The sequence below is a fragment of the Methylobacterium sp. 1973 genome (assembly GCF_040545035.1).
Taxonomy (GTDB): domain Bacteria; phylum Pseudomonadota; class Alphaproteobacteria; order Rhizobiales; family Beijerinckiaceae; genus Methylobacterium; species Methylobacterium fujisawaense.
Genome location: NZ_JBEPLA010000005.1, coordinates 282619 through 339987, shown reverse-complemented (window position 1 = coordinate 339987; position 57369 = coordinate 282619). Strand labels below are relative to the sequence as shown.

The following is a 57369-nucleotide window of genomic DNA, read 5'->3' as shown; positions in this document are numbered from 1 at the left end:
GCCGCGGGCCGAGGCGCTGTTCGAGGCCATGGGCCCGGCCACGATCGTGTCGGGCGGCTCCGGCGCCAACACCGCGGTCGGCGCGGCCCTGCTCGGAGCCAAGACCGGCTTCGTCGGCAAGGTCCGGAACGACGAGCTCGGTGGCCTGTTCAGCCACGATCTCAAGGCGACCGGCGTCGACTTCAGCGTCCCTGCGGCGGCCGAGGGACCGGCCACCGCCCGATGCTTCGTGCTGGTGACGCCGGATGGCGAGCGCACGATGAGCACCTATCTGGGCGCCTGCCAGGGACTCTCGCCCGACGATGTCGACAAGGCTCTCGTGCGTTCCGCCCGGGTCGTCTATCTCGAGGGCTACCTCTGGGATCCGCCGGCCGCCAAGGAGGCGTTCCGCAAGGCGTCCGACATCGCCCACCAGGCCGGCAACGCCGTTGCGCTGACCCTCTCGGATGCGTTCTGCGTCGGTCGCTACCGCGATGAATTCCTCGGTCTGATCCGCGACGGCACCATCGACATCCTCTTCGCCAACATCGGCGAGTTGCAGAGCCTCTTCCAGACCGACGATGCCGAGGCCGCGGTGGCGGCCCTGCGGGACGAGCGCAACGCCCGCGGCCGTCACCTGCTCGGCCTCGTGACGCGCTCGGCCGACGGTGCCCTGGTGGTGCAGGGTGGCGAGGTCCGCGCCGTCGAGGCGAGCCCGGTCCACGAGGTGGTCGACACGACGGGGGCGGGGGATCTCTTTGCGGCCGGCTTCCTGGCCGGCCACGCCCGCGGCCTCGACCACGTCACGAGCGCCCGCCTCGGCACGCTCGCGGCGGCCGAGGTCATCCAGCACATCGGCGCCCGCCCGCAGGCGGATCTGGTCGGCTTGGCCAAGGCGCGCGGGCTCCTCTGAGCCGGCGCGTCGGGCGCGCGGTCGGAGGGTTGCGTCCGCTCCGATCCCGCCCGCTCAGGCCGCGCGGACGGTCGCGAGGAAGCGCGTCACCTCGTCCCTGAGATGCCCGGACCGGAGCGACAACTCCGAGGCTGCCGTGAGAACCTGATCGGCCGCCGCTCCGGTTGCCTTCGCCGCGTCGGCGACGCCCGTGATGGTGCTGGTGACGTCAGCCGCCCCCTGGGCGGCCTGGGAGACGTTGCGGACGATCTCCTGCGTCGCGGCGCCCTGCTGCTCCACGGCGCTGGCGATCCGCGTCGCCACGGCGCTGAGTTCCTGGACTCGGCCGCCGATGCGCCCGATCGCCGAGACGGCGTCGCCGGTGGAGGACTGGATCCGGGCGACGTGGCCGCCGATCTCGTCGGTCGCCCGCGCGGTCTGACCGGCCAGCGCCTTCACCTCTGCGGCCACGACGGCGAAGCCGCGGCCCGCCGCGCCGGCCCGCGCCGCCTCGATCGTGGCGTTCAGCGCCAGGAGATTCGTCTGTTCGGCGATGGTCGAGATCAGAGTCACGACATGACCGATCTGGACCGCCGCCCCGTTCAGATCCCGAACCAAGTGCGCGGTCGCCTCCGCGTCCGCGACCGCCGACTGGGTCAGCGCCGTCGAACCCGCGACCTGGCGGCTGATCTCCTGGACGGAGACGCCGAGTTCCTCCGCCGCCGCCGCCGCGACGTTGACGGTGCTGGCCGCGAGTTCGGCCGCGCTCGCCACCCAGCCGGAGCGATCGGCGGTGTCGGCGGCCGCCTCATTCATGGCTGAGGCCGTGTCCTGCAGCGCAGCGACGGCGGCCGAGACCGTGCCGATGATGCCGCCGACCGTGCCCTCGAAGGCGTCGGCGATCTGCTGCATGCCGCTCCGCCGCCGCGCCTCGGCCGCGGCGCGGGCCTGTGCCGCCTCGTGCTCGAGCGTGCGCGCGCGGATCAGGCCGTCCTTGAAGACCTGGACGGAGGCCGCCATGACCCCGACCTCGTCCGCTCGCTCGGAGCCGCCGACGGCCACGTCGAGGTTGTTGGCCGCGAGCCGACCCATGATCTCGGCCAGGGACCGGATCGGGCGGGCGACCCGCTGCCAGACCCACCAGACCGCCGCGCCGGTCATGATCGCTCCGATCACGGAGAGCGTGATGGTGACGGACCACGCCGTCCGGAACGCATCCTCGGAGCGCTGGACCGAGACGTTCGTGCCCTCGGCAGTGACCTGGGCCAGATCCGCCAGGGCATCGAAGGCGGCCACCAGAGGCGGGCGGGCCGGCGCGATGGCGTCGCGGGCCGCGTTCCGGTCGCCGCGCCTGAGCGGCGCGAGGATCGCCTCCTGCGCGACGCGGTAGACCTTCCACCGCCCCTCGAACGCGTCCCAGAGCGCGCGCTCTCGGGGCGTCGTCGCGCGCACGCGATAGCTCTGGAAGGCCTCCGGGATGGTCCGATCCATCTCGACGAACTCGGCATCGAGGTTCCGGTTCTCGCCGTCGTCGGTGGCGACCACCTTGCGGATCGTCGTCGTGTGGTACCGCAGCATCAGGAATCGAATCGCGTGGAGCGTGTTGTCCTTGCGCACCCAGACGTCGCGGGTCTCCACGGCGGCGGCATTGATGGCCTGTATCTGAATCAAGCCGATGGTCGAGCTTGCGATAAACAGCAAAAGCCGATTATCGAGGGCAGTATCAGCTTCGAAACAATACTTCTTCGAAAGCTCATCTCGGGCACCACAGAGGACGACACCGGCGCATCGTGGCACACGAAGATGAAGGACAGATTTTTTGCAACCTCTACTTCGGAAGTGATCTGCGCCGCAGATCAGCGCGGAACGCATGACGCGTCGCCCGCCAAGGCCGTGCCGCGGGTCGAGCGCCGATCCAGTCGAGGGCGGGCGGCCGCGGCCCGATCAGGGCCGCAGGAGAACCTTGCCTACGGCCGCCCGCCGGGTCAGCAGGCCGAACGCCTCCGGGAAGTCCGCCAGCGGGTAGACGCCGTGGACCTGTGCGGTGAGCTTGCCCTCGGCCACCCAGTCGAGGAGCCGACGCTGGTCGGCCCGATGCGCCTCCGGCTCGCGTTCGAGGAAGGCGCCCCAGTGGACGCCCTGCACGTCGAGTTCCTTCAGGAGCATCAGGTTCAACGGTAGCCGCGGGATCTCCCCGGCGGCGAAGCCGATGACGAGGAACCGGCCGCGCCAGCCGAGCGCCCGCAGGGCCGGCTCCGCGTAGGCATCGCCGACCGCATCGTAGACCACGTCGATCCCGCCTCCGGAGATCCGGCGCAACTCGTCCTTGAGCGTCGCGGGATCGTAGACGAGGCCGGCCTCGGCGCCGTGGGCGCGGGCGACGGCGAGCTTTTCCTCCGAGGAGGCGCAGGCGATCACCCGGGCGCCCATCAGCCGCCCCAGCTCCACGGCGGCGAGACCGACGCCCCCGGAGGCCCCGAGGACCGCCAGCCATTCGCCGGGCTGCAGGCGGGCACGGTTCGCCAGGGCATGGAGCGAGGTGCCGTAGGTGATGGTGAGCCCGGCCGCCTGCTCGTCCGGCACCGCGTCCGGCACCGGCGTGAGCCGGGCGGCGTCGAGGGCGATGAGTTCGGCGCAGCAACCGTGCCCGGCATGGACGATCACCCGGTCGCCCACGGCCACGCCCGAGGCCCCTGGCCCGAGCGCCTCGACCACGCCGACCCCCTCGCCGCCCGGCGAGAACGGCAGGGCCGGCTTCACTTGGTAGCGCCCAGCCACGATCAGCGTGTCGAAGAAGTTGAGCGCCGCGAGCCGCATCCGCACCAGGGCCTGCCCGGGACCCGGAACCGGATCGGAGCGCTCCACGATCTCCAGATGCTCCGGCCCGTCGAGCCTCGTGCACAGCAGCGCCCGCATTCCGTGTCTCCTCCCCGGCGTTTCTCAGCCGATGAGGCCCGAACCGGCCGTGCGGTCAAGCCGTCCCGATCATCTCGCGGATGCGGGCGCCCAGCACCTCCACCACGAACGGCTTGGTGATGACCTGCATCCCGGCATCGAGCTGGCCGTTGCCCAAGACGGCATTCTCCGCGTAGCCGGTGACGAACAGGACCTTGAGCCCCGGTCGCGTCACCCGGCCGGCCTCGGCCATCTGGCGCCCGTTCATGCCGCCCGGCAGCCCGATATCGGACACGAGCAGGTCGATGCGCACGTCGGATTGCAGCACCCTGAGGCCGGCCGCGCTGTCGGCGGCCTCGATCGCCGTGTAGCCGAGATCCTCCAGCACCTCGGTGACCAGCATGCGCACGGTCGGCTCGTCGTCGACCACCAGCACGGTCTCGCCCGGCGCGGCCCGCGGCGGCGCGCCGACGGCGGTATGCGCATCCTCCTCCGCGACCGCGCCGCGATGGCGGGGCAGGTAGAGGCAGACCGTGGTGCCCTTGCCGACCTCGGAATGGATCCGCACCTGGCCGCCCGATTGCTGGGCGAAGCCGTAGATCATCGACAGGCCGAGGCCGGTGCCCTGCCCCAGCGGTTTGGTGGTGAAGAACGGCTCGAACACCTTGCCGACGATCTCGGGCCGCATGCCGATGCCGGTATCGGTGACGCAGAGCGAGAGGTACTGGCCCGGCGGCATGTCGTGACGCCGGGCGGCGCGCTCGTCGAGCCAGGCATTGGCGGTCTCGATCGTGATCCGGCCGCCCTCCGGCATGGCATCGCGGGCGTTGATGCACAGGTTGAGCAGGGCGTTCTCGAGCTGCGGCGGGTCGACCAGGGCCGGCCAGAGACCGGGCGCGCCCATGACCTCGACGATCACGGCGGGGCCGACCGTCCGCCGGATCAACTCTTCCATGCCGGCCACGAGCCGGTTCACGTCGGTGGGCTTCGGATCGAGGGTCTGCCGCCGCGAGAAGGCGAGCAGGCGATGGGTCAGGGCCGCGGCCCGCTTGGACGCTCCCTGCGCGGCATTGATGTAGCGGTCCACATCCATGACGCGACCCTGGCCGAGGCGGGTCTGGATCAGCTCCAGGGATCCGGAGATACCGGCGAGCAGGTTGTTGAAGTCATGGGCGATCCCGCCGGTCAGCTGGCCGACGGCCTCCATCTTCTGCGATTGCCGCAGGGCCTCCTCGGTGGCGGCCAGGGCGTCGGCGCGCTCGCGCTCCGCGGTGAAATCGCGGCCGACGGCGTTGATCACCCCCTCCCCCGGCCGGGCCGCCCAGCTGATCCAGCGGTATCCGCCGTCCCGGTGGCGGTAGCGGTTGTCGAAGCGCGCGAGGCTCGATCCCGTGGCGAGCTGCTGCGCGCCCTCGACGGTGCGGTCGAAATCGTCCGGATGGACGAAGGCGATGAGCTTGGTTCCGATCAGCTCGTCCGGCCGCCAGCCCAGCACCTCGGTCCAGGCCGGGTTCACCGCGGTGATCGTGCCGTCGAACAGGCAGCGCAGCATCATGTCGGACGAGAGCGTCCACAGGGCGTTGCGATCGGCGGTGCGTTCCTCGACCTGCTGGGCCAGGGTGGCGTTGAGGTCGCGCAGCTCCGCGAGGGCGGATTCCAGGCGGCCCTGGCTCTCCTTGAGGGCGGCGTCGGCGCGCACGCGGGCCGTGGTCTCGTTGGTAAGGATGAACAACCCCGTGACCCGCCCCGCGGCGTCGAGGACCCGCGAGTACGAGAAGGTCCACCACGTCTCCCGGGAGCCCCGGTCGGTGTCGAGCTGCCAGGGCAGATCGATGAAGCGCTCCGGGCTGCCTGCCATGGCCGCGTCGATGATCGGCTTGGCCTGATCCCAGGCATCGGCCCAGACCACATCGAACCGCTCGCCCATGGCCCAGGCCAGACGGGGCCCGAGCAGCGGGAAGTAGGTGTCGTTGAAGAAGAAGTGGAGATCGGGCCCCCAGGCCAGGATCATCGATTCCGGCGAGTTGAGAACGAGCGAAAGGGCCGCGCGGAATTCCGCCGGCCAGGTCCCCGGGGGGCCGAGGGGATGGCCGGTCCAGTCGCGTGCGCGGATCATCCGCGCGGCCTCGCCGCCGCCGGATAGGAAGGAGAGGGGATCGATCACAAGTTCTGAGCGATACAGGTCATGGACTTACCGCGTATGACCGTCTTCGACGCCATCTCCAAGCCAGGGCGGCCCTGTGGATGCCTGTAGTCGGAGACCAGCCCGAGGTCACAGCCCGACGTCACAGCCCCGTCATTCCGGGACTGCGAAGCAGGATCCAGACCTCGACCGCGTGCCGGCATAGCTGGCGGCGGCTCTGGGTTCCGGGCTCGCCCGGGGGTGCCCGGGAATGAATGGGATTGCCGGACGGCAGGGACTGGATCGCGGCGATCCGTTGACCTGATCTCTCCGCGCAGGCCTCCAACACAGCCCTCTGGACCGGCGACAGTCCGTGCGGCCGAAATACGTTGACCCGGGCACGGGCAAGAGCGTGGGCCAGGGCAGACGGCACAACCGGCGGCCGGCATTTCAGTCGACAGCGACGCAGCCCACGCCGGAGCCGAACGGCTGTTCGCGTTCGTCAGCGACCTTCTGCAGACGAGCCTGCCCGTCCCGGCGGGCATCCTGCATGTTGGAGCGACAGCGATACCCGGGTGCCTGACCGAGGGCGATCTCGCCGTGCCCGGAACGCGGGATCGAGCTGAACTGACGAATTCTCGTCCTCCACGGAGGCGCACCGAACAGCGCATCTCGGTGTCCAATGGACCGCCGGAGGCGGCTCCCTCGCCCGGTTGCACCCTTTCGTCGAAACCCTGCGGGCCGGCCCGGTGCTGTGCGGCGCGACGACGCCCTCAAGCGGGCGCACGCGACCAAGCCGATGGCGCTCTACCGGACGCGCGAGGACGACGCCATCGCCCCTGTCCTGAACCCGCGCCCACCTGATCGATGAGCGTCGTGCCGGCCCGCTCCGCTCCGGTCGCGAGGACGGCCAGGTTCAGCCGCCATCCGCGCTAATGCGCCTCCTGCCAGTTCCCCGCCGCGTTGGCCTCCACCACCAGCGGCACCCGCAGCGTCAGGGCCGGCGCCGGGGCTTCCTCCATCACGCCGCGGATGATCGGGATCGCCCGCTCCACCTCGTCCTCGGCAGCCTCGAAGACCAGCTCGTCGTGGACCTGCAGGAGCATGCGCACCCCGAGCTTCTCGTCGGCCAAAGCCCCTTCCATCCGGGTCATGGCCCGGCGGATGATGTCGGCGGCCGAGCCCTGGATCGGCGCGTTGATCGCCTGCCGCTCGACGCTGGCGCGCTCGGACGGGTTGTTGGAGCGGATCTGCGGATAGTGGCACACCCGGCCGAACAGGGTGGTGACGTAGCCCTTGTCCCGGCAGCTCTTCTTGGTCGCATCGATGTAGTCGCGGATCCCGGGGAACTGCTCGAAATACTGCTTGATGAACGCGGAGGCCTCCTCGCGGCCGATGCCGAGCCGGTCGGCGAGCCCGAAGGCCGAGATGCCGTAGATGATGCCGAAATTGATGGTCTTCGCCCGGCGCCGCAGGTCGGGCGTCATGTCCTTGAGCGGCACGCCGAACATCGCCGAGGCGGTGGCCGCGTGGATGTCGATCCCGTCCGCGAACGCCTTCCGGAGTTCCGGGATATCGGCCATGTGGGCCAGGAGACGCAGCTCGATCTGGGAATAATCCGCCGAGATCAGCCGGTTGCCGGGCGCCGCCACGAAGGCGCGGCGGATGCGCCGGCCCTCCTCGGTGCGGATCGGGATGTTCTGCAGGTTCGGCTCGGAGGAGGACAGTCGGCCGGTGGTGGTCGCCGCCAGCGAGAACGAGGTGTGGACCCGCGCCGTCTCCCGGTCGGCGTGCGTCTGGAGCGAATCCGTGTAGGTGGATTTCAGCTTCGAGAGCTGCCGCCATTCCAGGATCTTCTTGGGCAGCTCGTGCCCGGCCTGGGCCAGCTCCTCCAGTAGGGTGGCGGGCGTCGCCCACTGGCCGGACGGCGTCTTCTTGGCGCCCGGCAGGCCCATCTTCCCGAACAGGATGTCGCCGATCTGCTTCGGCGAGCCCACCGAGAATTTCTCGCCGGCATCCTCCTGGATTTCCTCTTCCAGGCGCACGAGGATCTGCGAGAAATCCCCCGAGAGGCGGCTCAGCATGTCCCGGTCGACCCGGATGCCGCGCTGCTCCATCCGGGCGATGACCGGCAGGAGCGGGCGCTCCAGGGTCTCGTAGACCGCGACCCGGTGCTCGGCGACGAGGCGCGGCTTCATCATCCGCCACAGGCGGAGCGTCACGTCCGCATCCTCGGCCGCGTAGGCGGTGGCCTTGTCGATCGCGACCCGGTCGAAGCTCACCTTGTTGCGGCCGGTGCCGGCGACATCCGAGAACGTGATCGGCTGGTGGCCGAGATGGCGGCGGGCCAGCTCGTCCATGCCGTGCCCGCCCTTCCCGGCATCGAGGACGTAGGAGATCAGCATCGTGTCGTCGAAGGGCGCCACCTCGACGCCGTAGCGGGCGAGCACGACCCAATCGTATTTGAGGTTCTGGCCGACCTTCAGAACGCCGGGATTCTCCAGAAGCGGCTTCAGTCGGGCGACGGCATCCTTAAGGGGGATCTGGCCCGGGACCGGCTCGACCACGTCGGAGGGCGCGGCCCCTTCGCCGAACAGGTCGGTGGCGTCGGCCTGCACCTTGGCGGCCTGCACGTGCGCCAGCGGGATGTAGCAGGCCCGTCCCGTGGACACCGCCAGCGAGACGCCGACAAGGCCGGCCTTGTGGGCGTCGAGCGCGTCCGTCTCGGTGTCGACCGCGATCACCCCGGCCTCCTCGGCCTCGGCGATCCAGGCGTCGAGCTGCTCCAGAGACGTGACGGTCTCGTAGGCGGCGGTGTCGAAGGGGGCCACGGCCTCCGCGGCCCGGGCCGCCACGACGTTGCCGGGCGTCGCCTCGACGGGGGCCCGGGGCTTGGCGGGCGCGTCCGGCAGGTCGAGATCCGCGAAGGGGTCCACCGCGCCGCCCTCGGGCGGTGCGGCGCCCGGCGGGCGCTCGGCCCCGGCCGCCGCGGTCTCGGGATCCGGCGGTACGGAATCGCCGAAGAATGGCACCGCGTCGCTGCCGCCGGCCCCGTTGCCGTAGCCATGCGGCCGGGCGCCGGGCAGGAGCCGCGGATCAGGCTTCACCGCCTCGGGATCGACGTGCAGCATCTGGGCGATGCGGCGCGTCAGGGTGTTGAACTCCATCGCCTTCAGGAAGCCGACGAGCTTCTCCGGATCGGGCTCGGGCACGCCGAGATCGTCGAGCGGCACCGGGACCGGCACATCCTCCATCAAGGCCACGAGCTTGCGCGACAGCTTGGCCTGATCGACGTTGGCGAGCAGGGTTTCCCGGCGCTTGGGCTGCTTGATCTCGGCCGCCCGCTCCAGCAGCGCGTCGAGGCTGCCGAATTCCTTGATCAGCGCCGCGGCGGTCTTCAAGCCGATGCCGGGGACGCCCGGTACGTTGTCGGAGGTGTCGCCGATCAGCGCCAGCGCGTCGCCGATCTGGTTGGGTTGAAGCCCCTCCCACTTGGCGATGATCGCCTCAACATCGAGGTTGCGCTCGGGCCGGTAGCCCGGCTTGCCCTTCGCACCGGATTCGAAATCGTAGAACCGCACCTGCGGTCCCACGAGCTGCATCAGGTCCTTGTCGGAGGAGACGATGATGACGCCCGCGCCCCGTGCCTCGGCCTGGCGGGTATAGGTCGCGATGAGGTCGTCGGCCTCGTAGCGTTCCAGCTCCACCGCGTGCAGGCCGAAGGCCCGCACCGCGTCGCGCATCAGCGGCATCTGCCGCTTGAGGTCGTCGGGCGCGTCCGGGCGGTGGCCCTTGTAGTCTGGGAACATCTCCTTGCGGAATGACCCTTCCGACTTGTCGAAGACGATGCCGAGATGCGTCGGCATCGTGCCGGCGGCGCCGTCCTGCAGGAACTGCGCGATCTTCGTGCAGAACAGCCGCACGGCGCCGGTGGGCATCCCGTCGGAGGGGCGCGAGTTGTACTTCTGGTCCTGATTGATCGACTGGAAATAGGCCCGGAAGATGAACGACGAGCCGTCGACCAGGATCACCTGATCGCCTGGGCCGACGGACTTAATTTCGGGCTTCGCGTCGGTCATGGGCTCAGGCGGCTCGGGGCGATCAGGAATCGGGCGCGCGGGCGAGTTCGGCGCGGCGGGCCGCGACGAGAACGGGCAACTCGTGGTGGACGGTGAGCCAGACGATGTCCAGCGTCACCCGGTGATAGCTGTGGCGACAGACGTTGCCAGCATCCGCGATCTGTCGCCACGGCACGTCCGCATACCGGTCCTTCGTCTCGGCGCTCAATCGGCGGCTCGCCTCCGAGACGATCTCCAGGCAACGCATGACTGCGAAGTGCGTGCGCTCGTCCGCCCCGAAAGTCTCGAGCGTGAACCCCGCCACAAAGCGAGCGGCACGCTCGGCGTTGGCGATGATGTCGGCGCAGGCGGTCCGCTCGCGCTCAGAAAGCGAAAACGGCATCGCGCTCTGCGTGCTTTCGGACCCGATCCTTGAGGGCCGCCCGGTCCGCCACGTCGACCCGGATCGGAAACAGATCATCGATGAAATGGCACAACCCGACATAGCCGAAGAGACCGCCGACGACGGGCGCATCGATGTCAATCAGCACGTCGAGGTCGCTATCGTCCCCGGCGTCCCCACGGGCGACCGAACCGAACAGCGCCGCATGCAGCACCCCGCGGCGGCGCAGTTCCGCTTCGTTCGTGCGGAGGATGTCGAGGGCGAGCTGCTTGTCCATGGCGGCGGGACCGGAGGGAATCGGCGGCCATCAGCATAGCAGAACCGCGGGGTTGGAGGATCAGGCCGCGAGCTCTTGCCCCAGAGCCTCCACCCGGCGCAGGTCGTCCACGAAGGCCGCGTAGGCCTCTTCCTTCGCCTCGTCGGGCAGGCGCAGCAGGTAGGAGGGGTGGACCGTGATGAAGCCCTGGAAGCGGTTGTCGAACCGGTCGAACCGGAACGGGCCCCGCGCCCGGGTAATCGGGACGGCCTTGCCGGTCAGCGCCAGCACCGCGGTCGCGCCGAGGGCGACCACGAGCTTCGGAGCCACGAAGTCCAATTCCCGGTCCAGCCACCAGCGGTAATGGCTGACCTCGCCCGCCGTCGGCTTCTGGTGGATGCGGCGCTTGCCGCGTTCCTCGAACTTGAAGTGCTTGACCGCATTCGTGAGGTAGCTCGCCCCACGGTCGATCCCGGCCTCCGCCATGGCGCGGGAGAGCAGTTGCCCCGCCGGTCCGACGAAGGGTCGGCCCTGCCGGTCCTCCTGATCGCCGGGCTGCTCGCCCACGAAGGCGATCGTGGCGCCCACCGGCCCCTCGCCGAGCACGGCCTGGGTGGCGCCCGCGACCAGCGGCTCGGTCCGTCGGATGATCGCGTTCAGCTCCTCCAGGGTCTTCGGGTCCTGGTCGGCCATGGCGGCGACGGCGCGGGCCGGGTCGCGGCGTGTGGGCATGGTCGGCTCCCTCTCGATCATCGCTTCGGTGCGCCCGGCCGCCGCGCGGACGAGGGCGGGGATGGCGGCCGTCTCGGGCATGTTGTGCCAGTACTTCTTGGGCATCTCGGCCCGCATGGCCTTCAGGTTGGTGCGGGCCGGGTTGAACGTGCTCTCGTAATAGGTCTGCCAGCCGGCCTCGAACCCGTCGCCCTCCGGCAGCTGCGCGCGGTCGCCCGGCGGTCCGAAGGTCAAGGCCTCCGTATCCCAATGCGCCGATCCGTCCGGCGTGAGGATCGACCAGCGCATCCCGCGGAAGCGATTGACGAAGAACGGCGCCGCAGCCTCAAGAATGTGGTGATCCGGCTCGAACCACGCGCTGTAGCGCTCCCCATCCGGCCCCTCAGCCCGGCGGAAGCGCAGGAAGGCGTGCATCTTGTGGAGGTCGCGCCCGATCGCCTTGGCCAGACGGTGCAGGCGGTGGACCAGCGGATCGCTGCCGACCTCCATCAAATGCCGCTCGCCGTGGCAGACGCGCCAGATCAGCGCGTAGAGCAGCCCATAGCGTTCCGGATCGCGGTGCGGGATCACCTGCGGGATCAGAGCGGCGACGGGCTTCGGCAGGGCTAGCGGCGGGCTGAGGGCATGCGCCGCGCCGGTGCCGAACAGGCCGGGGGAGTCCGCCTCCGACCATGTCACCCCCTCGGGTGGGACACCCTCCGCGACGAGGCTCCGGACGGCGGTGCGGAAGCCGTCGAGATCGGCGCCCGGACGCAGGAGCATGGCGCGCGGCGCGCCGGCATTCCCGTGTCCGCTCGCAGGGGAACGGAGCATCGCGTCTGCGGCCTTTCTCAAAACAGGCTCAGTTGCGCCGCCGGCTCGACCAGTCGCGCCCGCAGGTCGAGCCGGTCGGTGAGCCCCACCGGACGATGATCGGCAGCGACGAGGAACGGCCGGGCCCGCTTCAAGCCCGAGGTCAGGCGGGCGACGTCGTCGAGGCGCAGGGTCGCGTGCCGGCGCGCCTTGACGATCTTGTCCACGGCCCGGGCGCCGAGCCCCGGCACCCGCAGAAGCCATTCCCGATCGGCCTTATTCACGTCCACGGGGAACTTGTCCCGGTGCTTCAGCGCCCAGGCGAGCTTCGGGTCGATGTCGAGGGCGAGCATCCCGCCCTCCGACGCGTCGGCCACTTCGTCGGGGGTGAATGCGTAATACCGCAGCAGCCAGTCGGCCTGGTACAGCCGGTGCTCGCGCTGGAGCGGCGGCGGCTTCGGCGGCAGGATCGCGGACCCGTCCGGGATCGGGCTGAACGCCGAGTAATAGACCCGCTTCAGGCCGACGCTGCCGTAGAGCAGCGCGCTCTTGCGGATCAGCGCCTCGTCGGTGGTGGCGTCCGCCCCGACGATCACCTGCGTCGAGTGGCCGGCCGGCGAGAAGCGGCGCTTTTCGGCCTTGGCCTGCACGATGCGCTCGCCGATCTGGGCCATCGCCCCCTGGATCGCGGCGCCGTCCTTCTCAGGGGCGAGGCGTTCCAGGCTCGCCTCGGTGGGCAGCTCGACGTTGATCGAGAGCCGGTCGGCGTAGAGACCGGCCTCCTCGATCAGCCAGGGGCTCGCCTCCGGGATCGACTTCAGGTGAATGTAGCCGGCAAAGCCGTGATCGCGCCGCAGCGACTTCGCCACGCGGGTCAGAAGCTCCATGGTGTGGTCCGGCGACTTGATGATGCCCGACGAGAGGAACAGGCCCTCGATGTAGTTGCGCCGGTAGAAGTTCAGGGTGAGGTTCACAACCTCCTCGACGGTGAACTTGGCCCGCCGCACGTTCGAGGAGCGCCGGTTCACGCAGTAGGCGCAATCGAACAGGCACCAGTTGGTCAGCAGGATCTTCAGCAGCGAGACGCAGCGCCCGTCCGGCGTATAGGCGTGGCAGATCCCCGCCCCGGTGGTCGACCCGAGCCCGTCCTTGCCCGCCGCGCGCTTCGGCGCGGCCGAGGAGGCGCAGGAGGCGTCGTACTTGGCGGCATCCGCGAGGATGCGCAGCTTCTTGGCCAGGGTCTCGTCCATCGAACAGACAATGAACAACCCGGCCAAAGGTGCAAGGCCGCTCCGCCTTTCACCCCGGGCCGCGATGCCGCACCCGTCACACCATGTCGTCCGGCTCCAGATCGACCACCCGGCGGGCGAGGTCGTAGGCGAAGCCGGCCCGGGCCAGGGCGGCGAGGTCCCGGTCGCGGTGCGCCGCCCGCTGATCCGGGCGGCGATACGGCCCGAGGCGCCGCCGCTTGGCGTAGGCCCGCGCGGCCTGGTCCTCGATCGCCTCCGCCTCACCGTCCGGCAGGGCGTCGCGCTCCGCCAGCATGGCGGCCTCGACGACATCGCGCGGAACACCCTTGGCGGCGAGCTTGGCCGAGACGCCGCGGCTCGACGTGCCGCGGCGGCGCAGGGTGGCGAGGCGGGTGTCGGCGAAGCGCGCGTCGTCCACGAGGCCGGCCGACACCGCCCGCGCGACGGTCGCCGTAACGAGGTCGGTGAAGAGCGCGGGATCCTCGCCCCGGGCGCGGGCCCGCTTCTGGACGCGGCGCGCAAGGGTCCGGCGCAGCATCTCGGTCGAGGCGCTGTAGCGCTCAAGATAATGGAGCGCCGCCCGCTCCAGCCACGCCGGGCTCACAGGGCCGGGCGGCTCGATCTCGCGGTCGCGACCTTCTGGCGCGGATCCTGCAACGAATGGAGATTTCACCGGTTCTTCACGATCTCGACAGGTTTGCGTTCCATGACTCGGGCATGGAACGCGCGCAACGCGACAGGCTCGGCCATGGCCCGAACCACCGTTCTTCGTCAGGCGATCCGCAGGGTCGACGGAACCGTCGGCTGCCACGTGCGGCAGCTATCCTGATGCGGCGTGAATGGCTCCTGGTCCTCGTTGCCCTGGGGCTCGCTGCGGCCGCGGCCGCAATCGTCTATCTGTCGCGCCCGAATACCCTGACGGTGGCGGTCGGCCCGCAGGACGGCCCCGAGGCCGCGCTGATCGAAGCCTATGCCAGCGCCCTCGACCGGGCACGCGAGGATGTCCGGCTCAAGGTCGTGCGCTACGGCGACGTGCGCGACAGCGCCCTCGCGCTTCAGCGGAACAAGGCCGACCTCGCCGTGGTCCGGCCGGACGTGTTCCTGCCCGAGAACGGGTTGACCCTCGCGATCCTGCATGACGAGGCCCTGGTCATCGCGGCGCCGGAGGCGGCCGATATCGACGACATCCCCGCGCTCGCGCGCAAGCGGCTCGGCATCGTGGTCCGGCACAGCGCCGACCTGTCCTTCCTGACGAACCTGCTCTCCTTCTACGACCTCGTGCCGGACAATGCGGGCGCGGACGCGCCGGAGGCCAGCCCTGCCGCCGAGGCGGAGCCCGGTCATGTCACCGTGGTGCCGCTCAAGATCGGCGAGGTGACCGCAGCCCTCGCCGACAAACGCGTCGATGCGGTGGCGGTGATCGCGAGCCCCGCCTCCAAGCCCGCGGCTTCCGTGGTCCGCGCCGTCGAGCTGGGCTCGCCGGAGCGGAAGGTCGGCTTCGTCTCGATCCCGGACGGCGACGCAATCCTGCAGCGCTTCCCCGAATTGCAAGCGGTCACGATTCCGGCCGGCACCTTCGGCGGCCGGCCGAAGCGCCCCGACGAGGAGATCAAGACCGTCGGCGCCTCCTACCGCCTGATGGCGCGGGGCACGGTCAGCCGGGTCGCGGTCGCCTCTGCGACGCAGCACCTGTTCGAGTGGCGCTCGCGTCTGGCCTCGGCGGCGCCGGTGGCCAAGCTGATGAAGGCGCCGGACTTCGACACCACCGTGGCGGCGACCTCGGCGCGCCTGCCGAACCACCCCGGCGCCGTCGACTATTTCGAGCGCGAGCAGCAGACCTTCCTCGATCGCTACGAGGATTACATCTACCTGTTCGCCTTCTTCGGCGGCACGATCGGGTCCGGCATCGCCTGGATCGGCCAGCGCCTCGCCCGCAAGCGCCGGGAGCGCGTAGACTTCGTCCTCGACCGGCTCCTCGACATCATGCGCGAGGTGCGGGCGGCGACCAGCGCCGCCGAACTCGATGCGATCGCGATCGAGACCGACGGGCTGGTGGCGGACGTCGTCTGTTACGCCCGTGAACGCAGCATCGATGCGCGGACGGTCAGCGCGCTGATCCTGGCGGTGGACGGCGTCCATGCGGCGATCGCGGACGCGCGGCGGCAGGCGAGCGAGGCGGAGCCCCGGGCGGCGACCCGCACCCGCACGGCGCGGCTGCTCGCCCTCGACCTGCCGGCTGCGGAATAGCGGCGGGGCCGCGTGGCTGGCGGTGTCGGGATATCATGCTAACGGGAGCCATGTTCGATCCCGTCGCAGCCCTCAACACGGTTCTGGAGAACCTCGACCGCGAGGCCCGTGAGCCCACGAAGCTCCGGGCCGCGCTCGTGCCGCAACTGCGCCGGGTCATCGAAGAGGGCCACCGCGCCGCCGAGGCGCAGCTCCTCGAGGACCGCAACGGGCTGCGCTGCGCGCAGACCTTGTCGAACCTCACCGATGCGGTGGTCCGGGCGATTCACGATGCCGTGGTCTGGCGCCTCTATCCCAACGACAATCCGTCGACCGGTGAGCAGCTCGCGGTGGTCGCCACCGGCGGCTACGGCCGGGGCACGATGGCGCCGGGCTCGGACATCGATCTGCTGTTCCTGCTTCCCTACAAGCAGACGGCGTGGTCGGAGAGCGTCGTCGAGGGAATGCTCTACGTCCTGTGGGACCTGAAGCTGAAGGTCGGCCACGCCACCCGGTCGGTGGAGGAATGCCTGCGCGAGGCGCGGGCCGACATGACGATCCGCACCGCCCTCCTGGAAGCGCGATACCTGTTCGGCACCCGGATCCTCTACGAGGAGCTCGTGACCCGCTTCGACGCCGAGCTGGTGGTCGGATCCGCCGCCGAGTTCGTGGAGGCGAAGCTGCGCGAGCGCGACATGCGCGTCTCCAAGGCCGGCACCTCCCGATATCTCGTCGAGCCCAACGTCAAGGACGGCAAGGGCGGCCTGCGCGACCTGAATACCCTGTTCTGGATCGCCAAATACACCTACCGGGTCCGCGACCAGCTGGAACTCGTGAGCGCTGGGCTGTTCACCCCGGAGGAATACGCGCTGTTCGAGCGCTGCGACGAGTTTCTGTGGCGGGTGCGCTGCCACATGCACTTCGTGACGAAGCGCGCGGAGGAGCGCCTGTCCTTCGGCCTGCAGCCGCGGATCGCCGAGCGCTTCGGCTACGAGCCCCGGGGCGGCCTCTCCGGCGTCGAGCGCTTCATGAAGGCCTATTTCCGCATCGCCAAGGACGTGGGCGACCTCACCGCCATCGTCTGCGCGGAGCTGGAGGCGCGCCATGCCAAGCGCACCCCGGTGCTCGACCGCTGGATCGGCCGGTTCCGCGACCGGTTCCGGGCAACCGCCATGGAGGCGGAGGATTTCTGGATCGACCACGGCCGGGTGAACCTGCGTGCGGAGGACGCCTTCGAGCGCGACCCCGTGAACCTGATCCGGCTGTTCTGGCTCGCCGACCGGCACAACCTCGCGATCCATCCGGACGCCAAGCGGCTGGCCAACCGGTCCCTGCGCCTCGTGAACCCGTCGCTGCGCGTGGACCCCGAGGCGAATCGCCTGTTCGTCGAGATCCTCACCTCGCGGAACGCCCCGGAGGAGGCGCTGCGCGAGATGAACGAGGCGGGCGTGCTCGGCCGCTTCATCCCGGATTTCGGCCGCATCGTCGCGATGATGCAGTTCAACATGTACCACCACTTCACGGTGGACGAGCATCTGCTGCGCACGGTCGGCGTCCTGGCCGACATCGAATCGGGCCGGGTCCAGGAGACCTATCCGCTGGTCTCGCGCCTCGTGCATACGATCCACAATCGCATGGCGCTCTACGTGGCGATCCTGCTGCACGACATCGCCAAGGGCCGGCCTGAGGACCACTCGATCGCCGGCGCCGCCATCGCCGAGAAGCTCTGCCCGCGCTTCGGCCTGAACCAGGCCGAGACCGAGACCGTGCGCTGGCTCGTGGAACACCATCTGCTGATGTCCATGACGGCGCAGAGCCGCGACCTCTCGGACGCCAAGACGATCGAGCGGTTCGCCGCGAGCGTGCAGAGCCTGGAGCGGCTGAAACTCCTGACCATCCTGACGGTGGCCGACATCACCGCCGTCGGGCCGGGGGTCTGGACCGCCTGGAAGGGCACTTTGATCCGCACGCTGTACGACGAGACCGAAGTCTACCTGTCAGGCGGCCATTCCGAGATCGCCCGCACCGACCGGGTGCGCCTCGTGCAGATGGGCCTGCGCGAGCAGCTGCCCGGCTGGGCCTCGGAGGAGTTCGATATCTACGCGGCGCGGCACAGCCAGGCCTACTGGCTGAAGGTCGACGGCACGCGCCAGCTGAAGAACGCGATCTTCCTGCGCGACGTGGTGCGCGACGGACGGACCAGCGCCACGGACGTGGCCCTCGATCCGGTTCGGGGCGTGACCGAGATCACCATCTACTCGCCGGATCATCCCCGCCTGCTCGCCATCGTCACCGGCGCCTGCGCGGCGGCGGGGAGCAACATCGTCGACGCGCAGATCTTCACCACCACGGACGGGTTTGCCCTCGACACGATCTTCATCTCCCGCGCCTTCGAGCGCGACGAGGACGAGCTGCGCCGGACCAAGCGCATCACGGCGGCGATCGAGCGCGCGCTGAAGGGCGAGATCCGCATCGCCGACCTCGTCGCCGACAAGCACCCGACGGCGAGCACCCGCGCCAAGACCTTCCCGGTGCCGCCGGACGTGATCATCGACAACGCGCTGTCGAGCCGGGAGACCGTCGTGGAGATCACCGGCCTCGACCGGCCGGGCCTGCTCTACGAGCTCACCACCGCCTTCAGCCGGCTGTCGCTCAACATCACGTCGGCGCATGTGGCGACCTTCGGCGAACGCGCCGTGGACGTCTTCTACGTCACCGACCTCACCGGCACCCGGGTGACGCAGCCCGACCGGCAGGCCGCGATCCGCAGCGCCGTGATGGACGTGTTCGCGCACGACGTCGCCACGCTGAAGGCCGAGGGTCTGGAGGCGCTCGTGGCGGCCCCGCCGCCGCGCGAGGCGTGAGCGGACGGGTTGATTTCGCGACCCCTTGGCCAGATATCAGCGCCGATTCCACGATCCCTCACCGATTCCCGCCCACGACTGAAACGTGATGACGAGCAACGACATGCCTCAGGATGACCAGCGCCAGACCACGGTCGAAGCCGGTGCCGGCGCGGCCCAGGATTCCGCGCCCGCGGGTCAGGGCGGCGAGTCGGCCTCCGTCGATCCCGTCGCGGAGGCCCTGGCTCTGCTGACCGCCGAGCGCGACGAGCTCAAGGACCGGACGCTGCGCACCCTCGCCGAGATGGAGAACCTGCGCCGCCGGACGGAGCGCGAGGTCGCCGACGCGCGCGCCTACGCGGTGACGAACTTCGCCCGGGACGTTCTCAACGTCGCCGACAACATCCGCCGCGCCCTCGACAGCGTGCCGGACGATGCGAAGTCCACGGCCGACGGCGCCCTGAAGGGTCTGATCGACGGGATCGAACTCACCGAGCGCGACCTCGCCAAGACCCTTGAGCGCCACGGCGTGAAGATCGTCGAGCCCCAGGGCCAGAAGTTCGACCCGAACCGCCATCAGGCCATGTTCGAGGTGCCGAACGCGGAGGTTCCGGCCGGTACCGTCGTGCAGGTCGTGCAGGCGGGCTACGTCATCGGCGATCGCGTCCTGCGCCCGGCCCTGGTGGGCGTCGCCAAGGGCGGCCCGAAGGCGGCGGCCAGCCCGGCGGACGCCGCCTGACCGACACTGCCGCTCGTCCCCGCGGCGCGGCCTATTGGCAGGGCAGCGCCGCGGAGAAATCCGAGATGAATCGCGCCGCCTCCCGGGTGTGAGCGGGCGCGCGCGGATCCCGGGCGACCACACCGGCCTCGACCGTGAGGCGCCGATTGCACGCGCAGCTCGTTAGCGTGCCCGACATCGGATCGGCCGAGCAGATATCGTGACGGGCGCAGGCCTGGTCCAGCGCGTCGATCGGCCGGAATCCGGGACCCCGGTTACCCGGCCCGCAGAAGTTTCCGTAGATCAGGATGGCACCGCGCCCGGTGGGTCCGGGCGGGATGATCTCCTGGGCCCGCACCGTTACGGCGCAGGCCGCGAGCCCGAAGGCGAGCAAAGCTGTCGTGAGGGTGGTCGGTTTGGGGATGCTCACGGCCGATCCTGTCGGAGAAGACCCTCGATCCCGCACGGCAACGCCCGCGCGACATTCGGAATCGCCGCCCTGCACCGGCCATGACCTCGTTCGCGCGGCCGACGGATTCGCGAAGCCGAACGTCGCGTATGGCGTCCCAGCCCACGGGAAGCGTCAAGATCTCCGACAGCGAATATTTGTTAGAATCTATAATTCACGCCGGCCCTGACCAAGGCGAAACCAGATTCCTGTTTGCCGGCACCATAATATGCCGGAACGCTGGCGTTGTAGTACGTAGCAGCGGACGATCCGCGACCGAGATGGAGGTAGAGGGCCTCCACCTTGGCGGAAAGCTTCTCGGTGAAGGCGTATTCGATGCCGCCGCCGGCCGCATAGCCGGTCCGATCGGTCGCCGGCAGGGTGTAGGGATAGGATCCCGCATAGGTCGAGCGCGTGCCGCCGCCATACGCGAAGCCGCCGGTCCCGTAGATGAGGACGCGGTCCATGGCGTAGCCGAGCCGGCCGCGGACCGTTCCGAAATAGTCGAGGCTCGGCCGAACGCTGTAGTACGGCGTGGTGCCGAGATAGGCTGCATCCGCCTTGGCGAAGGCGGTGCCCTGGAGATCGGTCTCGAAGCCGACCACGAAGCCGGAGCCGGGCGTGAACTGATAATTGTAGCCGATCTGGCCGCCACCGGCGAAGCCGCCGCCCCGGCCGCCGCCCGTGACCGCGCCGTAGGTCGGATCGGTGAAGCCGCTGCTTCCGGTGCGGAAGGCGTATCCCGCATTCACGCCGGCGTAGAAGCCGGTCCAGGTGAAGACCGGCAGCGACGGCGGCAGCGGTGGGGGCGGCGCACGGCGCGGCAGATCGGCCGCCTGAGCGGCGAACGCGAAGCAGCAGGCCGCGGCTCCCGTAAGGGCTGCGTGGATCTTGAGCGTCATGGACATCTCGTCGTGGAAGGCGGCGGAGCCGCAGGATCACAGGGTCAGGAGGAGCAGGCCGACGACGGTCACCGCCAGAATCAGGCAGAGTGCGAGATCGAGGATGGCTGCTCCGCCGCAGGTCGGCGCCGGATGCGCGGTGCGAAGGCTGGACAGGGTGGTCATGACCGGTCCTCCCGGTATCCGGGCGTCTGCATCGCGGTCCTCATGGTCCGGAGGGCACGTTTGGGCACGCCGAGAGCGGCAGGTGCCGCCGCCCCGCCTGAGGGGATGACGGGAGCGGCGGCCTGCGGCGCCTTCGGTGCGGCGGCGCGGTGGACCGTTTCCGCGACAGCCACACCGAGGACGGGCAGCGTGAGCGCGGCGGCGACGCAGACGATGCGCCGGAGCCGCGGAAGGGGGTCGTTCTGCCGCGGGCGGAACCCGGAGGCCGGAGGCAGAGTGAGGGGCGGTAGCGTCTCCAGGACCAGTCGGCGTGTCGGAACGGTCATGGTCCTGTGCTCCTCGCTTTACGTGGGAAATTTGACCACGCCGTCGATGTACGTGTGCAAAAATCCCACGTCAATTCGAAATCAGCGGATCGAGGTGCGCGGCCGCACGCAGTGGGATTGTATCCCACGGCACAAACCGCCACCATGCGATCATGTCTGAAACTGCCGATACTCCGCGGGACGGCGCGAGCCTGCACGCGCCGCTGGCGCGGCTGCTGCGCCCCCTCGTGCGCCTGCTGGTGGCCCGTGGAATCACCTTCCCTGCGCTGACCGACCTGTTGCGCGAGCTCTACGTGAACGTCGCCGAGTACGATTTCGCCCTCACCGGCAAGGAGCAGACCGACAGCCGCGTCTCGCTGCTCACCGGCATCCACCGCAAGGAGGTGCGGCGCCTGCGCGGGGCCGGCGCCCCGGTGAGCGCCGTGCCGGCGGTCGTCTCGCGCACCAGCCGGATCATCGCCCGTTGGATCGCCGATCCGGCCTTCACCGACCCGCAGGGTCATCCGCTGCCGCTGCCGCGGACCGCCGACGGCAACGCCCCCTCCTTCGAGACCCTGGTCTCGGGCGTGACCCGCGATCTGCGGCCACGGGCAGTCTTGGACGAGTGGCTCGACCGGGGCCTCGCCTTCACGGATCCACAGGACCGGATCGTTCTCGCCGAGGCGGCCTACGTGCCGCGGGGCGACGGCGCCGAGGGGCCGCAGCTCTACTATTTCGGCCGCAACCTGCACGACCACATCGCGGCCGCCGTCGCCAACATCGTCGGCGACGCGCCGCGCTTCCTGGAGCGGGCGGTCCATTACGACGGCCTGTCCAAGGACCTCGCGATCAAGCTCGAGGCGCGCGCCCGCGAGATCGCCATGGAGGCGCTGCAGCAGGCCAACCGGGAAGCGCACGCCGCCTGCCAGACCGATTCCGGCGGCACGCATCGGTGGAATTTCGGTCTCTACGTCTACACGGAAGCGGCGCCCTCAGCGCAACCCAAGGACGAGCGGTGAGAGGCCGGCCGGTGCGCGCCTTGCCCAACCGCCGGTTCGTACTGCGCCTGCTCGCGGGCGCCGCGACCTTTCTGCCGGACCCCGTCCGGCCGCAGGAGGCGCCGCGCGACCAGGGCATCGGCGGCACCGGCATGATGCGGACCGACGAGCCCCGCAACGGGCCCCTCGGCGAGGGCGACCGCGGGATCGGCGGCACCGGCGTGATCGGCACGATCCGCCGCTTCGGGTCGATCATCGTCAACGACCTGCGCATCGCCTATCCGCCGGACGTCGAGGTGCGCATCGACGGCACGGCGGCGAAGTCGGCCGACCTTAAGATCGGGCAGGTGGTCCACGTGGTGGCCCGGCCGGAGGGCGCCGGGCTCGCCACGGGGCGGATCGACGTGACCAGCGAGGTGGTCGGGCCGGTGGAATCGGTCGCGCCGGGGCGGTTGGTGGTCCTCGGCCAGCGGGTCTCGACGGCGGGTCTCACCGGCGCCTGGAAGCCGGGGGCGCGGGTCGCGGTGAGCGGGCTGCGGCGGCCCGACGGCGTGATCGTGGCGAGCCTGATCGAGGCGCGGGATTCCGGGCCCGACCGCGTCGCCGGGCCGGTGCAGCGGATCGCGGGCGGCCTCGGGATCGGCGGCCTGCGCATCGCGGGGGCCGACACCCTCCCGACGGGCCGTCGCGCCCTGGTGACGGGCACGGCGGCGAACGGCGTCCTCACCGTGACCAACGCCGCGCAGGTCGGCCTGCCATTCCCGCCGGGGCTGAAGCAGGTCTCGATCGAGGCCTATATCGGCCGGTCCGGCAGCGGCTTCGATGTCGGCGCGGGCTATGCCGTTGCGGGGCGCCCGGGCGCGCGCGTTCCCCGCGCCGGGAGCGTGAAGGCGGTGCTGACCGCAGCCATCGCGCGGGACGGCGACCTGACGGTGGAGCGGCTGCGGATCGAGAACCGCATCGCGCCCGAGCCGCAACAGCCGGATGCCCCGCGGTTCGAGCGGGAACGCGACCGGCTCGACCTGCGCAATCTCCCCGATGAGCTGCCCGGTCGCTTCGGAGCCGAGCCCGGCGGCCGGCAGGGCGGTATCGGCGGCCCTGGCGGCATCGGCGAGCCGCGCGGCCCCGCGATCGACACCCGGCCGGGGGGCACGGTCGTCCCCGGGGCGGAGGGTCCCGGCGGATTCGGGGCGCCCCGCGGCGGATTCGGCGGCGCACCGCCGGCCGCTCCGGGGGCGTTCCCCGGCGGCCCCGGGGGATTCGGCGGTCCCCCCGGGGGTCCAGGTCCGGGCCCCGGTGGAGGCGGCTTTGGCGGCGGGTTCGGCGGCCCGGGGGGCGGCCGGCGCTAGGCCGACCATCGTCTTCGCGCGCGATGCCGGGCTTCAGCCCTCCGCCTCCCGGTCGAGCAGCGCGCGCTTGCGCGCGACGCCCCAGCGATAGCCCGACAGGGCGCCGTCCGAGCGCACGACCCGGTGGCAGGGGATGGCGACCGCCACCGGATTCGCCCCGCAGGCCTGCGCGACCGCGCGCATCGCCGTCGGCAGGCCGATCGCCCGGGCGATCTCCGCGTAGGTCGCCGTGGATCCGACCGGGATCTTCCGCAGCGCTGCCCAGACCCGCTGCTGGAAGGCCGTGCCGCGGATGTCGAGCGGCAGGTCGAGGCCGCTGCCCGGCGCCTCCACGAGACCGATGACCTGCGCCATCCAGCTCTCGAAGGCCGGGTCGCCGCCCTCGATCTCCGCGGCGGGAAAGCGGCTCTGAAGATCGTGCAGGAGCGGCTCGGGCGCGTCGCCGAGGAGGATGGCGCAGACGCCCGCCTCCGTGGCGGCGACGAGGATCGCGCCGAGCGTGCAGGCGCCGATGCCGAACCGGATGCGCAGACCGGCGCCCCCCGTCCGATAGGCCGCCGGCGCCATGCCGAGGCGTGGCGCGCCCCCCGCATAGAAGCGGCTCGCCGCACCGTAGCCGGCTTCGTACAGCGTCTCCGTCACCGAGGCGGCGCCGGGCAGCCGCCGGGCCACCACGGCGGCGCGGTGGGCGGCGGCATAGGCCTTGGGCGTCACGCCGGTGGCAGCCTTGAACACCCGGTGGAAGTGGTAGGCGCTCAGGCCGGCGGTGCGGGCGAGTTCGGCGAGCGACGGCATCGTCTCGGCCGACTCGATCAGGCGGCAGGCGCGGACGACCGCCTCGGCCCAGCGCGCGGCGAGGCCGGGCTCGTCGGGGCGGCAGCGCCGGCACGGGCGGAAACCGGCAGCCTCGGCCTCCGCGCAGGTTCGATGGAAGCTGACATTCTCGGGCCGCGCTGCCCGCGCGGCACAGCTCGGGCGGCAATACACACCCGTGGTGCGGACCGCGTACACGAAGGTGCCGTCGGCCCGCGCGTCGCGGGCGGCGAGGGCCGCCCAGCGCTCGGCGTCGCTGAGGTCTGACCTTGGACCGTTGTTCATGGCGGCGGCACTATGCGGCTTGGCGTGGGCGTTGGGGAGGGGCATGAGGGGGCCTGCCGGGCGGTGGAGGACGCGCGCAGCACTCTGTCCGTCCGCCGCCGTGCCGGCATCCCGCTCCTTGCTGCCGAATCCGCTGTCCCGGGCGGCCGTTCGAGCGGGGAGCCATTTCACGAGTGCGCCATGGCTTCGAGCACGCCCGACCACATCCATGTCGGCCAGGATGGATGGCTGTTCCTGAAGACCGGGCGCAACGACGTGCTGGGCCAGTACGAGCGGCCGGAGGAGACCACGGAGCTGATCTGGCAGTGGCGCAGCCTCGTGACGATGCGGGAGCGGCGCCTGCGCGCCCAGGGAATCCTGTACCGCCACGTCGTCGCCCCGGAGAAGCTGATGATCTACGATCACCGGCTCGACGGGCTGACCATCCGGCCGAGCGCCTCGCCGGCCTATCGGCTCCTGCACAACGAGCCCCCGCCGGGTCGCTTCCGCGGGCCCTTCGGCCTCTATGCGGCCTGGCGCCGACGGACGCGCTGGCGCCAGACCTGCATCGATCTGGTGACGCCGATGCGGGCGCAGCGCGATACGGCCGATCTCTACTGCCGGACCGACACCCACTGGTCCGCCGACGGCTGCTATCTCGCCTACGCGGAGATCTGCCGGGCTTTGGGCGCCGAGCCCCGGCCGGATCTGCGGGAGCGGCCGTCCTTCGAGACCGACCACGACGGCGATCTGGGCAGCGCCTTCGACCCGTCCCGGCGGGCGCGCTCACGCACCGTCCTGATGCAGCAGGACGCGGTCCGGACCTATGGCAGCCCGATCGTCGAAGCCCGGGAGAAGGCCGGCCTGCTGCACACGCTGCATGTCGGCGCGCACGTGATCTACGGGAACGCCAAGGCCACCGATCCGCGCCGGCTGGCGCTGTTCGGCGATTCCTTCTCGCACGTCATGCCGTACATGCTGACGATCATGCTGGCCGAGACGTTCCGCGAGGTGCACTTCATCTGGAGCACCTCCCTGGACTGGCCGTATATCGAGCGCGTCCGGCCCGACATCGTGCTGACCGAGGTGGCCGAGCGCTTCATGGTCCAGCTGCCCGACGACACCTTCTCGGTGGAGCGCTACGCGCAGGACCGCTTCGGGGCGGAACTGGCAGCCGCAGGCGCCTGAGCAGCGCCCGCGGCTTGGCCCTGCTCAGGCCTGCAGCTTGGCCACCAGCGCGTCCGACAGGGCGAAGTTGACGTAGACGTGCTGGACGTCGTCCTGATCCTCGATCACCTCGACGAGGCGGATGAGCTTCTCGCCGGTCTCGTCGTCGACATCGATCGTGTTCTGCGCCTTCCAGATCAGCCCGGTGCGGCTCGGCTCGCCGAAGCGCGCCTCGAGGGCCTTGGTGACCTCGCCGTAGGAATCCTGGGCGCAGACGACCTCGTGGCCGTCCTCGCCGGAGCTGACGTCGTCGGCGCCGGCCTCGATGGCGGCCTCCAGCATCGTGTCGGCATCGGCCACGGAAGCCGGGTAGGCGATCACGCCGACGCGGTCGAACATGAAGGCGACGGCGCCGGTCTCGGCGAGGCTGCCGCCGGACTTCGTGAAGGCCGAGCGGACGTCCGAGGCGGTGCGGTTGCGGTTGTCGGTCTGCGCCTCGACGATCAGGGCGGCGCCGCCCGGTCCGTAGCCCTCGTAGCGGATATCCTCGTAGTTCTCGCCGTCAGCACCGGCGGCCTTCTTGATGGCGCGCTCGATATTGTCCTTGGGCATGTTCTCGGCGCGGGCCGCCAGGATCGCGGCGCGCAGGCGCGGGTTCATCGCCGGGTCGGGCGTGCCGAGCTTGGCCGCCACGGTGATCTCGCGGGCGAGCTTGCCGAACACCTTCGAGCGGACTGCGTCCACCCGGCCCTTCCGGTGCATGATGTTCTTGAACTGCGAATGGCCTGCCATGACGGTTCAGACTTTTGTTCGTTGGCGAGGGCGGGCGTCCGGGACCCCGCCGTCGCGGCTGTGAGGTCGCGCCGTATATAGGCCGCCGCCTTCGGACGAAGCAACGCGGCCGCCGCCGCTCGGCACCGCGCAGGGGGACACGGGCGCGCAGGCTTCGCAATCCCGTGATCGCGGAAAGAATACCCGCCTCGGGCGTTGGCGCTGCACTTCTCCCTGAGCTGGAAGCCCGATGTCGAGCCGGAACGGACGCAGCACGGTCATGGTCACGGGCGCGAGCGCCGGTGTCGGCCGCGCCGTGGCGCATGAATTCGCCCGGCACGGCTGGAATGTCGGTCTGATCGCCCGGGGCGAGGCCGGGCTGAGGGGCACGATCCGCGATGTCGAGCGGGCGGGCGGCCGGGCGCTGGCCTTCGCGGCCGACGTCGCCGACGCGGAGGCCGTCGCCCAGGCCGCCGACGCGCTGGCCGAGGCGTTCGGCTGCATCGACGTCTGGGTCAACAACGCCATGGTGACGGTCTACGCGCCCGTGCAGGAGACGGACCCGGAGGAGTTCCGACGCGCCACCGAAGTCAGCTATCTCGGGCAGGTGCACGGGACCCTGGCGGCGCTCCGCCACATGGTGCCGCGCGACCGGGGCACGATCGTGCATATCGGCTCGGCGCTCGCCTATCGGTCGATTCCGCTGCAGGCGAGCTACTGTGCCGCCAAGGCCGCCGTGCGCGGATTCGTGGATTCCCTGCGCAGCGAATTGCTCCACGACGGCAGTCGGGTGCGGCTGACGATGGTCCAGCTCCCGGCGGTCAACACGCCCCAGTTCGACTGGGCGCGGTCGCGGATGCCGCGCAAGCTCGAACCGGTGCCGCCGATCTACCAGCCGGAGGCGATCGCCCGGCACGTGTTCCGAGCGGCGCACGACGCGCCGCGGGAATTGTGGATCGGGGCTTCGGCCTGGAAGGCGATCATCGGAAACATGCTGATCCCGGGCTGGATCGACGGCTACCTCGCCCGGCACGGCTATCGCGGGGAGATGACCAGCGTGCAGGCGCAGACGAACCGCCCCGACAACCTCTACGACCCGGTAGACACCGATCCCGGCGCCCATGGCCGCTTCGACGCCCGGGCGACCGGCCACGTCGCCGCGGCAGACCCGCGCTGGCTCAAGTTCGGGATCGCGGCGGCGCTCGGCATCGTGGCCGGGACGATGCTGTTCGCCACCGAGGCGCATGGGCGGGCGGAAGCGCGCGCCGACCGCCGGCTGGGCAGACGCTAGGATACCGGTTTAGGCAGGCCCATCGCGCAGCCTCGGGGCTGCGCAAACCTTGCGGAACGCGCTGTGTGGCGCCCCAGGCGGCACCGGGCTTTAGGGAGGATCCGATGCCGGCAACGAACCGCCGCAACCTCGTACGGGGTGCGCTCGCCGGAGGGGCCGTCCTGGGTCTCGGCGGCGGCGCCCGCGCCGCGGCGCCCTTCGGCGGATCGCAGGCGCCGGGCTTCTACCGGACCCGCATCGGCAGCTGCGAGGTCACGATCCTCAACGACGGGGCGCGCAGCTTCCCGATGCCGGACCGCTTCGTGCGCAACGTTCCCCGGGACGCGGCACTCGGCGCCGCGCAGGCGGCCTACATGCCGCCCGGCCAGGTGACGGTGCCGTTCAACCCGACGCTGATCAACACCGGCGCGAAGCTCATCCTGATCGATACCGGCAACGGTCCGGTGCCGGGCGCGCCCGTCGGCCGGCTCGCGGCGAACCTCGCGGCGGCCGGGATCAGACCCGAGGAGATCGACCTCGTGCTGCTCTCGCATCTCCATCCCGACCACACGAACGGCCTCAAGAGGGCGGACGGGAGCCTCGCCTTCCCGAACGCCGAGATCCGGGCCGCCGCGCCCGACTGGGCATTCTGGATGAGCGACGCCCACATGGCCCAGGCCGCCGACCCGGTGACGCAAGGCTACTTCGCCAACACCCGCCGGGTGCTCGGCGACCTGAAGGACCGGATCGGCACCTTCGCGTGGGACGAGGAGGTCGCACCCGGGATCACCGCCCTCGCCGCGCCCGGCCACACGCCCGGCCACACGGCCTTCGCGATCGCCTCGGAGGCGGACCGGCTGCTGATCCAGTCCGACGTGACCAACATTCCGGCCTTCTTCCTGCAGCACCCGGACTGGCACGTGATGTACGATTACGATGCCGATCAGGCGCAGGCGACGCGCCACCGCTTCTACGACATGGCCGCGTCCGAGAAGGCCCTCGTGGTCGGCTACCACTTCCCCTTCCCGTCCCTCGGCCATGTGGAGCGGAACGGGCCGGGCTACCGGCTGGTGCCCATCGCCTGGAACGGCGTGCTCTGATCGTCCAGGGTCGCGTGCACCCGGATCAGGTTCGCCAGGTCCACGACCCCGCCCGGCCATTCGACGCCCGCGATGTGCCGGTGCGGCCGTTCCGGCTCGCCGAGATCCGAGACCGCCGAGAAGGCACCGTCGAGCGGGTGGCTCTCGGTGTAGCGGCTCCGTGTCGCCAGGACCGGCAGCCCCGCGGCCCGGGCCGAGCTGATGCCGGCGGCCGAATCCTCGACGGCCACCGCCTCGGAGGCCGGGATTTCCAGGCCGGCGAGCGCCAGGAGGAATACGTCGGGGGCGGGCTTCTTGCGGTTCGCCTCGTCGCCGGCCGCGATCACGTCGAAGGGTGCCGCGTCCGGCGGGAAGTTGGCGGCCAGGAGCCGGTCGACATTCGGCCGGCTCGTGGTGGTGGCCACGGCGAGCCGCAGGCCCGCCGCCCGGGCCTCGGCAATCAGCCGGGCGATCCCGGGACGCAGCGGCAGGCCGCTCTCCGCCACCAGTTCGCCGTAGGCGCGCGTCTTGCGGGCGTGGATCTCGGGGGCCAGCGCGTGGAGCGCCTCGGCTTCGGCTGCGTGCCGGGTGTCGATGTAATGGGCGAGCCGCTCCTTGCCCCCCATCACGGTCAGCAGGTCGGCGTAGAGCGCCTCGTCCCAGCGCCAGGGCAGGCCGAGTTCCGCGAAGGCGCGGTTGAACGCCTGCCGGTGCAGATCCTCCGTCTCGGCGAGGGTCCCGTCGACGTCGAAGATCAGCGCCCTCAGCACGACAGGTCGCGACCGGAGGCGCCCTCCGCGCCCGCGCGGATCGCCGCGATGCGCTCGGCATAGGCGCCCGGACCGCCGCCGAAGACCGCGTTGCCGGCGACGAACGTGTCGGCCCCGGCGCGGCTCGCCGCCTTGACGGTCTCGGGGTCGATCCCGCCGTCGACCTGGATGCGGATGTCCCGGCCCGCCACCATGGCGCGCACCCGCGCCACCGACTCCATCGTGCTCTTGATGAAGCTCTGGCCGCCGAAGCCGGGATTGACCGTCATCACCAGCACGAGGTCCACGAGGTCGAGCACCGGCTCGACCAGGGCGGCCGGCGTGCCCGGATTGATCGCCACGCCGGCGCGCTTGCCGAGGTCGCGGATGGTCTGGAGCGAGCGGTGGATGTGCGGCCCGGCCTCGGCATGGACGGTGATGCCGTCGGCCCCGGCCTGCGCGAAGGCCGCGAGGTACGGGTCGGCGGGCGCGATCATCAGGTGGACGTCGAAGTACTTCTGCGTGTGCGGGCGCAGAGCCTTCACCACCGGCGGACCGAAGGTGATGTTGGGCACGAAGTGCCCGTCCATGACGTCGAGATGGATCCAGTCGGCGCCGGCCGCGTCCACGGCGCGGGTCTCCTCGGCGAGCTTCGAGAAGTCGGCGGACAGGATCGAGGGGGCGATGACGGGTGGGAGCATGGGAGGCTTTCGGGATTGTTCAGGCCAGCCTGCGACGGCGCTCGACGAGCTGCATGATCATCGGCGTCAGGATCAGCTGCATGGCCAGATCCAGCTTCCCGCCGGGAATCACGATGGAATTGGCCCGGCTCATGAAACTGTCGTGGATCATGGAGACGAGATACGAGAAGTCGATCCCCTTCGGGTCCTTGAAGCGGATGACCACCATCGATTCGTCGGCGGTGGGGATCCAGCGGGCGATGAACGGGTTCGAGGTGTCGACCGTGGGCACCCGCTGGAAGTTGATGTCGGTGAAGGAGAATTGCGGGCAGATGGTCTGCACGTAATCGGGCATGCGCCGCAGGATCACGTCGGTCACCGCCTCGGTGGAGTAGCCGCGGAACGAGCGGTCCCGGTGCAGCTTCTGGATCCATTCGAGGTTGATCACCGGCACGACGCCGATCTTCAGGTCGGCGTAGCGGGCGATGTCGACATCCTGGTCGGCCACGCAGCCGTGCAGGCCCTCGTAGAACAGCAGGTCCGAATCAGGCGGGAACGACTCCCAGTCCGAGAAGCTGCCCTCCGGAATGCCGAAGGCCTGCGCGTCGTGGGCATCGTGGGCGTAGTGGCGGGTGCGGCCGGTCCCGGATTCGGCGTAGCTGCGGAAGACCGCCTCCAGCTCGGGCAGGAGGTTGGCGCGCGGCGCGAAGTGGGACAGCGTCGGTTCGTTCGCCATCATCGCCCGCATCGTGTCGCGGTCGAACGCATGGAAGCCGTCGCCCTCGATGAAGACCGCCCGCACGTCCTCGCGGCGGAAGATCTGCTCGAAGGTGTTGCGCACCGAGGTGGTCCCGGCCCCGGAGGAGCCGGTCACCGAGATGATGGGGTGCCGCGCCGACATTACCGTCCGGACTTCGTGCTGTGCCTCACGACCGCATCAGACCGCGCTGCCCGAACAGCGGCGAGCGGCCGGCATCGGGCTTGCCGCCCGCGTAATAGGTCGCGACGCAGGCCACCTCCTCGGTGGAGCCGCAGACCAGGGGCGCCCGCTCGTGGATGCCGGTGGCCACGAGGTCGAGGATTCGCGTCTGGCCGTCGGTGGCCGTGCCGCCGGCCTGCTCGACCAGCATCGCCACGGGGGCGACCTCGTAGAGCAGCCGCAGGCGGCCGCGGGCGTAGTTCTTCCGGGCGTCGCCCGGGTAGAGGAACACGCCGCCGCGGGTCAGGACGCGCTGGATGTCGGCCACCAGGGAGGCGAGCCAGCGCATGTTGTAGTCCTTGTCGCGCGGGCCCTCGGTGCCGCGCTGGCAATCCTCGATATAGGCCTTCACCGGGGCATCCCAGTGCCGGGCGTTGGAGGCGTTGATGGCGAATTCCTTGGTGGAGGCCGGCACCGACATGGCTGGGCTCGTCAGCTTGAACGTACCCTCGGCGCGGTCGAGCACGTAGGACTGGGTGCCCTCCCCCAGCGTCAGGATCAGCGCGGTGGCCGGACCGTAGGTGACGAAGCCCGCGGCGATCTGCGTCGAGCCGGGGGTCGTGAACGAGGCGAGCGGATTCGCCGGATCCTTGATCGACGGCCGGATGCCGAAGATCAGGCCCACGGCCATGTTCACGCCGATGTTGGACGAGCCGTCGAGGGGGTCGATGGCGACGGCGAGCGGCGCGTCCGGGTTCAGCCGCATCACCTCCTCGGCCTCCTCGGAGGCGACCTCGGCGACCGGGGCACCGCGCAGGGCCGCGGTCACGCTCTCGTGCGCGATGACGTCGAGGGCCTTCTGGACGTCGCCGTCGCTGTTGTGCTCGCCGGCCGCCGCGAGGTCGCCGCCGAGCGCACCGCGCCCGATCCGCTCGCTGATCTCCACCGCCGAGCGCGCCACGGCCGCGATCACCGCGGCGGTGTCCTTCAGCGCCGGATTGGCGTCCACGGCCTGCGCAAGACAGGTCTCGAGGGGCGTCCCGATCGCCGCTGAAATTGCCATCGGCCTACTCCTCCTGCTCGGATCCCGTCCGTCGGGATCGCGCCTTCCGCGCCGGCTCTGTAGCGGCCGCTTGGCCGCCAAGATAGCGGTCTGTGTCTCCGGATCGACAGGAACCCGCGGCGCGGCCTTCAAGATTTCTGTGCGATCTTGTGTCATAGGACGAAAAAAACGAGATGTCCGCCATGCGCAATCTCTCCCTCAAGCAGCTTCAGGCGGTCGCTGCCGTGGCCCGACTCGGCACCATGACCCGGGCGGCGCAGGAGCTGAACGTCACCTCGGCCGCCCTCTACGCGCGCATCCGCCAGCTGGAGGAGGAGGCCGGGCTGCTGCTGTTCGACCGGACGCCGGGCGGCCTCAAGCCGACCGATGCCGGCCGCGAGATGCTCTGGGCGATCGACAGCATCAACACCGTGCTGGAGACCTGCACCGACCGCCTGCGCACCCTGCGGGGCGCCGAGGGCGGGCGCGTGGCGCTGGGCGTCGTCTCCACCGCCAAGTACTTCGCCCCGCAGGTGATCGCGGGCTTCGTCAAGAAGCATCCCGGGGTCGAGATCAGCCTGTCGGTGCGCAATCGCGGCCAGACCGTGGAGGCTTTGCGCGGTTACGAGATCGACTTCGCCCTGATGGGCCGCCCGCCCCGGGACTTCCCGATCGAGGCGGCGACCTTCGGGCCGCATCCGATCGTGCTGATCGCCCCGCCAAGCCATCCCCTCGCGGGCAAGACCGGGCTGAACCGCGAGGATCTCGCCGACCAGCCGTTCTTCCTGCGCGAGGAGGGCTCGGGCACGCGCATGGTCTTCGAGGAGTTCATGAGCGGCGTCCTGGTCAAGCGGGCGCCGCTGGACATCGACACCGGCTCGAACGAGACCATCAAGCAGGCGGTGATGGCCGGGCTCGGGATCGCGCTGCTCTCGGTGCACTCGGTGGCGGCCGAGCTGGAGAGCGGCCGCCTCGTCCTCCTGAACGTCAAGGGACTGCCGATCCGGCGCGACTGGTACGCGGTCCGGCGCGCCGACAAGGTGCTGGGTCCGGCCGCTTCCGCGGTCTGGTCCTATCTGATGTCGGAGGGTGCGCGCAGCCTGCCGGGCGTCGCGCAGAGCGGTCTCGTGCCGGCGGGAGCCAAGGCGTGAGTCCAGTCGGAATCGTCGTCGCGGGCGCCGGCCAGGCCGGCTTCCAACTCGCCGCCTCCCTGCGCGAGGGTGGGTTCAGGGATCCGATCACCCTGGTGGGCGACGAGGCCGCCCTTCCCTACCAGCGCCCGCCCCTGTCGAAGGCCTACCTCGCCGGCAAGACAGACCAGGAAGGCCTGTTCCTGCGCCCCCCCGGCTTCTTCTTCGAGCACGCCATCGCGCACCGGCCGGGGCTCCGCGCCGTGGCGATCGACCGGGCGGCACGTCTTCTGCAGCTGTCGGACGGCGGGCACCTGCCCTACGCCCACCTCGTGATCGCCACCGGCGCCCGCAACCGGCCCCTGCCCGTGCCCGGAGCCGAGCTCGACGGCGTGCGCCAGTTGCGCGGCCTCGCGGATGCCGACGCGCTCCGGGCGCAGATCGAGGCGGCCCGGGCGATCGTCGTGGTGGGCGCGGGCTTCATCGGGCTCGAATTCGCCGCCGTCGCGGCCGGGCGCGGCCTCTCCGTGACGGTGATCGAGGCGGCCGAGCGGCCTATGGCCCGGGCGGTCTCGGCCGAGATGGGCGCGTTCTTCCGCGCGGCTCAGGAGGCGATGGGCGTGCGCTTCGCCTTCGGGGCCGGCGTGACGGCGATCCTCGGGCGGGACGGCCGTGCCGTCGGCGTGGCCCTCGCGGACGGCCGGGAACTGCCCGCCGACCTCGTCCTGGTCGGCATCGGGGTGCTGCCGAACCGGGAGCTCGCCTTGGAAGCGGGCCTGCCGGCCGAGGATGGGGTGCGGGTCGACGCGTTCCTGTCGACACCCGATCCGGCCATCTCGGCGATCGGCGATTGCGCCCGGTTTCCCAGTCCCTTCGCTCACGGGCTCACGCCGGACGGCACCGTGCGGATCGAGTCCGTGCAGAACGCCATCGACCAGGGGCGCTGCCTGGCGGCGCGGCTCACCGGCAAGCCGGCGGCCTACGGCGCGCTGCCCTGGTTCTGGAGCGACCAGGGCCGGCACAAGCTGCAGATCGCCGGATTGGCGGGCCCCACGGATGCCAGCGTGGTCCGCGGCTCCGGCTCCGCCTTCTCGGTCTTCCGATTCCGCGACGGACGCCTGAGCGCCGTCGAATCCGTCGACCGGGCGGGCGACCACATGATAGCCCGGCGGCTGCTCACGGCCGGAACGCCGCTGAGCCCGGATCAGGCGGCGGATCCGGGCTTCGACCTCAAGGCGCTGGCGCTGCAGCGGCCCTGAGGGTGCTCAGCCCGGGAACGCCACCGGGGCCGGCTTCTGCCGCAGGGCGATGGCGGTGCCGATCCCGAGCGCCAGGATCGTGACGGCGCATCCCAGGAGCGCGCCGAGCTGGCCGAACCGGAGCAGCGCCTGCCCGATCACCGCGACGCCGAGCGCCTGCCCGCAGAAGAACGAGAAGGCGTGGAGCGCCACCGCGGAGGCGCGGGCCTTGGGCGCCACCTCGGTCACCTGGGTCTGGTAGGTGTTGTGCAGCATGTAGAAGCCGAGCCCCATGGCGGTGAGCGCGGCGCAATCGACCTGCCACGTGCCGGCGAGCCCGACGACGGTGAGGGACGCACTACAGATCAGGCCGCCGCCGATGAGCATGCGCGGTAGGCCGAGCAGCCGCACCAGCAGCCCGACCAGGGCCGAGTAGAGCAGGCCGCCGACCGCGAACCCCGCCAGCACGAGGCCGGCCTCGCGCGGTCCCCCCTCCCCGCGGGCCTCGATCAGCGGGGCGAGGTGCGGAAACACGCCGAAGATCGCGATGGCCTCGATGAACACCGCCGAGAACAGCACCCGCGCCCGGGGATTGCGCAGGATCGTCCGGTAGCGGGTCACCGCCTCACCGAAGGCCGGACGGCGCGCGGCGGGCCGGCCGGTCCGGTCGAACCCCAACACGGTCGCCGCGCAGGCGATGGCCGCCACCGCCGCGGTGACCGCGAAGACACCGCGCCAGCCGATCGCCGCCTCGATCAGGCCCGCGAAGGTCGAGCCGGAAAGCTGGCCGAGGATCACCGCCACCAGGAACCGGCCGATCGCCACCTGACGGCCCTCCATCGGCACCCGGTCACCCAGCAGCGCCAGGGACAGCGGAATGCAGCCCCCCGCCGCCGCCCCCGCCAGCATGCGCAGGCCGAACAGGCTGCCGATATCGGGGGCGATGCTGCACAGGGTCAGGGCGACGGCGAGCACCGCGAGGCAGGTGCTCATCACCCGCTCCTTGCCGAGCGCGTCGCCGATCGGGCCGAGCACCGGCTGGATGAAGGCGTAAGGCAGCGCGAAGGCGGTGGAGAGGAGCGCCACCGTGTGGGCGTCGCTCGCGAGATCCCGGGCGAGCACGCCGACGAGAGGCTCGACCGAGCGGAGCGCGAAGGTGCTGCCGAACCCCGCACAGGCCAGGACGACGATGAGACGCGGGATCGACGTCGGCGGCGACTTCTGCAACGTCGCGGCGGGGACGAGAGCCGGCTCTGTGCTGTCGGTCATGAGGGACGCTGCGCGACGCGGGCCAAACCAGACTCGCGACATCGCATCTCCCCCGCCGGAGCGGAACCCCGTTGCGCGACAGATCCGTGCGCGTCGAACGCCGGATCCGGTGCGGGGGATCGCCGCCGCCCGAGCCCGGCGGCGCTCAGGCCGAGGCGGCCGCCTGATGCGCCTCCGCGAGCTGCGCATCCTCCGCCGCGACCTTCCGGGCGGCCGGACGGGACTGGATGCGCTCGACATAGGCCGTCAGGACGGGCGCGGGCTCCACGAGGCCGAAGCCCGTCGTCCAGCCGAGGGCGCCGCCCCACAGGATGTCGGCGGCGCTGAAGCGCTCGCCGAGCAGGTACGGCCCCGGAGTCAGTGCCTCCTTCACCCGGGCGATCACGCTGTCGTAATCGGCATAGGCCGACATGGCGCGTGGGCCCGGCTCCCGCTTTAGGTGCCGGTCGATCACCGCGGGCTCGAAGCAGGAGCCGTAGAACACCATCCAGCGCAGATAGGTGGCCCGGTCGGGCTCGGTGGGCGCCGGGGCGAGCCCGGCCTCGGGGAACAGGTCGGCGAGGTAGAGGTAGATGGCCGCCTGCTCGGTCACCACGGCCTCGCCGTGGCGGATCGCCGGCACCTTCGCCATCGGATTGACGGCACGGTAGGCCCCTTCGAGGTGCTCGCCGGCGCGCATGTTGAGCACGTGCAGCCGGTACGGGACACCGAGTTCCTCGAGCAGGACGCGCACCCCTGACGAGCGGGTATTGGGCGAATGAAAGAACTCGATGTCAGGCATATTGGTGGCTCCGCCCCCTCAGAGGATTGTCGATTCGCCGAAGCACACGCTCATACCGGCCGGAGGACGGGTCAACCTCGCACCGAAGCGGCCCTTCTCCAGGGACCGGAATCGGGGCAGGAACGTTGGGCGATTGTGCGATGCCGCGCGTTGAGCTGCCGTCCGGCACGACGCGAGCCGGGGGTATGAGTTCTGATGGCGAAGATTCTGCTGGTCGAGGACCACGAAGAGATCTGGGACTTCCTGTCCCGCCGCCTCAAGCGGCGCGGGTATGAGGTGATCCTCGCGCATGACGGCGAGGCCGGGGTCCGACAAGCCCGCTCGGGTCAGCCCGACGTGATCCTGCTCGACATGAACCTGCCGGTCCTGGACGGCTGGTCGGTCGCCCGGACGCTGAAGTCGGGCACCGACACGCGGGCGATCCCGATCATCGCGCTTACCGCCCACGCCATGTCGGGCGACCGCGACAAGGCGATCCAGGCCGGCTGCGACGACTACCACCCGAAGCCGGTCGATTTCTCGAAGCTTCTCAGCCAGATCAGCACCGCCCTGGGCGAGACCGCCCCGGCGAGCTGACCCGACCGCGGACGCGCGAATTGCGATCCCGAGACCTGATGTGAGTGGAGCGTGTCCGTGAGCGAGGATCCCGTCACTGCCCAGCGCCTGCGGCAGGGCCTGCCGGTCTTCGTGGCCTTGGCCTCGATCCTCCTCGTGGTCGCCACGCTGGCGGCCCTGTATCTCGGGCGCGAGATCCTCGTTCCGGTGACGCTGGCGATCCTCCTCAGCTTCGTGCTGGTGCCGGCCGTCCGGATCCTGCGGCGGCTGCGCGTGCCGCGTGCGCCGGCGGTCCTCCTCGTGGTGGTGATCGTCTTCGGCGCCCTGTTCGGGATCGGCAGCCTGATCGCCAGCGAGGCGTCCCAGCTCGCCTCGGACCTGCCGCGCTACACGCAGGTGATGCGTACCAAGATCAAGGATCTGCGCGGGGCGACGGCCGGGACCGGCACCCTGTCGCGGATCGTCGACATGGTGCAGGACCTCAGCGCCACCCTGCAGCCGCCCCCGGCCGCGGAGGTCCGCGGCGAGCCGGGATCGCGCACGCATCCCCTCACCGTGGAACTCACGCCCGCCCGCGCCAGCGTGGTCGACACGCTTCAGACCTTCGCGGGCCCGATCCTGCACCCGCTGGCCACGACGGGCCTGATCCTGATCTTCACGATCTTCATCCTGCTCCAGCGGGAGGATCTGCGAAACCGGGCGATCCGGCTCGCCGGCGGCTCGGGCGACCTGCGCCGCACCACGGCGGCGATCGACGATGCCACGAGCCGGCTCAGCCGCTTCTTCCTGGCCCAGCTCGCCCTCAACATCGCCTTCGGCCTCGTCATCGGCTTCGGACTCTGGATGATCGGCGTCCCGAGTCCGACCCTGTTCGGTGTCCTCGCGGCGATCCTGCGGTTCGTGCCCTATATCGGCGCGGCGATCAGCGCCCTTCTGCCGCTGATCCTCGCCGCCGCCGTCGATCCCGGCTGGGGCATGGTGATCGCCACCGCGGTCCTGTTCCTGGTGGTGGAGCCGATCTGCGGCCACGTGGTCGAGCCGCTCCTCTACGGCCACTCCACCGGCCTCTCGCCGGTCGCCGTCATCCTCGCGGCGACGATCTGGACGTTCCTGTGGGGGCCGATCGGCCTCGTCCTGGCCACGCCGCTCACCGTGTGCCTCGTGGTCCTTGGCCGGCACGTGGAGCGCCTCTGGTACCTCGACGTCCTGCTGGGCGATCAGCCAGCCTTGTCGCCGCCCGAGATCTTCTACCAGCGCATGCTGGCCGGCGATCCGGTCGAGGCGATCGACCAGGGCTGGCAGTTCCTCAAGGAGCGCGCCCTCGTCACCTACTACGACGAGGTCGCCCTCGCCGGCCTGCTGCTCGCGCAGGAGGATCTCTCGCGCGGCACCCTGGACCGCGAGCGGCAGGCGGAGGTCGGGGCGGCGATCCGCACGGTCGTCGACCGCCTCGGGACCGCTCCGATGACCCGGCGAAGCCGTCGAGGCTCCGGGCGCGGGCCCGATACCGAGACTGCGGCGGCGCTGGCCGCCATCGGGCCCGACCGGCAAGTGGCCGGCATCGTCCTCGAGCGCGAGGATCTCGCCCCCAACTGGCGCAGCGAGACGCCGGTCCTGTGCGTGTCGAGCCGCGGCCCGTTCGACGAGGCGGCGACGCTGATGCTGAGCCAGATCCTCGCCCGCCACGGGCTGGCCTCGCAGATTCTCTCGATGGCCGCGATCCGCGCCGGCGAGCGTCCCGACAATCCGGAAGGGCTCGCGCTGATCTGCTTCTCGTATCTCGAGCCGGTGAGCCTCTCGCAGATCCGCTTCACCGTCCGGCAGGCCCGTGCGGCGGTGCCGGGCGTGCGCATCCTCGTGGGCTTCTGGCGCGAGCGCGATCCGGCGACCCTGGAACGGCTGCGCCGGGCGACCTCGGCAGACTTCCTCGTGACATCGCTGAACGAGGCGCTCTCGGCTGTGCTCGGCGCCTGCCAGGAATCCGCACCCACCCGGCTCGTCCCGGCACCCGTGACTGCCCGCTCCGGTTCGGCGCAGCCGGCAGTGGCATGACGCGCCGTGCGACACCACCTCTGAGGACGGGCCGTCGACATCGCGCTCTCGACCGCTAGTGTTCCGTCCGCTTTTCGTGATCGGGCGCGCGCAAAATGCTTTTACGTCCCGGAGGCTGAACATCACCGCGCATGTCTGAGACCCCAGAAACACCGCCCTCCGGGCCGAGCCCTCCGATCAGGGACAGCGCGCCGAGTGACCTGACCGACCGCCGCAGCGATATCTTCTTCGCGGCGGTCGAGACGACGCGCATGCCGATGATCGTCACCGATCCGCGCCAGCCCGACAACCCGATCATCTTCGCCAATCGGGCGTTCCTGGCGATGACGGGCTATACGCCGGAAGAGCTGATCGGGCGCAATTGCCGCTTCCTTCAGGGCCCCGAAACCGACCGCGAGAGCGTCGCGCAGGTCCGGGCCGCGATCGCCGAGAAGCGCGAGTTCGCCACCGAGATCCTGAACTACCGCAAGAACGGCTCGACCTTCTGGAATGCCCTGTTCGTCTCGCCGGTCTACAATGCCGACGGCGAGCTCGTGTACTATTTCGGTTCTCAGCTCGACGTCTCGCGCCGCCGCGACGCCGAGGAGGCGCTGGGTCAGGCTCAGAAGATGGAGGCGCTGGGCCAGCTCACGGGCGGCATCGCGCACGACTTCAACAATCTCCTCCAGGTGATCGTCGGCTACGTCGACATCCTGGCGGCCGGGCTGGAGAAGCCCGATGCCGACCGCGCCCGGCTCGGCCGCGCCACCGAGAACATCCGCCAGGCTGCGGAGCGCGCGACGACGCTGACGCAGCAATTGCTGGCCTTCGCCCGCAAGCAGCGGCTGGACGGGCGCGCCGTCAATCTCAACACCCTGATCGAGGGGATGGGCGAGATGGTCGCCCGCTCCGTCGGCGAGGCCGTGAAGGTCGAACTCGATCTTGCGGAGGACCTCTGGAACTGCCGGGTCGATCCGACCCAGGCCGAGGTCGCGATCCTGAACGTCCTGATCAACGCCCGCGACGCGATGCCGGAGGGCGGCACCGTCCGGATCTCCACGGAGAACAGCGAGGTCGCCGCCCGCGGCCGGGAGCTCGGTCCGCTGCGCGACGGGCGCTATGTCAGCATCGCCATCAAGGACACGGGTACCGGCATCCCGCCGGCTGTGCTCGCCCGGGTGATGGACCCGTTCTTCACCACCAAGGAGGAGGGCAAGGGGACGGGGCTCGGCCTGTCGATGGTCTACGGCTTCGCCAAGCAGTCGGGCGGCGCGGCGCAGATCGAGTCGGCGGTGGGTGCGGGCACGACGGTGCGCCTGTCGTTCCCCGCGACCGACGGCGACGTCAATGCCCCTGCCAAGGTTTCGCTGCGGTCCGTTGATCGGCAGGGCTCCGAGACGATCCTCATCGTCGACGACCGCGAGGACGTGGCCGAACTCGCCCGCACCATCCTGCGGGACTTCGGCTACACGACGCTGGTGGCGAGCAATGCCCGCGAGGCCCTGGAGATCCTGGATTCGAGCGAGCGCATCGATCTGCTCTTCACGGATCTGATCATGCCCGGCGGCATGAACGGCGTGCTGCTGGCCCGCGAAGCCCGCCGCCGCCAGCCCAAGCTCAAGGTGCTGCTCGCCACGGGCTACGCGGAAGCGAGCCTGGAGCGAACCGATATCGGCGGCTCGGAGTTTGATCTGCTGAACAAGCCCTACCGGCGCACGGAGCTGGTCCGCCGCGTGCGCGCCATCCTCGACGGTCCGACCGGGGTGGGCTGAGCTTCGGGAGACGGCCCATGTCCCAGGGCGACAAATCGAAGTACACCGACAAGCAGAAGCGCAAGGCCGAGCACATCGCCGAGTCCTACGAGGCCCGCGGGGTGCCGGAGAACGAGGCGGAGGCCCGGGCCTGGGCCACCGTCAACAAGGACGACGGCGGCGGCAAGAAGCCGGGCGGCTCGGGCCGCGGCAAGGCCACCGGACATCCGGCCGCCCACAAGGGCGGCGAATCCGGCGGCAAGGCCTCGGCCGGGCGGACGGCCGCGGAACGCTCCGCCTCCGCCAGGAAGGCCGCCGCGACCCGCAAGGCCAACGCCGCCGCACGGGCGTAACCGTCCCGTGCGAACCGGGCCGACCCCGCCTTCGCGAGGGCAGCGCAGCAATGCAGCGGCGCCGGACTCTCCGACGTCGCGCCACCCCGGGCCGCGTCGCTGCGCTCGGGGTGACGGTCCGGGCGCCGGAGAGCGACGTCAGTCCTTGTGCTCGGCGAGCTTGACCAGCGTGTGCAGCAACCGGTTCGCCGGTGTCGGAATGTCGAGCGCCGCGCCCTTGCGCACGACGAAGCCGTTGAGGTGGTCGATCTCGCTGGCCCGGCCGCGGGCGAGGTCCTGGGCGGTGGACGAACGCTGCCCGGCCATGGTGACACCGAGATCCAGCACGGTGTCGAGGATGTCGGGGGGCACCGACACCCCGTCGGCTTCGGCGACGGCGACGCATTCCCGAACGACATCCGTGATCGCCGCGACGACGCCCTCGCCCTGGAGCAGGCGACCGTAGGGACGCTGCGTCAGGGCCGAGAGGGCGTTGTAGGCGCAGTTCGTGATCAGTTTCGCCCAGAGCGCGTCGACCGCGCGCGCCGAGACCGTGGTGGGGATGCCGGCTGCCGTGAAAGCGGCGGCGATACGGTCGCTCGTCTCCGAGGCGCCGAGGATCAGGTCGCCGCGCCCGTTGTGCCGGACATGGCCGGGGCCGGCCATCGCGGTGGCGACGTAGACCGCCACCGGCACGACCGGCCGGCCCAGCACGGCGGCGAGCCGCTCCGCGTTGTCGACGCCGTTCTGGAGGCTGAGGATCGTCGCGGCAGGATCGAGATGGCCCGCGATCATCGCACCCGCCGCTTCGGTATCGCCGGACTTCACGCAGACCAGCACGAGGTCGGCGCCGGACACGCCGTCGCCGGCCTCGGTCGCCCGCACGGGGACCGAGGCCGTCCCGGCCGCGCGCTCCAGCACCAGCCCGGCCGCCCCCACGGCCTCGACCAGGGCGGGGCGTCCGATCAGCGTCACCGCGTGGCCGGCCTGCGCCAGGAGAAACCCGTAATAGCAGCCGACAGCGCCGGCCCCGACGACAGCGACGTTCATGGCAGATCTCATGGCGCCGCAGCCGCGGCGCGGGCGGGATGGAAGGCCGCAGTGCCGCCGGCATCCGCACGGACATGCTCGAGGAGCGCCTGGGCCGGGTGTCGCAGCCGCACGCCGTCGACCAGCTTGGCCTGGGACCGACAGGAATATCCGTCCGCCAGCAGGGTGCAGCCGGGCGCCTCGGCCACGTGGCGGGCCCAGCTCAGGCCGTAGATCGCCTCGGAGGTGGCGCGCTGGCGCGCCTCGTGCCCGTAGGTCCCCGCCATGCCGCAGCAGCCGGCGGCCGGCACTTCGAGCCGCAGGCCGAGATGGGCGAACACGGCCTGCCAGTCCCGCACCGCGCCCGGAGCGTTGGTGCGCTCGGTGCAATGGGGCAGCAGCCGCATCGTGCGGCCGCCTTGGCCCGGCGCGATCCGGTCGAGCCGGGCGGCCAGCCATTCCTGGAGGAGATGGACCTTCGGGAGATCGTCGCCCACCGCCTGCGGGTATTCGGACCGGTAGGTCAGCGTCATCGACGGATCGATCCCGACCAGGGGCACGCCGTGCCTGGCGAGATCGCGCAGCATCGCGGCATTGGACCGGGCAACGGCGGCAAACCGCGCCAGGAAGCCGTGTACGTGCAGCGGCTTGCCGTTCGGCCGGTAGGGCACGAGCCAGGGCCGGAAGCCGAGGGCGATGAGGAGTGCGCAGCTATCGGCCACGACGTCCGCGTCGAAATGAGTGGTGAAGGCGTCCTGCACCACCAGCACGGCCCGCGCCCGCTCCTGCGCATCCAGCCGGGCCAGGGCGTCCGGCGTCGCGACGGCGACCCCGAGATCCGCCAGCCGCTCCGTGAGAGCGACGGGCGACAGGGCCGGGATCGCCACCAGCCCGGCCCGGGCCAGAAGCAGCCGGGCCACCGGATTGGTCAGGACGACGTTGCTCAGGCGCGGCATCCGGGCCGCCAGCGGCAGCAGCGGTTCCAACGCCGCCACGAGGTGATCCTTCAGCGGCCGGGCGTAGCGCGTGTGATAGAGCGCCAGGAACTTGGCCCGGAAGGTCGGCACATCGACCTTGATCGGGCAGGACCCCGTGCAGGATTTGCAGGCGAGGCAGCCATCCATCGCCTCCTTGACGGCGTGGGAGAAATCGTCGGCCTCCGACCGGCGGCGGATACCGCTCCGCAAGGTCGCCGTCACGTCGTGCAGCCACCCGGCGCGCTGCCGCGCCAGCTCGGCGGCCGGGTCGATCCCCGCCTCCGCCGCACGGCGCAGCCACTCGCGCATCAGCGAGGCGCGACCCTTGGGCGAATGCCGACGTTCCCGCGTCGCCTTCCAGGACGGGCACATGGCCTCGTCGGCATCGAACGAGAAGCAGGCGCCGTTGCCGTTGCAATGGAGCGCCTCGTCGAACCCCCGCCGGACCGTTGCCGGGATGGTGCGGTCCTGCTCGCCCCGGCGCGGCACGCCGTCGATCCGGGTCAGCCCCTCCCCCTTGGCCGAGGCGATCTTGCCCGGGTTCATCCGGTCGCCCGGATCGAAGGCGCGCTTGACCGCCTCCAGCGCCGGCATCAGCGGCCCGAAGGTCGCGGGCACGAACTCCGACCGGAAGCCCTTGCCGTGCTCGCCCCACAGCAGGCCGCCATACTTGGCGGTGAGCGCGACCACGCCTTCGGTGACCTCGCGGATCAGGCCGTTCTGGTCCGGATCCTTCAGGTCGATGGCCGGGCGGACATGCAGCACGCCGGCATCGACGTGGCCGAACATGCCGTAGCGCAGCCCCTTGCCGTCGAGGAGCGCCCGGAATTCCGCGATGAAATCGGCGAGCCGTTCCGGCGGGACGGCCGTATCCTCCACGAAGGGGATCGGGCGGGCATCGCCCTGGGCGGCGCCGAGGAGGCCCACCGCCTTCTTGCGCATGGTCCAGAGCCGCTCGATGGCGTCGCCCCGGGCGATGGTGAAGCCGAGGCGCTTGGTGTCGGTGCCGCGCTCGGCCTCCAGCAGGCCGGTGAGCCGCGCCAGGGCGGCCTCCACGGAGGCCGCGTCGTCGCCGACGAATTCCACGAGATTGATGCCGTCCACCGGCCGTCCGGCCGGATCGTCGGGAAAGAAGGCCCGCACCTCGGCCCAGATCGGATCCTTGCGGGCGAGCGCCAGCACCGTGGAGTCGATGGTCTCCACCGAGGCGGCGCCGAAGGGCAGCAGCGCCTGCGCGTCGCGGAGCGCCGCATCGAAATCGACGTAGGACAGCGCGACCAGCACTGCGGCCTTCGGGATCGGCAGCACGTTGAGCCGCGCCTCGGCGATCAGCGCAAGGGTTCCTTCGGAGCCGCAGATCACGCTCTTGAGGTCGAACCGGCCGCCCGCATCGCGCAGATGGGCGAGGTCGTAGCCGGTGAGGCAGCGGTTGAGCTTGGGAAAGCGCTCCGCGATGAGCGCCGCATTCGCGGTGACGACGGCATCGACGGTGCGGTGGATCGCCCCGACCCGGTCGTTGCGCCCCTTGGCGGCGTCGAGACCTTCCGCGTCGAGGGGCTCGGCGGTCCAGACCGTGCCGTCGGTGAGCACGCAGGTCAGCGCCAGGACGTGATCCCGGGTCTTGCCGTAGAGGCACGAGCCCTGCCCGCAGGCATCGGTGGAGATCATGCCGCCGATCGTGGCGCGGTTCGAGGTGGAGAGTTCCGGCGCGAAGAACAGGCCGTGCTTGGCGAGCTCCCGGTTGAGCTGGTCCTTCACCACTCCCGGCTCGACCCGGACGAAGCGGTTCGCGACGTCGATCTCCAGGATGCGGTTCATATGCCGCGAGGTGTCGACCACGAGGCCGTGGCCCAGCGACTGGCCGTTGGTACCGGTCGCCCCGCCCCGGGGCCGGATCACGATCTCGGAAAAGCGCGGATCCTCGAGGAGCTTGGCGATGCGCACGAGATCGTCGCGGCTGCGGGGAAAGGCCACGGCCCCCGGCGCCACTTGGTAGATCGAGTTGTCGGTGGAGAAGACCGTGCGGTCGGCGTCCGACAGCGTCAGATCGCCCTCGAAGCCGCGCAGGCGCAGCTCGGCGCAGGCGGCAACATAGAGCGGCACGGCCTCGGTGTGGCGGGTCAGGACCGGGATCATCCGCGCCTTCTACACCCGGCGGAGCGCGGGAGACCATCGGCGACGGGATGACGCGCGCGCTGGCATCCGGCTTGCCACGCACCCGCGATCTTCGGGACGGATGCCCATGAACGCGAGCGTCGAACGAGTCAGGGATGCCCTGGCCGAGCTGATCAAGGCCGCCCTTCTCTCCGACGACGGCCTGAGCCGCGCGTGCCGCGATGCGGGTCGCGCCAAGCTCAGGGCCCTCGCGGACGGTCCCCCCGAGCCGGAGAGCCTGCGGATGGACGGCGCCTGGACGCTCGCCATCCGGAAGGCCGAGACGCCGGAGCTGGCGCCGCAGGAAGGACGGGTGAACCTGACCCTGCCGCGCGCCTGTCCCTTCACCCTGGACGAGTTGCTCGCACCCGGTCTCGACATGGACCAAGCCGTGGCACGCATCCGGACGAGCGCCTCGACCGGCTGATCGCGCCTGTTGAGGAAAGCCGGGGCGGCGTTGCCGCGGGCGGGCGGGACCCCCATGTTAGGCGTACAGGACCGACGCCTCGGTCCCGCGCCCGCACGCGGGTCCCGTCTACCGCAGAACCGTCCGGCATCCCCCTTTTGGCACGACGCACCACCGCCCCCGCGGCCGAGCCCGATGCTCCTCCGCCCCTCCCCACCCGCGAGCAGATCCTCGCCTTCGTGGCCGAGTCGAAGGAACGCGTCGGCAAGCGGGAGATCGCCCAGGCCTTCGGCATCAAGGGGGCCGCCAAGATCGACCTGAAGCGCATCCTCAAGGAGATCGAGGCGGAGGGCGCCCTCGACCGTGGCCGCGGCGGCCTCGCCCCGGCGGGCCATCTGCCGCCGGTCGTGCTGGCCGACATCCGCTCCCGCGACCGCCACGGCGATTTCCTGGCGATACCGGTGGAATGGACCGGCACGGGCAAGCCGCCGGCCATCGTGCTGACGCAGCCGCGCGGCCCCCGCAAGGGCAGCCGGCCGGCCCCGGGCATCGGCGACCGCGCCCTGATCCGCGTCGAGCGCGACGCCGAGGGCGGCTACACCGGCCGGGTCGTCAAGGTCATCGGGAAGAACAAGGCCGAGATCATCGGCGTCTACCGGGCTGGCGCGCAAGGCGGCCGGATCGTGCCCGTCGAGAAGCGCTCGCAGGGGCGCGAGATCCTGATCCCGCCCGGCGAAGAAGGGCAGGCCCGCGACGGCGACCTTGTCAGCGTCTCCCTGGAGCGCGAGACCCGCTTCGGCCTGCCGCGGGGCCGGGTCCGCGAGCGGCTCGGCTCACTCGGGTCCGAGAAGGCCGTCAGCCTGATCGCGCTGCACCTTCACAACATCCCGCACGTCTTCGCCGACACGACCCTGGCCGAGGCGGATGCCGCCGAGCCCGCCACGCTGAAGGGCCGCGAGGATTGGCGCGACCGCCCGCTCCTCACCATCGACCCGCCGGACGCCAAGGACCACGACGACGCCGTCATGGCCGAGGCCGATCCGGATCCGGCCAATCCCGGCGGCTTCATCCTCACCGTCGCCATCGCGGACGTGGCGGCCTATGTCCGCCCCGGCTCCAGCCTCGACCGCGAGGCCCTGGAGCGGGGCAACTCGGTCTATTTCCCCGACCGGGTCGTGCCGATGCTGCCCGAGCGGATCTCGAACGATCTCTGTTCCCTGCGCGAGGGCGAGGACCGGCCGGCGCTCGCCGTGCGCATGGTCATCGCCGCCGACGGCGAGATGCGCCGCCACGGCTTCCACCGGGTGATGATGCGCTCCCGGGCCAAGCTCGCCTACGCGCAGGCGCAACGAGCCATCGACGGGCAGCCGGATGACACGACCGGGCCGCTGCTGGAGACGGCGCTCCGCCCCCTCTGGGCGGCCTATGCGGCTCTGCGCGCGGCCCGTGACCGCCGGGGCCCGCTCGCCCTCGACCTGCCCGAGCGCAAGGTTCTCCTGAGCCCCGAGGGCGCGGTCGACCGGGTGATCGTGCCGGAGCGCCTCGACGCCCATCGGCTGATCGAGGAGTTCATGATCCAGGCGAACGTCGCCGCCGCCGAGACCCTGGAGCACGCCCGCCAGCCGCTGATCTACCGCGTCCACGACGAGCCCGCCCTGGAGAAGATGCGGGCGCTGGGCGAGGTCCTGGCCTCTGTGGGCATCAAGCTGCCCAAGGAAGGGGCGCTGCGACCCGCCCTGTTCAACCGGATCCTCGCCACGGCGGCCGAGACCGAGCACGGGGTCTTCCTCAACGAAGTGATCCTGCGCAGCCAGGCCCAGGCGGTCTACGCCCCCGAGAATCTCGGGCATTTCGGCCTGAACCTGCGCCGCTACGCGCACTTCACCTCGCCGATCCGGCGCTACGCCGACCTGATCGTGCACCGGGCGCTGATCACCGCCTGCCGGCTCGGCTCGGACGGGCTCGCGGGCGACGTCTCCCTCGGCGAGCTGGCGCAGATCGGCGAGCAGATCTCGGCGGCCGAGCGCCGCGCCATGGCGGCCGAGCGCGAGACCATCGACCGGCTGATCGCCCATCACCTCGCCGATCAGGTCGGGGCGACCTTCGCGGGCCAGATCGCCGGCGTGACCCGGGCCGGCCTGTTCATCAAGCTCGACCAGACCGGCGCCGACGGCTTCGTGCCGGTGTCGCAGCTCGGCGCCGACTATTTCCGCCACGAGGAGGGCCGCCACGCCCTGGTGGGGGAGCGGACCGGAGAGACGTTCCGCCTGGGCGATCGTGTCGAGGTCCGGCTCGTCGAGGCCGCGCCGGTGGCCGGGGCGCTGCGCTTCGAGCTGCTCAGCGAGGGCCGGACCCGATCCGGCGCCCGGTCCGCCGGGCCGGGGAAGAAGTCCGGCGGGCGGCCCTTCAAGGCCGCGCCGCCCGGTCGCCCCCCCGGCATCCGCAACACCGGGTCGCGCCACCGCGGCTCGCGCCGCTGACCCGGCCGATGTACACCGATTCCATGACCGCCGATGCGATCCCGGCCCGCACCCGCCTGATCCCCGCGCTGGCCCGGGGCTTCGTCGGACGCTGCCCGCATTGCGGCCAGGGCCGGATCTTCGGCCGCTTCCTCAAGGTGCGGCCGGAATGCGACGTGTGCGGCCTGGAGCTGCACCACCACAGGGCCGACGACCTGCCGCCCTACGTGGTGATCTTCATCGTCGCCCACATCGTTGGCTACCTGATCCTAGAGACCGAGAGCGCCTACGACGTGCCTCTCTGGGTGGAGATGGGGGTCTGGCCGGTCTTCACGCTCCTGTTCGCGCTGGTTTTGCTCCAGCCGGTGAAGGGCGCCGTCGTCGGACTGCAATACGCCCTTGGCATGCACGGCTTTGCCACGCTACCGCGGAGCCGCCCCGCCCCGGGGCCGGAGGAGACGCACCTTGCCGCTGCCGCAGCAGGAGCCCGAGATCGCCACAGCTCCTGAGGGCAAGCCGGCCGCTGCGCGCCTGCGGCCGCGGGACGCCGCGACCATGATCGTCATCGACCGGCGCGGAAAGGGCGGCCCGAAGGTCCTGATGGGCCGTCGCAACCCGAACCTCGCCTTCATGCCGGGGAAGTTCGTCTTCCCGGGCGGCCGGATCGAACTCGGCGACCGCCACATGCCGGTGGCCGGGGCGCTTCCCGATTACGCGGAGGCGGCGCTGACCCGGCAGGTCTCTCGGCCGCCGCACCATCTCGGCCGGGCCCTGGCGCTCGCCGCGATCCGCGAGACCTACGAAGAGACCGGCCTGCTGCTCGGCACGACCGAGCACGGCGCTCCCGAGGATCCCCCGGCGGGCTGGGAGGGCTTCGGCCGCCACGGCGTCCTCCCCGATCTCGAAGCGCTCCATCTCGTGGCCCGCGCGATCACCCCGCCGAAGCGCGTGCGCCGGTTCGACACGCGCTTCTTCGCGATCGACCGCCGCGGGGTGGCGGCCGAGGAGCCGGGACGGATTCAGGCCGACGCCGAGTTCACCGAACTGGCCTGGGTCCGGCTCGACGCCGCCCGCAAGCTCGACCTGCCGTACATAACCCGCGCGATCCTGGACGACCTGGAGGCCCAGATCGCTGCCGATTTCGCGCCCTACCGGATGATTCCCTTCCACTACGAGCGCTACGGGCGGCGCGAGCGGGTGGCCTTGTGAGCCGTCCAGACGGCTTGCAGCAGAACCAGCCGCGCGGGATCAGGTCGGAGGAGGTGGCGGCGATCGCGGCGGCCGTGACCTGCGTCACCGTCGTCGGCATCGGCCTGAGCCTGTCGATCCCGCTCCTCTCGATCGAGATGGAGCGGCGCGGTGCGTCGAGCACGCTGATCGGGCTCAACACCGCGGTGGCGGGCATCGCCAGCATCTGCACCGTGCCGTTCGTCCCGCGGCTCGCAGCACGCATCGGCGTCGCGCCTCTGCTCGGACTGGCGCTCGTCGTCGGAGCGGTCAGCCTCGCCCTGTTCCCGCTCCTGCCGGGCCTCGCCCTGTGGTTCCCCCTGCGCTTCGTCTTCTCGATGACGCTCGGCGCGCTGTTCGTCCTCTCCGAGTACTGGATCAACGCCGCTGCCCCGCCGGAGCGCCGCGGCCTCGTGATGGGCATCTACGCCACCGTCCTGGCGGCGGGCTTCGCGGTCGGGCCGCTCCTGCTGGCGCTGGTCGGGACCGAGGGACCGGCCCCCTACGCGACGGGAGCCGTCCTCATGCTGGCCGGCGGGTTGCCGATCCTTCTAGCCCGGGGGCTGTCGCCGACGATCGAGACGGGCTCCGGCCGCGGCATCCTCGGATACGTCCGGCTCGCCCCCGGCGCCCTGGCGGCGGCCCTCGCCTACGGCGCGGTGGAGACCGGCATCTTCGCCATCCTGCCCCTCTACGGCCTGCGCCTCGGCTACGACGCGCAAGGAGCGGCCGGCCTCGTCAGCCTGATCGCGCTGGGCAACGTGCTGTTCCAGATCCCGTTCGGCTGGCTCGCGGACCGTCTCGACCGCGGCGCGGTGCTGCTCGGCGCGGGCCTCGCGGGCGCCGCGGGCTCGGCCCTGATCCCATTCGCGGCCGGCAACCCGGTGGCGTTCGGCCTGCTCCTTCTCGTCTGGGGCGGGATTGCCGGCACCCTCTACACGGTCGGCCTCGCGATGCTCGGCGACCGCACCCCCGCGAACGATCTCGCGGGGGCCAACGCGGCCTTCGTGGTGCTCTACAATGTCGGCCTGATGCTGGGTCCGCCGGTGATCGGCGGCGGGCTCGACCTCGTGCCGCCGCACGGCTTCGCCCTGGCGCTGCTCGCCCTGTTCCTGGCCTTCGCCGGCTGGCTCGCCGCGACGGAGCGATCGGGCCCACGCTCTTGACCTGCCGGGCCCGATCGGGCATTCACCCGCCCGTATTCGGCCGGGCTCTCCCGGCCATTTGCGTTTCGCTCACGCGGAATGCCGCACCCTGCAGGAGCGCCGCGCCATGGCCAAGGCCGTCACCGTCAAGATCAAGCTCGTCTCCACCGCCGACACGGGCTATTTCTACGTCACCAAGAAGAACTCCCGCACGCAGACCGAGAAGCTGACGATGCGCAAGTACGACCCGGTCGCGCGCAAGCACGTCGATTTCAAGGAAACCAAGATCAAGTAAGGCCGCTGGCTGCATCGCAGCCTGACCGCCGACGGGAAGCCGCTCCGGAGACGGGGCGGCTTTTTCTGTTCGGCACCGCCTCGCGCGACGATGGCGCGCGTTCCCGGCAGCTGCCCGGCCGCCGCCCGAGCGGCCGACAGCCTGACGCCAGCACGACTCGTTAACCCTCACTCGTCCCGGACGCTGCGCGATTCGCCGGCCGATTTCCGGCCCGCGGTTTCGGCCAGCCCGGGGCTGGCGGAGGGCGGGTTCGATGCAGCGGATCCTGCTGGCGATCCTCATCACCGGGGCGGTACTGGCGATCTGGCTTGTCCTGACGCTGCCGGTGCATGCCCTCGGCGCGACCCGCCGATGGCTCCTGGAACGCCCCGCCCCGGTCCGGGCACGGAGCCGACCGCTCAGGCGGTCCCCGACGCGGCCAGATCCGGATCGAGCGTCCGCGCCAGGGACCGCGCGATAGCTACGAGGGCCGTCACCATCGGTGTGGACGGCTCGCGCCGCGGAGCGACGAGGCCGATCGTGTGCTCCAGGTCCGGGGCGGTGATCGGGATGGTGCGCACGCCCTCCATGGGCCCCAGCGCGTCGACCAGGATCTCCGGCATGATCGAGGCCCAGCGCAGGGTGCGGACATGGGTCAAAAGCACGATCATCGAGTTCGATTCGAGCGTTGCGGCGGGGTCAACACCCGCCTCCCGGATCTGATGATCGATGATCCGCCGGTTCTGCATGTTCGGCGTGAGCAGGCAGAGGGGCAGGCTGCCGGTCTCGGCCCAGGTGACGCTGGACCGGCCGTCGAAGGGGCCGCCGATCGCTGTGACGAGGCGGTAGCGCTCCCGGTAGAGCGGCACAGAAACCACCCGCCCCAGGGGCTCGTTGTCGAGGTAGGTCAGGCCCGCATCCGCCTCCAGGTTCTCGATCAGCGAGAAGATGTCGGTCGAGGTGGCGGACTCGACCGTCAGCCGCACGTCCGGGTGGCGCTCGCGGTAGGGCGTGGTGAGGTTGACGATCATCGGCAGCGCCGTGGGGATGGCGGCGATGCGCAGGTGTCCGGTGAGGCCCCGGCGCAGGCCGGTGACCTCCTCGTGCATGGCCCGGGCATCGGCCACGATGCGCCGTGCCCATTCCAGCACCCGCTCGCCCTCGGGCGTGAAGCCCTGGAAGCGGGAGCCGCGCAGCACGAGCTGCACGCCGAAGCGGTTCTCCAGCTGCTTCACGCCGGCCGAGAGGGTCTGCTGGGTCACGCCGCAGGATTCGGCGGCGTGCCCGAAATGCTGCTCGCGGGCGAGCGCGAGCAGGAAGTCCAGCTTGTCGATCACGACGAAGGCATCCCGGCACGGCGAGGCGCCGGAAACCTAGCGACCCGCCGTGCCCGCCACAACCGAGCGATCGGGTTCAGCGGAACAGGATGAACGCCTTCGACAGGGTGATGCCGATGCCCCAGACGATCGGGATGCCGACCACCGCCCAGGCCAGGCCGGCGCCGGGGCTGAAGCCGCCGCGGCCGATGCCGAAGGAGCCCGACGGCCCGGAGGCCGTGGCGCCCGAGCGGACATCCAGGGAGGCCCGCTCGGAATCGGACATGAACCACCTTTGCGCCAGCGGCCGGACCAGCAGGTTGCAGAGGAACCCGACCGCCAGGAAGCTCGCGAGCACGTACATGGTCCGGCCGTAGAGGTCCGCCCCCTGCACGCCGGCCGCGACCTGCGCCTCGCGGATCTTGGTGATGACGAAGGGCCCGACGATGCCCGCCATCGACCACGCGGTGAGCAGGCGCCCGTGGATGGCGCCCACGAACTGCGTGCCGAACACGTCGGCGAGGTAGGCCGGGACCGTCGCGAAACCGCCGCCATACATGGACAGGATCACGCAGAAGATCGCGACGAACAGCGCCTGCGAGCCGATGCCGGCGGCCCAGGGCGCGGCCGCATACAGGAGGCCACCCAGAGCGAAGAAGATCGCGTAGGTGCCCTTCCGGCCGATCCGGTCCGACATCGAGGCCCAGAAGAACCGGCCCAGGATGTTGAACAGGGAGAGCAGGCCGACGAAACCCGCCGCGATGGCGGCGACCTGCGCCTTCTGGCCGGCGTCGAGGGCGGAGAAGCCGGTGCCCGGCAGGCCGATCAGCTCGCCGCCAAAGATCTCCTGGAGCATCGGCGAGGCCAGCGCCAGCACGCCGATGCCGGCGGACACGTTGAGGAACAGGACGAGCCAGATCATCCAGAACTGGAAGGTCTTGTGCGCGTCGCGCAGATGGACGTGGCCCGAGGCGATCATAGCGTTCTTGGCGGTCGGGTTGGTCCAGCCGTCCGGGCGCCAGCCGGCCGGGGGCACCCGGTAGCCGAAGGCGCCGCCCAGCATGAACAGGATGTACCCGACACCCATCACGGCGAGCGTCTGCCAGACACCGGCCGAATCCGCGGTCCGGAAGCTCTTGATCAGGCTGTCCGCCAGGGGCGAGCCGATCATCGCGCCGCCGCCGAAGCCCATGATCGCCATGCCGGTGGCCATGCCGCGGCGATCCGGGAACCATTTGATCAGCGTGGACACCGGCGAGATGTAGCCGAGGCCCAGCCCGATGCCGCCGATCAGGCCCATGCCGAGCCAGATCAGCCAGAGCTGGTGGACGTAGACGCCGAAGGCGCCGATCAGGAAGCCGCCGCCCCAGCAGAGGGCCGCCGCGATGCCGGCCTTGCGCGGGCCGGCCCGTTCCAGCCAGCCGCCGAACAGGGCGGCCGAGAGGCCGAGCACGACGATGCCGATGGAGAACACGGTGACGAGGTCGCTCACCCGCCAGTCGCAGGTCGTCGTGAACAGGGCCGTCATCACGCCCATGTCGGGGCAGGCGGCAGGAGCCGGCTGACCCACGGAGAGCGCCCGGGTCAGCGGCAGCCAGAACACCGACAGGCCGTAGGCCATCCCGATACAGAGATGGATCGCCAGCGCCGCTGGCGGGACCAACCATCGGTTGAAGCCCGGCTTGGCGACGATCCGCTCGCGCGACAACAGATTCGGGATTCTCTCAGGCGCGATCGCGCCCGCCACTCCAGCGCCCATCTTGGATTCCTCCGCCGCAGCCTCGTTGACGGGCCGCTCGGCGGCGGAAGATGCGCGATTTGTGTGCACGGCACCAGCGCGTGGCACGCTGGGGAAGCAATTTTAATCCCTTCCCGCGCCGTTTGTATGCGCCTTCCCGGCGAATGGACCTTCGCCCCGCGAGGCGAGGCCGGACCGATTGACCCCCTCCCGGCAGCCCGAAGGCCTCCGCGACGCGGCTGCAGGGCGAAGATCGAACACCGCCCCCAGGCCCTTGATCGGCCCGCGCGACGGAATGCGTCGGGCGGGCCGTCCGGCCTTACATGGGCGGGGTCAGGCCATCCTTGCCGACCGCGATGAGCTTGCCGTCGGCCTTGGCGCCATCCTTGGCGACCACGGCGAAGACCTTGGAGCCGGGCGTCAGGATCGCCTTGTCGGCGGGCTCGAACGCGACGATCGGCGCCGAGGAGGGCACCACGATCTCCTTGGAGCCGTCCTTGCCGTAGCTCACCGTCAGAGTGCGCTCGCCGCCGGAGGCCGCCTTGTCGGCCTTCACGGTGCCGTTGGTCATGGCGCTCTTCACCTTGGGCGCGCCCGACGTCTCGGCCTTCACGGTGCCGTTGGTCATGGCGCTCTTCACCTTGGCGCCGGCGCCCGCGGTCTGATCGGTGATCGTATCCCAGCCGTAATGGCCCTCGCCGGTGCCGCGCATCGACTCGGGGAAGAGCACGACCTCCAGGGCGGTCATCGGGTTCTCGCCCTTGGTGGCGGTGCCGATGAAGACGCCGTCCTTGATCTGATCGAGGCTCGACGGGACCACCCAGGCGAACTTGGCGCCCGCGACATCCACCGTCTCGGTCTTGCCGTCGTCGGTCTTGATCGTGAGCGTGCTGCCGTCGGCTTTGTCCACGGTACCGCGGACGCGCTCGACCTGCGCGGCGAAGGCCGCACTCGACAGGAGGGCGGTCAGGCCGGCGGCGGCGAGGGTCTTGCTGAGGTGCTTCATCGGGGTCCCATCCTGGATGCGGAAGCCCGGTTATGGGGCGACACGCGCGCGAAACAAGGTTGTGCGCAAGCGAAATGATCGCCCTGAGAAACAAATAAGGCGGCGCCCGGGGGACGCCGCCTCGTCGGTCGCGGGGGCGGCCCGAGGACCGCCCGGTGCATGGTCAGGCCGCGAGCGAGCGCAGCACGTAGGGCAGGATGCCGCCGTTGCGGAAGTATTCCAGCTCGTCGAGGGTATCGATCCGGCAGGTCAGCGGGACCTGCTTCACCGAACCGTCGGCGGACTTGATCTCCGCGGTGAGCGTCTGGCGGGGCTTCAATTCGCCGGCGAGGCCCTTGATGGTGACGGTCTCGTCACCCTTCAGGCCCAGCGACTGCCAGCTCGTGTCGCCCTGGAAGACCAGCGGCACCACGCCCATGCCGACGAGGTTCGAGCGGTGGATGCGCTCGAAGCTCTCGGCCACCACGGCGCGGACGCCCAGCAGCTTCGTGCCCTTCGCCGCCCAGTCGCGCGACGAGCCGGTGCCGTACTCTTTGCCGGCGAAGATGACGAGCGGCGTGCCCTGCTCGGCGTATTTCATCGCCGCGTCGTAGATGAACATCTTCTCGCCGGAGGGCTGGAAGTGCGTCCACCCGCCCTCGACCACGCCGCCGGAGGCGTCCTTCACCATCTGGTTCTTGATGCGGATGTTGGCGAAGGTGCCCCGCATCATCACCTCGTGGTTGCCGCGCCGCGTGCCGTACTGGTTGAAGTCCTGCACGCGCACCTGATGCGACTGCAGGTACTCGCCGGCCGGCGAGGCCGCGCGGATGTTGCCGGCGGGCGAGATGTGGTCGGTGGTGATCGAGTCGAGGAACAGGCCGAGGATCCGGGCATCCGCGATGTCCTCGACCGGCTTCGGGGTCTTCTCCATGCCGACGAAGTAGGGCGGGTTCTGCACGTAGGTGGAGCCCGGGTTCCACGCGAAGGTCTCGGCCTCGGTGACCTCGACGTCCTTCCAGTTCTGGTCGCCGCCGAACACGTCCGCGTAGCGGGACTTGAACAGCGCCGAGGTGATGTTCTCCTCGATGAACTGCTGCACCTCGGCCGAGGACGGCCAGATGTCCTTGAGGTAGACCGGCTTGCCGTCCGAGCCCAGGCCGAGGGGCTCGGTGGTGATGTCGATCTGCATCGAGCCGGCCAGCGCGTAGGCGACCACGAGGGGCGGCGAAGCGAGGTAGTTCGCCCGCACGTCGGGGTTCACGCGGCCCTCGAAGTTGCGGTTGCCCGAGAGCACCGCCGCGGCCACGATGTCATTGTCGTTGATGGCCTTGGAGATCGCCTCCGGCAGCGGGCCGGAATTGCCGATGCAGGTGGTGCAGCCGAAGCCCACGAGGTTGAAGCCGAGCGCGTCGAGGGGGTCCTGCAGGCCGGATTTTTCGAGATATTCACCGACCACCTGCGATCCGGGCGCGAGCGAGGTCTTCACCCACGGCTTGGAGCGCAGGCCCTTGGCCACCGCATTGCGAGCCAGAAGCCCGGCGCCGATCATCACCGAGGGATTCGACGTGTTGGTGCAGCTTGTGATCGCCGCGATCACCACGTCGCCGTGCCCGAGGTCGAAGTTCGTGCCCTCGACGGGGTAGCGGCGCGCGATGTCGGCGGCCTTCTTGAACTCGGTCTCCATCGAGCCGGCGAAGCCCGGCTTGGCGCCGTCGAGGAGCACCCGGTCCTGCGGGCGCTTCGGGCCGGCGAGCGAGGGCCGGACCTCGCCCATGTCGAGTTCCAGCGTGTCGGTGAAGACCGGATCGGGGGTCTGGGCGTCGCGCCACATGCCCTGCGCCTTGGCGTAGGCCTCCACCAGGGCGATCCGGTCGTCGGAGCGGCCGGTGACCTTCAGGAAGTCGATGGTCTTCTGGTCGATCGGGAAGAAGCCGCAGGTGGCGCCGTATTCCGGAGCCATGTTGGAGATCGTGGCCCGGTCGGCGACCGCCATGTCGTCGAGGCCGGGGCCGTAGAACTCCACGAACTTGCCGACCACGCCCTTCTTGCGCAGCATCTGGGTGACGGTGAGCACGAGGTCGGTGGCGGTGGTGCCCTCGGGCAGCTTGCCCGACAGCTTGAAGCCCACGACCTCGGGGATCAGCATCGACAGCGGCTGGCCGAGCATGGCCGCCTCGGCCTCGATGCCGCCGACGCCCCAGCCCAGCACGGCCATGCCGTTGACCATGGTGGTGTGCGAATCGGTGCCGACCAGCGAATCGGGATAGGCCACCTCGGACCCGTCCTCGGACTTCGTCCAGACGGTCTGGGCGAGGTATTCCAGGTTCACCTGGTGGCAGATGCCGGTGCCCGGCGGGACCACGGAGAAGTTGTCGAAGGCCGACTGGCCCCACTTCAGGAAGGTGTAGCGCTCGCCGTTGCGCGAGTATTCCAGGGCAACGTTGTCGGCGAGCGCCTTCGGGGTGCCGAACTCGTCGACGAT

The 57369-nt window shown here is 70.8% G+C and carries 47 protein-coding genes (2 of these 47 cut by a window edge); 21 read left to right on the top strand and 26 right to left on the bottom strand.

The features are described from left to right. Positions 1–892, top strand: partial view of an adenosine kinase gene (locus tag ABIC70_RS12780; RefSeq protein ID WP_043381053.1) — the 3' portion only. 122 nt of this gene lie to the left of the window's left edge; the window shows 892 of its 1014 coding nt (coding positions 123–1014); the start codon falls outside the window, past its left edge; the stop codon is at positions 890–892. Between the two features lie 54 nt (positions 893–946). Here the strand turns inward: ABIC70_RS12780 and ABIC70_RS12775 are convergent, their stop codons facing one another. The 9 genes from ABIC70_RS12775 to ABIC70_RS12735 all read right to left on the bottom strand — a co-directional run bounded on the left by ABIC70_RS12775 (position 947) and on the right by ABIC70_RS12735 (position 13983). Then, positions 947–2542: a methyl-accepting chemotaxis protein gene (locus ABIC70_RS12775; protein WP_354439823.1), complete on the bottom strand. Its 1596-nt coding sequence runs from the start codon at positions 2540–2542 to the stop codon at positions 947–949. Between the two features lie 273 nt (positions 2543–2815). Further along, complete coding sequence (locus ABIC70_RS12770) at positions 2816–3787, bottom strand: NADPH:quinone oxidoreductase family protein (protein WP_274926846.1); 972 nt, start codon at positions 3785–3787, stop codon at positions 2816–2818. A 55-nt stretch (positions 3788–3842) separates the two neighbouring features. Next, the gene (locus ABIC70_RS12765) at positions 3843–5930 is read right to left on the bottom strand and encodes a hybrid sensor histidine kinase/response regulator (RefSeq protein ID WP_502916015.1); all 2088 of its coding nucleotides are present in this window, start codon (positions 5928–5930) and stop codon (positions 3843–3845) included. A gap of 890 nt (positions 5931–6820) precedes the next feature. Further along, positions 6821–9967, bottom strand: coding sequence for a DNA polymerase I (gene polA / locus ABIC70_RS12760; protein ID WP_354439821.1), 3147 nt, complete (start codon positions 9965–9967; stop codon positions 6821–6823). A gap of 22 nt (positions 9968–9989) precedes the next feature. After that, positions 9990–10349: a HepT-like ribonuclease domain-containing protein gene (locus ABIC70_RS12755; RefSeq protein ID WP_354439820.1), complete on the bottom strand. Its 360-nt coding sequence runs from the start codon at positions 10347–10349 to the stop codon at positions 9990–9992. Beyond that, positions 10330–10626, bottom strand: a complete 297-nt coding sequence (locus ABIC70_RS12750) for a nucleotidyltransferase family protein (RefSeq protein ID WP_043356924.1) — start codon at positions 10624–10626, stop codon at positions 10330–10332. The genes ABIC70_RS12755 and ABIC70_RS12750 overlap by 20 nt, the downstream gene beginning before the upstream one ends. 60 nt (positions 10627–10686) lie before the next feature. Beyond that, a complete protein-coding gene (locus ABIC70_RS12745; RefSeq protein ID WP_354439819.1) occupies positions 10687–12150 on the bottom strand; it encodes a UdgX family uracil-DNA binding protein in 1464 nt (487 codons plus the stop codon). Between the two features lie 17 nt (positions 12151–12167). Beyond that, entirely contained in the window at positions 12168–13379 is a 1212-nt protein-coding gene (locus tag ABIC70_RS12740) for a putative DNA modification/repair radical SAM protein (RefSeq protein WP_111474343.1), read from the bottom strand. Between the two features lie 76 nt (positions 13380–13455). After that, a complete protein-coding gene (locus ABIC70_RS12735; RefSeq protein ID WP_078947252.1) occupies positions 13456–13983 on the bottom strand; it encodes a regulatory protein RecX in 528 nt (175 codons plus the stop codon). Positions 13984–14207: 224 nt separating this feature from the next. On the opposite strand from ABIC70_RS12735, the gene ABIC70_RS12730 reads away from it, so the two are divergent. The 3 genes from ABIC70_RS12730 (at position 14208) to grpE (ending at position 19187) form a co-directional block, all read left to right on the top strand. Beyond that, entirely contained in the window at positions 14208–15626 is a 1419-nt protein-coding gene (locus tag ABIC70_RS12730) for a TAXI family TRAP transporter solute-binding subunit (protein WP_043349228.1), read from the top strand. 50 nt (positions 15627–15676) lie between these two features. Further along, positions 15677–18469: a [protein-PII] uridylyltransferase gene (locus tag ABIC70_RS12725; protein ID WP_182592874.1), complete on the top strand. Its 2793-nt coding sequence runs from the start codon at positions 15677–15679 to the stop codon at positions 18467–18469. Between the two features lie 103 nt (positions 18470–18572). Beyond that, positions 18573–19187, top strand: coding sequence for a nucleotide exchange factor GrpE (gene grpE / locus ABIC70_RS12720; RefSeq protein ID WP_043381244.1), 615 nt, complete (start codon positions 18573–18575; stop codon positions 19185–19187). A 31-nt stretch (positions 19188–19218) separates the two neighbouring features. Here grpE and ABIC70_RS12715 read toward each other — a convergent pair whose 3' ends face one another. The 3 genes from ABIC70_RS12715 to ABIC70_RS12705 all read right to left on the bottom strand — a co-directional run bounded on the left by ABIC70_RS12715 (position 19219) and on the right by ABIC70_RS12705 (position 20681). Then, the gene (locus ABIC70_RS12715; RefSeq protein ID WP_075380748.1) at positions 19219–19596 is read right to left on the bottom strand and encodes a phospholipase A2 family protein; all 378 of its coding nucleotides are present in this window, start codon (positions 19594–19596) and stop codon (positions 19219–19221) included. A 179-nt stretch (positions 19597–19775) separates the two neighbouring features. Continuing rightward, positions 19776–20516 carry an outer membrane protein gene (locus ABIC70_RS12710; RefSeq protein WP_075380749.1) on the bottom strand — a complete coding sequence of 247 codons (741 nt, stop codon included), beginning with the start codon at positions 20514–20516 and terminating at the stop codon, positions 19776–19778. 36 nt (positions 20517–20552) lie between these two features. After that, positions 20553–20681: a hypothetical protein gene (locus ABIC70_RS12705; RefSeq protein ID WP_257787384.1), complete on the bottom strand. Its 129-nt coding sequence runs from the start codon at positions 20679–20681 to the stop codon at positions 20553–20555. 478 nt (positions 20682–21159) lie between these two features. Here ABIC70_RS12705 and ABIC70_RS12700 point away from each other — a divergent pair, with 478 nt between their 5' ends. Both ABIC70_RS12700 and ABIC70_RS12695 read left to right on the top strand, forming a co-directional pair. Continuing rightward, positions 21160–22005 carry a DUF6502 family protein gene (locus ABIC70_RS12700; RefSeq protein WP_043758876.1) on the top strand — a complete coding sequence of 282 codons (846 nt, stop codon included), beginning with the start codon at positions 21160–21162 and terminating at the stop codon, positions 22003–22005. An 11-nt stretch (positions 22006–22016) separates the two neighbouring features. Beyond that, a complete protein-coding gene (locus tag ABIC70_RS12695; RefSeq protein WP_354439818.1) occupies positions 22017–23333 on the top strand; it encodes a DUF5666 domain-containing protein in 1317 nt (438 codons plus the stop codon). A 33-nt stretch (positions 23334–23366) separates the two neighbouring features. Here ABIC70_RS12695 and ada read toward each other — a convergent pair whose 3' ends face one another. Next, positions 23367–24431 (bottom strand): bifunctional DNA-binding transcriptional regulator/O6-methylguanine-DNA methyltransferase Ada, encoded by a 1065-nt coding sequence (gene ada, locus ABIC70_RS12690; RefSeq protein WP_354439832.1) that lies wholly within the window; start codon positions 24429–24431, stop codon positions 23367–23369. 180 nt (positions 24432–24611) lie between these two features. Between ada and ABIC70_RS12685 the strand changes: the two genes are divergently transcribed. Continuing rightward, positions 24612–25598 (top strand): alginate O-acetyltransferase AlgX-related protein, encoded by a 987-nt coding sequence (locus ABIC70_RS12685; RefSeq protein ID WP_354439817.1) that lies wholly within the window; start codon positions 24612–24614, stop codon positions 25596–25598. Positions 25599–25622: 24 nt separating this feature from the next. Here the strand turns inward: ABIC70_RS12685 and ABIC70_RS12680 are convergent, their stop codons facing one another. Further along, positions 25623–26369 carry a YebC/PmpR family DNA-binding transcriptional regulator gene (locus ABIC70_RS12680; protein WP_043349263.1) on the bottom strand — a complete coding sequence of 249 codons (747 nt, stop codon included), beginning with the start codon at positions 26367–26369 and terminating at the stop codon, positions 25623–25625. 229 nt (positions 26370–26598) lie between these two features. On the opposite strand from ABIC70_RS12680, the gene ABIC70_RS12675 reads away from it, so the two are divergent. Both ABIC70_RS12675 and ABIC70_RS12670 read left to right on the top strand, forming a co-directional pair. Then, on the top strand, positions 26599–27639 hold the full coding sequence (locus ABIC70_RS12675) for an SDR family oxidoreductase (protein ID WP_354439816.1): 1041 nt from the start codon (positions 26599–26601) through the stop codon (positions 27637–27639). A gap of 104 nt (positions 27640–27743) precedes the next feature. Next, entirely contained in the window at positions 27744–28718 is a 975-nt protein-coding gene (locus ABIC70_RS12670) for an MBL fold metallo-hydrolase (RefSeq protein WP_111473657.1), read from the top strand. On the opposite strand, the gene ABIC70_RS12665 is transcribed toward ABIC70_RS12670, so the two are convergent. The 4 genes from ABIC70_RS12665 to ABIC70_RS12650 are packed head-to-tail and all read right to left on the bottom strand — an operon-like array spanning position 28679 to position 32108. Then, positions 28679–29467, bottom strand: coding sequence for an HAD-IA family hydrolase (locus ABIC70_RS12665; RefSeq protein WP_354439815.1), 789 nt, complete (start codon positions 29465–29467; stop codon positions 28679–28681). The two genes, ABIC70_RS12670 and ABIC70_RS12665, sit on opposite strands and share 40 nt — an antisense overlap. Next, positions 29461–30147 (bottom strand): ribulose-phosphate 3-epimerase, encoded by a 687-nt coding sequence (gene rpe / locus ABIC70_RS12660; protein WP_043349271.1) that lies wholly within the window; start codon positions 30145–30147, stop codon positions 29461–29463. The genes ABIC70_RS12665 and rpe overlap by 7 nt, the downstream gene beginning before the upstream one ends. 19 nt (positions 30148–30166) lie before the next feature. Beyond that, positions 30167–31027 (bottom strand): phosphoribulokinase, encoded by an 861-nt coding sequence (locus ABIC70_RS12655; protein ID WP_043349274.1) that lies wholly within the window; start codon positions 31025–31027, stop codon positions 30167–30169. 25 nt (positions 31028–31052) lie between these two features. Next, positions 31053–32108, bottom strand: coding sequence for a class 1 fructose-bisphosphatase (locus ABIC70_RS12650; RefSeq protein WP_043381086.1), 1056 nt, complete (start codon positions 32106–32108; stop codon positions 31053–31055). A gap of 182 nt (positions 32109–32290) precedes the next feature. Between ABIC70_RS12650 and ABIC70_RS12645 the strand changes: the two genes are divergently transcribed. Further along, positions 32291–33238: a LysR family transcriptional regulator gene (locus ABIC70_RS12645; protein ID WP_043349301.1), complete on the top strand. Its 948-nt coding sequence runs from the start codon at positions 32291–32293 to the stop codon at positions 33236–33238. Beyond that, positions 33235–34476 carry an NAD(P)/FAD-dependent oxidoreductase gene (locus ABIC70_RS12640; RefSeq protein WP_354439814.1) on the top strand — a complete coding sequence of 414 codons (1242 nt, stop codon included), beginning with the start codon at positions 33235–33237 and terminating at the stop codon, positions 34474–34476. The genes ABIC70_RS12645 and ABIC70_RS12640 overlap by 4 nt, the downstream gene beginning before the upstream one ends. 6 nt (positions 34477–34482) lie before the next feature. Here the strand turns inward: ABIC70_RS12640 and ABIC70_RS12635 are convergent, their stop codons facing one another. After that, positions 34483–35724 (bottom strand): MFS transporter, encoded by a 1242-nt coding sequence (locus ABIC70_RS12635; protein ID WP_279898957.1) that lies wholly within the window; start codon positions 35722–35724, stop codon positions 34483–34485. Positions 35725–35869: 145 nt separating this feature from the next. Beyond that, on the bottom strand, positions 35870–36505 hold the full coding sequence (locus ABIC70_RS12630) for a glutathione S-transferase family protein (RefSeq protein WP_274926834.1): 636 nt from the start codon (positions 36503–36505) through the stop codon (positions 35870–35872). Positions 36506–36700: 195 nt separating this feature from the next. Here ABIC70_RS12630 and ABIC70_RS12625 point away from each other — a divergent pair, with 195 nt between their 5' ends. The 4 genes from ABIC70_RS12625 (at position 36701) to ABIC70_RS12610 (ending at position 41195) form a co-directional block, all read left to right on the top strand. Further along, on the top strand, positions 36701–37081 hold the full coding sequence (locus ABIC70_RS12625) for a response regulator (RefSeq protein WP_043355299.1): 381 nt from the start codon (positions 36701–36703) through the stop codon (positions 37079–37081). Positions 37082–37138: 57 nt separating this feature from the next. Then, positions 37139–39112, top strand: coding sequence for an AI-2E family transporter (locus tag ABIC70_RS12620; protein ID WP_043381094.1), 1974 nt, complete (start codon positions 37139–37141; stop codon positions 39110–39112). 131 nt (positions 39113–39243) lie between these two features. Next, positions 39244–40863 carry a hybrid sensor histidine kinase/response regulator gene (locus tag ABIC70_RS12615; protein ID WP_043381097.1) on the top strand — a complete coding sequence of 540 codons (1620 nt, stop codon included), beginning with the start codon at positions 39244–39246 and terminating at the stop codon, positions 40861–40863. A 17-nt stretch (positions 40864–40880) separates the two neighbouring features. Continuing rightward, entirely contained in the window at positions 40881–41195 is a 315-nt protein-coding gene (locus ABIC70_RS12610; protein ID WP_278305901.1) for a plasmid stabilization protein, read from the top strand. 138 nt (positions 41196–41333) lie between these two features. On the opposite strand, the gene ABIC70_RS12605 is transcribed toward ABIC70_RS12610, so the two are convergent. Further along, a complete protein-coding gene (locus tag ABIC70_RS12605) occupies positions 41334–42224 on the bottom strand; it encodes a ketopantoate reductase family protein (RefSeq protein ID WP_354439813.1) in 891 nt (296 codons plus the stop codon). Between the two features lie 8 nt (positions 42225–42232). Further along, positions 42233–45316, bottom strand: coding sequence for a D-2-hydroxyglutarate dehydrogenase YdiJ (gene ydiJ / locus ABIC70_RS12600; RefSeq protein WP_354439812.1), 3084 nt, complete (start codon positions 45314–45316; stop codon positions 42233–42235). 106 nt (positions 45317–45422) lie between these two features. Here ydiJ and ABIC70_RS12595 point away from each other — a divergent pair, with 106 nt between their 5' ends. The 6 genes from ABIC70_RS12595 to rpmG all read left to right on the top strand — a co-directional run bounded on the left by ABIC70_RS12595 (position 45423) and on the right by rpmG (position 50866). Next, positions 45423–45761, top strand: coding sequence for a hypothetical protein (locus tag ABIC70_RS12595; RefSeq protein ID WP_354439811.1), 339 nt, complete (start codon positions 45423–45425; stop codon positions 45759–45761). 137 nt (positions 45762–45898) lie between these two features. Further along, on the top strand, positions 45899–48220 hold the full coding sequence (gene rnr, locus ABIC70_RS12590) for a ribonuclease R (protein ID WP_354439810.1): 2322 nt from the start codon (positions 45899–45901) through the stop codon (positions 48218–48220). A 23-nt stretch (positions 48221–48243) separates the two neighbouring features. Then, positions 48244–48708 (top strand): DUF983 domain-containing protein, encoded by a 465-nt coding sequence (locus ABIC70_RS12585; protein ID WP_287089881.1) that lies wholly within the window; start codon positions 48244–48246, stop codon positions 48706–48708. Then, positions 48665–49408, top strand: coding sequence for an NUDIX hydrolase (locus ABIC70_RS12580; RefSeq protein WP_053609058.1), 744 nt, complete (start codon positions 48665–48667; stop codon positions 49406–49408). The genes ABIC70_RS12585 and ABIC70_RS12580 overlap by 44 nt, the downstream gene beginning before the upstream one ends. Further along, positions 49405–50592 (top strand): MFS transporter, encoded by a 1188-nt coding sequence (locus tag ABIC70_RS12575; protein ID WP_236952716.1) that lies wholly within the window; start codon positions 49405–49407, stop codon positions 50590–50592. The genes ABIC70_RS12580 and ABIC70_RS12575 overlap by 4 nt, the downstream gene beginning before the upstream one ends. Before the next feature lie 106 nt (positions 50593–50698). Continuing rightward, on the top strand, positions 50699–50866 hold the full coding sequence (rpmG, locus tag ABIC70_RS12570) for a 50S ribosomal protein L33 (protein ID WP_020092568.1): 168 nt from the start codon (positions 50699–50701) through the stop codon (positions 50864–50866). A gap of 398 nt (positions 50867–51264) precedes the next feature. Here the strand turns inward: rpmG and ABIC70_RS12565 are convergent, their stop codons facing one another. From ABIC70_RS12565 to acnA, 4 genes are all read right to left on the bottom strand, one after another. Continuing rightward, positions 51265–52182 (bottom strand): LysR family transcriptional regulator, encoded by a 918-nt coding sequence (locus ABIC70_RS12565; protein ID WP_043381106.1) that lies wholly within the window; start codon positions 52180–52182, stop codon positions 51265–51267. Positions 52183–52258: 76 nt separating this feature from the next. Further along, on the bottom strand, positions 52259–53920 hold the full coding sequence (locus ABIC70_RS12560; RefSeq protein ID WP_354439809.1) for an OFA family MFS transporter: 1662 nt from the start codon (positions 53918–53920) through the stop codon (positions 52259–52261). 298 nt (positions 53921–54218) lie between these two features. After that, the gene (locus tag ABIC70_RS12555; RefSeq protein WP_182592860.1) at positions 54219–54905 is read right to left on the bottom strand and encodes a metal ABC transporter permease; all 687 of its coding nucleotides are present in this window, start codon (positions 54903–54905) and stop codon (positions 54219–54221) included. A 163-nt stretch (positions 54906–55068) separates the two neighbouring features. Next, a protein-coding gene (gene acnA / locus ABIC70_RS12550; RefSeq protein ID WP_043356884.1) for an aconitate hydratase AcnA crosses the window boundary here: on the bottom strand, positions 55069–57369 show its 3' portion. It continues 399 nt past the right edge of the window; only the last 2301 of its 2700 coding nucleotides appear in the window; its start codon lies off the right edge, out of view; the stop codon is at positions 55069–55071.

Bases quoted from the DNA above. Each gene is read 5' to 3' on its own strand.
- ABIC70_RS12770 (WP_274926846.1), bottom strand. From the start codon at position 3,787: ATGCGGGCGCTGCTGTGCACGAGGCTCGACGGGCCGGAGCATCTGGAG.
- polA (WP_354439821.1), bottom strand. From the start codon at position 9,967: ATGACCGACGCGAAGCCCGAAATTAAGTCCGTCGGCCCAGGCGATCAG.
- ABIC70_RS12755 (WP_354439820.1), bottom strand. From the start codon at position 10,349: ATGCCGTTTTCGCTTTCTGAGCGCGAGCGGACCGCCTGCGCCGACATC.
- ABIC70_RS12750 (WP_043356924.1), bottom strand. From the start codon at position 10,626: ATGGACAAGCAGCTCGCCCTCGACATCCTCCGCACGAACGAAGCGGAA.
- ABIC70_RS12745 (WP_354439819.1), bottom strand. From the start codon at position 12,150: ATGCTCCGTTCCCCTGCGAGCGGACACGGGAATGCCGGCGCGCCGCGC.
- ABIC70_RS12740 (WP_111474343.1), bottom strand. From the start codon at position 13,379: ATGGACGAGACCCTGGCCAAGAAGCTGCGCATCCTCGCGGATGCCGCC.
- ABIC70_RS12730 (WP_043349228.1), top strand. From the start codon at position 14,208: ATGCGGCGTGAATGGCTCCTGGTCCTCGTTGCCCTGGGGCTCGCTGCG.
- ABIC70_RS12725 (WP_182592874.1), top strand. From the start codon at position 15,677: ATGTTCGATCCCGTCGCAGCCCTCAACACGGTTCTGGAGAACCTCGAC.
- grpE (WP_043381244.1), top strand. From the start codon at position 18,573: ATGCCTCAGGATGACCAGCGCCAGACCACGGTCGAAGCCGGTGCCGGC.
- ABIC70_RS12710 (WP_075380749.1), bottom strand. From the start codon at position 20,516: ATGACGCTCAAGATCCACGCAGCCCTTACGGGAGCCGCGGCCTGCTGC.
- ABIC70_RS12705 (WP_257787384.1), bottom strand. From the start codon at position 20,681: ATGACCACCCTGTCCAGCCTTCGCACCGCGCATCCGGCGCCGACCTGC.
- ABIC70_RS12700 (WP_043758876.1), top strand. From the start codon at position 21,160: ATGTCTGAAACTGCCGATACTCCGCGGGACGGCGCGAGCCTGCACGCG.
- ada (WP_354439832.1), bottom strand. From the start codon at position 24,431: ATGAACAACGGTCCAAGGTCAGACCTCAGCGACGCCGAGCGCTGGGCG.
- ABIC70_RS12685 (WP_354439817.1), top strand. From the start codon at position 24,612: ATGGCTTCGAGCACGCCCGACCACATCCATGTCGGCCAGGATGGATGG.
- ABIC70_RS12680 (WP_043349263.1), bottom strand. From the start codon at position 26,369: ATGGCAGGCCATTCGCAGTTCAAGAACATCATGCACCGGAAGGGCCGG.
- ABIC70_RS12675 (WP_354439816.1), top strand. From the start codon at position 26,599: ATGTCGAGCCGGAACGGACGCAGCACGGTCATGGTCACGGGCGCGAGC.
- ABIC70_RS12670 (WP_111473657.1), top strand. From the start codon at position 27,744: ATGCCGGCAACGAACCGCCGCAACCTCGTACGGGGTGCGCTCGCCGGA.
- rpe (WP_043349271.1), bottom strand. From the start codon at position 30,147: ATGCTCCCACCCGTCATCGCCCCCTCGATCCTGTCCGCCGACTTCTCG.
- ABIC70_RS12655 (WP_043349274.1), bottom strand. From the start codon at position 31,027: ATGTCGGCGCGGCACCCCATCATCTCGGTGACCGGCTCCTCCGGGGCC.
- ABIC70_RS12650 (WP_043381086.1), bottom strand. From the start codon at position 32,108: ATGGCAATTTCAGCGGCGATCGGGACGCCCCTCGAGACCTGTCTTGCG.
- ABIC70_RS12645 (WP_043349301.1), top strand. From the start codon at position 32,291: ATGCGCAATCTCTCCCTCAAGCAGCTTCAGGCGGTCGCTGCCGTGGCC.
- ABIC70_RS12635 (WP_279898957.1), bottom strand. From the start codon at position 35,724: ATGACCGACAGCACAGAGCCGGCTCTCGTCCCCGCCGCGACGTTGCAG.
- ABIC70_RS12630 (WP_274926834.1), bottom strand. From the start codon at position 36,505: ATGCCTGACATCGAGTTCTTTCATTCGCCCAATACCCGCTCGTCAGGG.
- ABIC70_RS12625 (WP_043355299.1), top strand. From the start codon at position 36,701: ATGGCGAAGATTCTGCTGGTCGAGGACCACGAAGAGATCTGGGACTTC.
- ABIC70_RS12615 (WP_043381097.1), top strand. From the start codon at position 39,244: ATGTCTGAGACCCCAGAAACACCGCCCTCCGGGCCGAGCCCTCCGATC.
- ABIC70_RS12610 (WP_278305901.1), top strand. From the start codon at position 40,881: ATGTCCCAGGGCGACAAATCGAAGTACACCGACAAGCAGAAGCGCAAG.
- ABIC70_RS12605 (WP_354439813.1), bottom strand. From the start codon at position 42,224: ATGAACGTCGCTGTCGTCGGGGCCGGCGCTGTCGGCTGCTATTACGGG.
- ydiJ (WP_354439812.1), bottom strand. From the start codon at position 45,316: ATGATCCCGGTCCTGACCCGCCACACCGAGGCCGTGCCGCTCTATGTT.
- ABIC70_RS12595 (WP_354439811.1), top strand. From the start codon at position 45,423: ATGAACGCGAGCGTCGAACGAGTCAGGGATGCCCTGGCCGAGCTGATC.
- ABIC70_RS12585 (WP_287089881.1), top strand. From the start codon at position 48,244: ATGACCGCCGATGCGATCCCGGCCCGCACCCGCCTGATCCCCGCGCTG.
- rpmG (WP_020092568.1), top strand. From the start codon at position 50,699: ATGGCCAAGGCCGTCACCGTCAAGATCAAGCTCGTCTCCACCGCCGAC.
- ABIC70_RS12560 (WP_354439809.1), bottom strand. From the start codon at position 53,920: ATGGGCGCTGGAGTGGCGGGCGCGATCGCGCCTGAGAGAATCCCGAAT.
- ABIC70_RS12555 (WP_182592860.1), bottom strand. From the start codon at position 54,905: ATGAAGCACCTCAGCAAGACCCTCGCCGCCGCCGGCCTGACCGCCCTC.